At 71.1% G+C, this 55,246-nt stretch carries 55 protein-coding genes and 1 pseudogene (1 of these 56 cut by a window edge); 33 read left to right on the top strand and 23 right to left on the bottom strand.

Annotation, left to right across the window (positions count from 1 at the left end; translation table 11 throughout):
- From ACFWBW_RS18750 to argS, 5 genes are all read right to left on the bottom strand, one after another.
- Window positions 1-1,161: the 5' portion of an ATP-grasp domain-containing protein gene (locus tag ACFWBW_RS18750; protein ID WP_385373742.1), read on the bottom strand. 108 nt of this gene lie to the left of the window's left edge; only the first 1,161 of its 1,269 coding nucleotides appear in the window; its start codon is at window positions 1,159-1,161; the stop codon falls past the left edge of the window.
- A 156-nt stretch (window positions 1,162-1,317) separates the two neighbouring features.
- Window positions 1,318-2,112, bottom strand: a complete 795-nt coding sequence (locus ACFWBW_RS18745) for a VOC family protein (protein ID WP_385373826.1) — start codon at window positions 2,110-2,112, stop codon at window positions 1,318-1,320.
- 271 nt (window positions 2,113-2,383) lie between these two features.
- Complete coding sequence (locus ACFWBW_RS18740) at window positions 2,384-2,884, bottom strand: hypothetical protein (protein WP_385373740.1); 501 nt, start codon at window positions 2,882-2,884, stop codon at window positions 2,384-2,386.
- Entirely contained in the window at window positions 2,881-3,183 is a 303-nt protein-coding gene (locus ACFWBW_RS18735; protein WP_385373738.1) for a hypothetical protein, read from the bottom strand. Before ACFWBW_RS18735 ends, ACFWBW_RS18740 begins: the two co-directional genes overlap by 4 nt.
- Window positions 3,184-3,285: 102 nt before the next feature.
- Complete coding sequence (gene argS, locus ACFWBW_RS18730; RefSeq protein ID WP_385373736.1) at window positions 3,286-5,070, bottom strand: arginine--tRNA ligase; 1,785 nt, start codon at window positions 5,068-5,070, stop codon at window positions 3,286-3,288.
- A gap of 202 nt (window positions 5,071-5,272) precedes the next feature.
- Here argS and lysS point away from each other — a divergent pair, with 202 nt between their 5' ends.
- Window positions 5,273-7,009 carry a lysine--tRNA ligase gene (gene lysS / locus ACFWBW_RS18725; protein WP_385373734.1) on the top strand — a complete coding sequence of 579 codons (1,737 nt, stop codon included), beginning with the start codon at window positions 5,273-5,275 and terminating at the stop codon, window positions 7,007-7,009.
- Window positions 7,010-7,108: 99 nt separating this feature from the next.
- Here lysS and ACFWBW_RS18720 read toward each other — a convergent pair whose 3' ends face one another.
- The 3 genes from ACFWBW_RS18720 to ACFWBW_RS18710 form a co-directional block, all read right to left on the bottom strand.
- The gene (locus tag ACFWBW_RS18720; RefSeq protein ID WP_385373732.1) at window positions 7,109-8,575 is read right to left on the bottom strand and encodes a DUF2637 domain-containing protein; all 1,467 of its coding nucleotides are present in this window, start codon (window positions 8,573-8,575) and stop codon (window positions 7,109-7,111) included.
- A gap of 123 nt (window positions 8,576-8,698) precedes the next feature.
- Complete coding sequence (locus tag ACFWBW_RS18715; protein ID WP_385373730.1) at window positions 8,699-9,484, bottom strand: DUF3558 domain-containing protein; 786 nt, start codon at window positions 9,482-9,484, stop codon at window positions 8,699-8,701.
- Window positions 9,485-9,631: 147 nt separating this feature from the next.
- Window positions 9,632-10,507: a DUF3558 domain-containing protein gene (locus tag ACFWBW_RS18710; RefSeq protein WP_385373728.1), complete on the bottom strand. Its 876-nt coding sequence runs from the start codon at window positions 10,505-10,507 to the stop codon at window positions 9,632-9,634.
- Between the two features lie 170 nt (window positions 10,508-10,677).
- Between ACFWBW_RS18710 and ACFWBW_RS18705 the strand changes: the two genes are divergently transcribed.
- The gene (locus ACFWBW_RS18705) at window positions 10,678-11,871 is read left to right on the top strand and encodes an RtcB family protein (RefSeq protein ID WP_385373726.1); all 1,194 of its coding nucleotides are present in this window, start codon (window positions 10,678-10,680) and stop codon (window positions 11,869-11,871) included.
- Window positions 11,872-11,940: 69 nt separating this feature from the next.
- On the opposite strand, the gene ACFWBW_RS18700 is transcribed toward ACFWBW_RS18705, so the two are convergent.
- The gene (locus tag ACFWBW_RS18700; RefSeq protein WP_385373724.1) at window positions 11,941-12,525 is read right to left on the bottom strand and encodes a Uma2 family endonuclease; all 585 of its coding nucleotides are present in this window, start codon (window positions 12,523-12,525) and stop codon (window positions 11,941-11,943) included.
- A 367-nt stretch (window positions 12,526-12,892) separates the two neighbouring features.
- On the opposite strand from ACFWBW_RS18700, the gene ACFWBW_RS18695 reads away from it, so the two are divergent.
- The gene (locus tag ACFWBW_RS18695) at window positions 12,893-13,462 is read left to right on the top strand and encodes a polysaccharide deacetylase family protein (RefSeq protein ID WP_385373722.1); all 570 of its coding nucleotides are present in this window, start codon (window positions 12,893-12,895) and stop codon (window positions 13,460-13,462) included.
- Window positions 13,463-13,479: 17 nt separating this feature from the next.
- Here the strand turns inward: ACFWBW_RS18695 and ACFWBW_RS18690 are convergent, their stop codons facing one another.
- Together ACFWBW_RS18690 and ACFWBW_RS18685 are read right to left on the bottom strand one after the other, a co-directional pair.
- A complete protein-coding gene (locus ACFWBW_RS18690) occupies window positions 13,480-14,241 on the bottom strand; it encodes an SDR family NAD(P)-dependent oxidoreductase (RefSeq protein ID WP_385373720.1) in 762 nt (253 codons plus the stop codon).
- 70 nt (window positions 14,242-14,311) lie between these two features.
- Complete coding sequence (locus tag ACFWBW_RS18685; RefSeq protein WP_385373718.1) at window positions 14,312-14,647, bottom strand: YnfA family protein; 336 nt, start codon at window positions 14,645-14,647, stop codon at window positions 14,312-14,314.
- A 105-nt stretch (window positions 14,648-14,752) separates the two neighbouring features.
- Between ACFWBW_RS18685 and ACFWBW_RS18680 the strand changes: the two genes are divergently transcribed.
- Window positions 14,753-15,280, top strand: coding sequence for a hypothetical protein (locus ACFWBW_RS18680; RefSeq protein WP_385373716.1), 528 nt, complete (start codon window positions 14,753-14,755; stop codon window positions 15,278-15,280).
- A gap of 77 nt (window positions 15,281-15,357) precedes the next feature.
- Here ACFWBW_RS18680 and ACFWBW_RS18675 read toward each other — a convergent pair whose 3' ends face one another.
- Together ACFWBW_RS18675 and ACFWBW_RS18670 are read right to left on the bottom strand one after the other, a co-directional pair.
- Window positions 15,358-16,107, bottom strand: a complete 750-nt coding sequence (locus ACFWBW_RS18675; RefSeq protein WP_385373714.1) for a Mut7-C RNAse domain-containing protein — start codon at window positions 16,105-16,107, stop codon at window positions 15,358-15,360.
- 123 nt (window positions 16,108-16,230) lie between these two features.
- Entirely contained in the window at window positions 16,231-16,656 is a 426-nt protein-coding gene (locus ACFWBW_RS18670) for a winged helix-turn-helix transcriptional regulator (protein WP_385373712.1), read from the bottom strand.
- 180 nt (window positions 16,657-16,836) lie between these two features.
- Between ACFWBW_RS18670 and ACFWBW_RS18665 the strand changes: the two genes are divergently transcribed.
- A complete protein-coding gene (locus ACFWBW_RS18665) occupies window positions 16,837-17,733 on the top strand; it encodes an NADP-dependent oxidoreductase (protein WP_385373824.1) in 897 nt (298 codons plus the stop codon).
- Window positions 17,734-17,818: 85 nt separating this feature from the next.
- On the opposite strand, the gene ACFWBW_RS18660 is transcribed toward ACFWBW_RS18665, so the two are convergent.
- Both ACFWBW_RS18660 and ACFWBW_RS18655 read right to left on the bottom strand, forming a co-directional pair.
- The gene (locus ACFWBW_RS18660) at window positions 17,819-20,338 is read right to left on the bottom strand and encodes an FG-GAP-like repeat-containing protein (RefSeq protein ID WP_385373710.1); all 2,520 of its coding nucleotides are present in this window, start codon (window positions 20,336-20,338) and stop codon (window positions 17,819-17,821) included.
- 157 nt (window positions 20,339-20,495) lie between these two features.
- Complete coding sequence (locus ACFWBW_RS18655) at window positions 20,496-20,933, bottom strand: hypothetical protein (protein ID WP_008738524.1); 438 nt, start codon at window positions 20,931-20,933, stop codon at window positions 20,496-20,498.
- 293 nt (window positions 20,934-21,226) lie between these two features.
- On the opposite strand from ACFWBW_RS18655, the gene hemL reads away from it, so the two are divergent.
- From hemL to ccsB, 7 genes are all read left to right on the top strand, one after another.
- Entirely contained in the window at window positions 21,227-22,549 is a 1,323-nt protein-coding gene (hemL, locus tag ACFWBW_RS18650; RefSeq protein WP_385373708.1) for a glutamate-1-semialdehyde 2,1-aminomutase, read from the top strand.
- Window positions 22,546-23,274 (top strand): histidine phosphatase family protein, encoded by a 729-nt coding sequence (locus ACFWBW_RS18645; RefSeq protein ID WP_385373706.1) that lies wholly within the window; start codon window positions 22,546-22,548, stop codon window positions 23,272-23,274. Before hemL ends, ACFWBW_RS18645 begins: the two co-directional genes overlap by 4 nt.
- Before the next feature lie 252 nt (window positions 23,275-23,526).
- Window positions 23,527-24,759 carry a hypothetical protein gene (locus ACFWBW_RS18640; protein WP_385373822.1) on the top strand — a complete coding sequence of 411 codons (1,233 nt, stop codon included), beginning with the start codon at window positions 23,527-23,529 and terminating at the stop codon, window positions 24,757-24,759.
- Between the two features lie 89 nt (window positions 24,760-24,848).
- The gene (locus ACFWBW_RS18635) at window positions 24,849-25,484 is read left to right on the top strand and encodes a TlpA family protein disulfide reductase (RefSeq protein WP_385373704.1); all 636 of its coding nucleotides are present in this window, start codon (window positions 24,849-24,851) and stop codon (window positions 25,482-25,484) included.
- A 91-nt stretch (window positions 25,485-25,575) separates the two neighbouring features.
- Complete coding sequence (locus ACFWBW_RS18630; RefSeq protein WP_385373820.1) at window positions 25,576-26,313, top strand: cytochrome c biogenesis CcdA family protein; 738 nt, start codon at window positions 25,576-25,578, stop codon at window positions 26,311-26,313.
- A 13-nt stretch (window positions 26,314-26,326) separates the two neighbouring features.
- Window positions 26,327-28,123, top strand: a complete 1,797-nt coding sequence (locus ACFWBW_RS18625) for a cytochrome c biogenesis protein ResB (protein ID WP_385373702.1) — start codon at window positions 26,327-26,329, stop codon at window positions 28,121-28,123.
- Window positions 28,123-29,214, top strand: coding sequence for a c-type cytochrome biogenesis protein CcsB (gene ccsB / locus ACFWBW_RS18620; RefSeq protein ID WP_385373818.1), 1,092 nt, complete (start codon window positions 28,123-28,125; stop codon window positions 29,212-29,214). The genes ACFWBW_RS18625 and ccsB overlap by 1 nt, the downstream gene beginning before the upstream one ends.
- Window positions 29,215-29,306: 92 nt before the next feature.
- Here the strand turns inward: ccsB and ACFWBW_RS18615 are convergent, their stop codons facing one another.
- Window positions 29,307-30,758, bottom strand: coding sequence for an MFS transporter (locus ACFWBW_RS18615; protein ID WP_385373817.1), 1,452 nt, complete (start codon window positions 30,756-30,758; stop codon window positions 29,307-29,309).
- 141 nt (window positions 30,759-30,899) lie between these two features.
- Between ACFWBW_RS18615 and ACFWBW_RS18610 the strand changes: the two genes are divergently transcribed.
- Window positions 30,900-31,811, top strand: a complete 912-nt coding sequence (locus tag ACFWBW_RS18610; protein ID WP_385373700.1) for a LysR family transcriptional regulator — start codon at window positions 30,900-30,902, stop codon at window positions 31,809-31,811.
- Window positions 31,812-31,823: 12 nt separating this feature from the next.
- Here ACFWBW_RS18610 and ACFWBW_RS18605 read toward each other — a convergent pair whose 3' ends face one another.
- Window positions 31,824-32,129: a PLD nuclease N-terminal domain-containing protein gene (locus tag ACFWBW_RS18605; protein WP_385373698.1), complete on the bottom strand. Its 306-nt coding sequence runs from the start codon at window positions 32,127-32,129 to the stop codon at window positions 31,824-31,826.
- Between the two features lie 117 nt (window positions 32,130-32,246).
- Between ACFWBW_RS18605 and ACFWBW_RS18600 the strand changes: the two genes are divergently transcribed.
- The 4 genes from ACFWBW_RS18600 to ACFWBW_RS18585 all read left to right on the top strand — a co-directional run bounded on the left by ACFWBW_RS18600 (window position 32,247) and on the right by ACFWBW_RS18585 (window position 35,751).
- Complete coding sequence (locus ACFWBW_RS18600) at window positions 32,247-33,704, top strand: menaquinone biosynthesis decarboxylase (protein WP_243340066.1); 1,458 nt, start codon at window positions 32,247-32,249, stop codon at window positions 33,702-33,704.
- Complete coding sequence (locus ACFWBW_RS18595; protein ID WP_385373696.1) at window positions 33,701-34,168, top strand: hypothetical protein; 468 nt, start codon at window positions 33,701-33,703, stop codon at window positions 34,166-34,168. The genes ACFWBW_RS18600 and ACFWBW_RS18595 overlap by 4 nt, the downstream gene beginning before the upstream one ends.
- On the top strand, window positions 34,165-35,088 hold the full coding sequence (mqnP, locus tag ACFWBW_RS18590) for a menaquinone biosynthesis prenyltransferase MqnP (RefSeq protein ID WP_385373694.1): 924 nt from the start codon (window positions 34,165-34,167) through the stop codon (window positions 35,086-35,088). Before ACFWBW_RS18595 ends, mqnP begins: the two co-directional genes overlap by 4 nt.
- 78 nt (window positions 35,089-35,166) lie before the next feature.
- Window positions 35,167-35,751: a Uma2 family endonuclease gene (locus tag ACFWBW_RS18585; protein ID WP_385373692.1), complete on the top strand. Its 585-nt coding sequence runs from the start codon at window positions 35,167-35,169 to the stop codon at window positions 35,749-35,751.
- Here ACFWBW_RS18585 and ACFWBW_RS18580 read toward each other — a convergent pair.
- A complete protein-coding gene (locus ACFWBW_RS18580; RefSeq protein WP_385373690.1) occupies window positions 35,748-36,383 on the bottom strand; it encodes a rhomboid family intramembrane serine protease in 636 nt (211 codons plus the stop codon). The genes ACFWBW_RS18585 and ACFWBW_RS18580 overlap by 4 nt on opposite strands.
- 86 nt (window positions 36,384-36,469) lie before the next feature.
- Between ACFWBW_RS18580 and ACFWBW_RS18575 the strand changes: the two genes are divergently transcribed.
- Complete coding sequence (locus ACFWBW_RS18575; RefSeq protein WP_385373688.1) at window positions 36,470-37,156, top strand: UbiX family flavin prenyltransferase; 687 nt, start codon at window positions 36,470-36,472, stop codon at window positions 37,154-37,156.
- Here the strand turns inward: ACFWBW_RS18575 and ACFWBW_RS18570 are convergent.
- Window positions 37,153-37,287 carry a hypothetical protein gene (locus tag ACFWBW_RS18570; RefSeq protein WP_275431884.1) on the bottom strand — a complete coding sequence of 45 codons (135 nt, stop codon included), beginning with the start codon at window positions 37,285-37,287 and terminating at the stop codon, window positions 37,153-37,155. The genes ACFWBW_RS18575 and ACFWBW_RS18570 overlap by 4 nt on opposite strands.
- Before the next feature lie 131 nt (window positions 37,288-37,418).
- On the opposite strand from ACFWBW_RS18570, the gene ACFWBW_RS18565 reads away from it, so the two are divergent.
- From ACFWBW_RS18565 to ACFWBW_RS18540, 6 genes are all read left to right on the top strand, one after another.
- Entirely contained in the window at window positions 37,419-37,874 is a 456-nt protein-coding gene (locus ACFWBW_RS18565) for an Lrp/AsnC family transcriptional regulator (RefSeq protein ID WP_385373815.1), read from the top strand.
- Window positions 37,875-37,970: 96 nt separating this feature from the next.
- Window positions 37,971-39,134, top strand: coding sequence for an aminofutalosine synthase MqnE (gene mqnE / locus ACFWBW_RS18560; RefSeq protein WP_327254377.1), 1,164 nt, complete (start codon window positions 37,971-37,973; stop codon window positions 39,132-39,134).
- Between the two features lie 98 nt (window positions 39,135-39,232).
- Window positions 39,233-39,757, top strand: a complete 525-nt coding sequence (locus ACFWBW_RS18555) for a GNAT family N-acetyltransferase (protein ID WP_385373685.1) — start codon at window positions 39,233-39,235, stop codon at window positions 39,755-39,757.
- 373 nt (window positions 39,758-40,130) lie between these two features.
- Entirely contained in the window at window positions 40,131-40,406 is a 276-nt protein-coding gene (locus ACFWBW_RS18550) for a DUF4229 domain-containing protein (RefSeq protein WP_385373813.1), read from the top strand.
- A 189-nt stretch (window positions 40,407-40,595) separates the two neighbouring features.
- Complete coding sequence (locus ACFWBW_RS18545) at window positions 40,596-40,703, top strand: putative leader peptide (protein WP_356510414.1); 108 nt, start codon at window positions 40,596-40,598, stop codon at window positions 40,701-40,703.
- A 133-nt stretch (window positions 40,704-40,836) separates the two neighbouring features.
- Window positions 40,837-42,210: a dicarboxylate/amino acid:cation symporter gene (locus tag ACFWBW_RS18540; protein WP_385373683.1), complete on the top strand. Its 1,374-nt coding sequence runs from the start codon at window positions 40,837-40,839 to the stop codon at window positions 42,208-42,210.
- A gap of 58 nt (window positions 42,211-42,268) precedes the next feature.
- On the opposite strand, the gene ACFWBW_RS18535 is transcribed toward ACFWBW_RS18540, so the two are convergent.
- Complete coding sequence (locus ACFWBW_RS18535; RefSeq protein WP_385373681.1) at window positions 42,269-42,847, bottom strand: O-methyltransferase; 579 nt, start codon at window positions 42,845-42,847, stop codon at window positions 42,269-42,271.
- A gap of 235 nt (window positions 42,848-43,082) precedes the next feature.
- Window positions 43,083-43,964, bottom strand: coding sequence for a hypothetical protein (locus ACFWBW_RS18530; protein ID WP_385373679.1), 882 nt, complete (start codon window positions 43,962-43,964; stop codon window positions 43,083-43,085).
- Between the two features lie 253 nt (window positions 43,965-44,217).
- Here ACFWBW_RS18530 and ACFWBW_RS18525 point away from each other — a divergent pair, with 253 nt between their 5' ends.
- Window positions 44,218-44,361 carry a hypothetical protein gene (locus ACFWBW_RS18525; RefSeq protein ID WP_385373677.1) on the top strand — a complete coding sequence of 48 codons (144 nt, stop codon included), beginning with the start codon at window positions 44,218-44,220 and terminating at the stop codon, window positions 44,359-44,361.
- A gap of 45 nt (window positions 44,362-44,406) precedes the next feature.
- Here the strand turns inward: ACFWBW_RS18525 and ACFWBW_RS18520 are convergent.
- Window positions 44,407-44,841 (bottom strand): annotated as a pseudogene (locus tag ACFWBW_RS18520) (DUF664 domain-containing protein); the annotation flags it as partial.
- Between the two features lie 148 nt (window positions 44,842-44,989).
- Here ACFWBW_RS18520 and ACFWBW_RS18515 point away from each other — a divergent pair.
- From ACFWBW_RS18515 to ACFWBW_RS18500, 4 genes are all read left to right on the top strand, one after another.
- Complete coding sequence (locus ACFWBW_RS18515) at window positions 44,990-46,888, top strand: AMP-dependent synthetase/ligase (protein ID WP_385373675.1); 1,899 nt, start codon at window positions 44,990-44,992, stop codon at window positions 46,886-46,888.
- Window positions 46,889-47,014: 126 nt separating this feature from the next.
- Complete coding sequence (locus tag ACFWBW_RS18510; protein ID WP_385373673.1) at window positions 47,015-47,911, top strand: GyrI-like domain-containing protein; 897 nt, start codon at window positions 47,015-47,017, stop codon at window positions 47,909-47,911.
- A gap of 241 nt (window positions 47,912-48,152) precedes the next feature.
- Entirely contained in the window at window positions 48,153-49,874 is a 1,722-nt protein-coding gene (locus tag ACFWBW_RS18505) for an alpha/beta fold hydrolase (RefSeq protein WP_385373671.1), read from the top strand.
- A gap of 57 nt (window positions 49,875-49,931) precedes the next feature.
- Window positions 49,932-51,605 carry a hypothetical protein gene (locus ACFWBW_RS18500; protein WP_385373669.1) on the top strand — a complete coding sequence of 558 codons (1,674 nt, stop codon included), beginning with the start codon at window positions 49,932-49,934 and terminating at the stop codon, window positions 51,603-51,605.
- Window positions 51,606-51,697: 92 nt separating this feature from the next.
- Here the strand turns inward: ACFWBW_RS18500 and ACFWBW_RS18495 are convergent, their stop codons facing one another.
- Window positions 51,698-52,897, bottom strand: a complete 1,200-nt coding sequence (locus tag ACFWBW_RS18495) for a lipase family protein (RefSeq protein ID WP_385373667.1) — start codon at window positions 52,895-52,897, stop codon at window positions 51,698-51,700.
- Between the two features lie 143 nt (window positions 52,898-53,040).
- Here ACFWBW_RS18495 and ACFWBW_RS18490 point away from each other — a divergent pair, with 143 nt between their 5' ends.
- From ACFWBW_RS18490 to ACFWBW_RS18475, 4 genes are all read left to right on the top strand, one after another.
- A complete protein-coding gene (locus ACFWBW_RS18490; RefSeq protein ID WP_385373665.1) occupies window positions 53,041-53,358 on the top strand; it encodes a hypothetical protein in 318 nt (105 codons plus the stop codon).
- 119 nt (window positions 53,359-53,477) lie between these two features.
- A complete protein-coding gene (locus ACFWBW_RS18485) occupies window positions 53,478-54,179 on the top strand; it encodes a DUF6232 family protein (RefSeq protein ID WP_385373811.1) in 702 nt (233 codons plus the stop codon).
- A gap of 92 nt (window positions 54,180-54,271) precedes the next feature.
- Window positions 54,272-54,820, top strand: a complete 549-nt coding sequence (locus ACFWBW_RS18480; RefSeq protein ID WP_385373663.1) for a DUF6232 family protein — start codon at window positions 54,272-54,274, stop codon at window positions 54,818-54,820.
- Window positions 54,817-55,191 (top strand): hypothetical protein, encoded by a 375-nt coding sequence (locus ACFWBW_RS18475; RefSeq protein ID WP_385373661.1) that lies wholly within the window; start codon window positions 54,817-54,819, stop codon window positions 55,189-55,191. Before ACFWBW_RS18480 ends, ACFWBW_RS18475 begins: the two co-directional genes overlap by 4 nt.
- Window positions 55,192-55,246 lie beyond the last annotated feature (55 nt).

Below are 55,246 nucleotides of genomic sequence, written 5' to 3'. Positions count from 1 at the left end.
TTCGCAGATCACGTACGAGTGGCGGGCGATGTAGCCGCCGGGCGGCAGCCGCAGCTCGGTGCCCGGGCCGACCAGCGTGTCGGCGGCGAGCAGGCCCCCGGCCGGGTCCGGCGCCGGGGCGCTCACCTCGAGCACCTCGCAGTCCTCGGGCGGGTAGCCGAAGCGGATGCCGACGGTGCGGTGCTCGGTGTCCCGCGGCTCCGGACGCTGTCCGACGGCCACCAGGACCGCGGTCCTGGCCGGGTCGATGCCGGTGGCCAGCTGCCCCAGGCGGGGGATCAGGTCACCGCCGAGGCGGCCGTTGATCTCGACGATCACCGGTCCCCGGCGGGTGAGCTTCACCTCGGTGTGGGTGATGCCGGAGCCGAAGCCGATCGCGCGGTGCGCGGCGGCCAGCATGCCCATCAGGGCGGCGTCCGTGCGCAGCGGGTCGTCGGCCGCGACGTGGTGGCCGGTCTCCTCGAAGTACGGGAAGTGCCCGACCTGCTTGCGGGCCACGAACATCGGCAGGTACTCGCCGTCGACGACCGCCGCGTCGATGCTGATCTCCGGCCCGTCCAGGTACTCCTCGACGAGCGCGCCGCCGCGGTAGGAGGTGGCGCCGATCAGGCTGGCCTCGTCCGCGGTGCGGAAGGCCGCGATGACCTCCGCGGCGTCCGCGGCGAGGACGACACCGATGCTGGCGCCCATGCCGCGCGGCTTGAGCACCACCGGGTAGCCAATGGACCCGGCCGCCGCGAGCGCTTCCTCGGCGGTGTCCACGTAGGAGTAGCGGGGCTGGTCCACGCCCGCCTCGGTCAGGACGCGGCGGCTGCGGAACTTGTCGCGGCAGCCTTCGATCCCCTCGACGCCGGCGCCCGGCAGTCCGAGCTCCCGCGCCACGTGGGCGGTGGTGACGATCAGGGTCTCGTCCCAGCTGAGGACGCCTTCGACGGTCCGGTCGGCGGCCAGCTCGCGGGCGGCGGCCAGGACGGCCTCGCGGGAGGTGAGGTCGACCACGGTCGAGCCGGTCACGTACTCGCGCTGCCAGGTCGGCTCGCTGTCCGAGAACAGCCAGACCGGCCGGGTGGCCGCGGCACCGGAGAGCAGGTACTCCCGGTACTTCTGCATTCCGCAGCCGATGACCAGGACCACGCCCGTATCGCCGTCGATCTCGTACACGCACTGCCTCCCCGAACCGAGTGATGACCTCATTGCACGGGGAGCGCGGGTTGTCCGGAAGCAAAGCCCGGTACGGACAATCAAAGGGCGGGGCCCGCAGGGGAAACGTTCCCTGCGGGCCCCGTCACGTGCCCGGCGTACTCGGGTGCGTGTCCGTCAGTCGAGGATTTCCGGCCGGGCCTTGATCACCGCGAAGACGGCGCCCTGCGGGTCGGCCAGGACGGCCATGCGGCCGGCCGCCATGTCGAAGGCCGGGGCCATGACGGAGCCGCCGGCGCGGGTGGCGGCGGCCTGGATCTCGTCGACGTCGTCGGCGCTGAAGTACGGGATCCAGTTCGGCGGGGTGCCCGGCGGGAGGTTGCCGAGGTCCATCATTCCGCCCACCGTGCGGCCGCCGACCTGGAACTCCGTGTACCCGGCGGCCCCCGGCATCTCGGACAGGGCCGTGGTGACCGGCAGGACGGAGCTGTAGAACGCCGACGCGGCGGCGACGTCACCGGTGCTCAGCTCGTTCCAGATGAGGGCGCCGTGCTCGTTGACGATGCCCGCTCCGTCGAAGGTGCCCGCCTGCCACAGGCCGACGACGGCGCCGGTCGGGTCGACGATGACGGCCATCCGCCCCAGGTCCATGACCTCCATCGCGCCCATCATGACCGTGCCGCCCGCGTCGGTGACGGACTTCAGGGTGGAGTCGAGGGAGTCCGTGGCCAGGTACGTGGTCCACACGGTCGGGGGCATCGGGTCGGGGATGGTCCCGTCCGGGTTCATCGCCTTCATGATCCCGGCGACGGGCTTGCCCTTGAGGGTGCAGACCGAGTACCCGCCGGTCTCGGGCGGGCCGATCTCGCCCTGCCAGCCGAAGAGGTCGGCGTAGAAGTCGAGGGCGGCCTGCTGGTCGGGAACCATCAGGTCGACCCAGCAGGGGGTGCCGGGCTTGTAGGGACCGTTCATGTCGGGCACGGGGCCCTCCGTGGGGGGTGGGTAGGGGATGGACGGCCCGTCCCCTACCCGGCAGCCATGGCCGGAATCGGACCGTACGGGTGAAGCGGGCGCGGGCGACGCGGTATCCGCCGCCGGAACGTCGCCCGGGTGCCGGGCTTGCCGCATGGCCGACATGAGTGTTCGTGGAGTGCCCGAGGAAGTGCTCGCCTAGGCCGCCCGCAACGGCGAGTCGCTGCAGGCCTACGTGCGGACCTTGCTGGAGGACGTGGCCAGGATGACTTCAGCGCAGGACGCGCTTGCCCGCGATGAACGCGGCGAGGTCGGTCACATCGAGCACCCGGACGGCCTCTGAGGCGCCCGGCAGGGCATCCCGGTAGGCCGACATGTCTCGGGGGTCGGAGGTGACGATGACGGCATGCGGATGCCTGGCGGCGATCACGACGGCGAGTGCATCCACGGCGTCGGGCCGCTTTTCGGCCGGGATCGCGGCTGAGGCGAGGATCCGGCCGGCCCGCTTGGCGTCGTCCTCCACGTGACCGGCCAGGCACACACCGCACGACAGCGGCGCGGAGGAACGTACGCCGAACACCGTGCACTGGGGGACGGCGCGGGTCAGGGGAGTCCACTGGCCCGGGCGCCAGGCCTGCGCCAGCACGGGCAGCGGCACGACGGGAGGATGGCCCTGTTCGGCCAGGTACTGGTGCAGTCGCCTGGCGTGCTGTTCGGCACGGTCCAGCGCGACCAGCATGCCGGTGTCGTACACGAAGACGGGATTGCTCACGCGGCGGAGTCCCGCGCCTCGGGCGCGAGGGCCTGGGCGATGCCCGCCCGTACGGCGGCCATGTCGGCCTCGTCGAACTCCTCGTCCTGGCCCTGCGGTGGAGCCATCGCCTCGGTCGCCGCGATGTCCGCGTCGATGTCGGCGAAGCGGCGAGCGACGAGGACGTCCTCGTCGATCTGCCGCAGAACGGCCGCGGTGACGTACGAGGAGACGTCGATCCCCATGACGTCGGCGTGCTCCTTCACTCTTGTGCGCAGCGCCGCGTCCATGCTGATGCTGAACCGCTCCTTGGGGGCCATGGAGCGAGCGTAGCACTGCGTGTTACGGCTTGCTGGGGAAATGCGACGGCCCCCGTCTCCCGGTGGGAGACGAGGGCCGTCATGGTGCCGTGGACCCGGGGGTCAGAGCTTCTCGGGGGTGCGGATGCCCAGCAGGGACATGCCCTTGCTGAGGGTGCGGGCGGTCAGCTCGCACAGGAACAGGCGGTTCTCGCCGACGACCAGCTCGGGCTCGGGCTTCACGACCGGGCACTGCTCGTAGAACGTCGCGAACAGCGAGGACAGCTGGTAGAGGTACGCCGCCACCTTGTGCGGAGCGTGCTCCGCGGCCGCCTCGGCGATGAGCTCGCCGAAGTGGTCCAGGTGCAGACCCAGCGCGCGCTCGGCCGGCGCCAGCTCCAGCTCCGGGTGCGCCACCGGCTTGCGGTCGCCCGCCTCGCCCGCCTTGCGCAGGATCGACTTGATGCGGGCGTACGCGTACTGGAGGTACACGGACGTGTCACCGGTCAGCGAGACCATCTGGTCCAGGTCGAACTTGTAGTCGCGCGCGGCCGAGGTGGACAGGTCCGCGTACTTCACGGCGCCGATGCCCACGTACCGGCCGTTCTCGAGGATCTCCGCCTCGGTCAGGCCGATCTTCTCCGCCTTCTCCCGGACGACTGCCGTGGCCCGGTCGACGGCCTCGTCGAGGAGGTCCACCAGCCGGACCGTCTCGCCCTCACGGGTCTTGAACGGCTTGCCGTCCTTGCCCAGCACGGTCCCGAAGGCCAGCTGCACGGCCTTGACCTCGTCATTCAGCCAGCCCGCCCGGCGGGCCGTCTCGAAGACCATCTTGAAGTGCAGGGACTGCCGCGCGTCGACCACGTAGATCAGCTCGGTCGCGCCCAGCGTGCCCACCCGGTCGCGGATCGCCGAGAGGTCGGTCGCGGCGTAGCCGAAACCGCCGTCGGACTTCTGGACGATCAGCGGGGTCGGGTTGCCGTCCGGACCCTTCACGTCCTCGAAGAACACGCAGAGCGCCCCGTTGGAACGGACGGCAACGCCCGACTCCTCCAGCAGCTTGCAGGTCTCCACCAGCATGTCGTTGTAGCCGGACTCGCCGATCACGTCCGGGTCCTGGATGTCCATGTCCAGCTTGTTGAAGACGGAGTAGAAGTAGATCTTCGACTCGTCCACGAACCGCTGCCACAGGGCAAGGGTCTCCGGCTCGCCCGCCTGGAGGTCCACCACCCGGGCCCGGGCCCGCGTCTTGAACTCCTCGTCGGAGTCGAAGAGCGTGCGCGAGGCCTTGTAGAGACGGTTCAGGTTGGACATGGCCTCCTCACCGGAGACCTCGCCGCCGTCCTGCGCCTTGTGGTCCAGCTCGTGCGGGTGCTCCAGCAGATACTGGATGAGCATGCCGAACTGGGTGCCCCAGTCGCCGATGTGATGGCGGCGAACCACCTTCTCACCGGTGAACTCCAGGATCTCCACCATGGCCGCGCCGATGACCGCCGACCGCAGGTGGCCGACGTGCATCTCCTTGGCCACGTTCGGCTGCGCGTAGTCGATCACCGTCGTACCCGGCTTCGCCGCGAGCGGCACACCGAGACGGTCGTCCGCGGCACGGGCCGCCAGGGTCTCCACGATCGCCCTGTCGGTGATCGTGATGTTGAGGAAACCGGGACCCGAGACCTCGATCTCCCGGATCAGGCCGGCGGTGTCGATGCCCTCGACCACGGTCGTCGCCAGCTCGCGCGGATTGGCCTTGGCCTTCTTCGCGAGCGCCAGGATGCCGTTGGCCTGGAAGTCGGCCCGGTCGCTTCGTCGCAGCAGCGGGTCGCTCGCACCGGCGTCCGGCAGGGCGGAGGCGAGTGCGTCGGCGACGCGCTGGTTGACGGAAGAAGCGAGGGAAGGGACCGAGGCCATGAGCTGCCGTTCCTGTGAGGTCGTGCGTGAGCGTGCACTGGGGGTTTCGATTGGGGTTTCCGACAAGGACCGAGTATCCCACGCGAGGGCTGTCCACATCCCGGGATATACGGGCGATGCGGTGACGCCGGTAAACCTCGGAGCGCTCCCTTCCGTCTGGGAGAATGGCGAGAAGCCAGCATTCGAGAACGAAGGACGTGTCGTGGCTCAGAGCGCCCCGAGCAGCACCGAGACCGACTGGGTCTCCCGTTTCGCGGACGAGGTCATCGCCGAGGCGGAGCGCCGAGCCCCGGGCAAAACCATCGTCGTCGCATCCGGCCTCTCCCCCTCCGGCCCGATCCACCTCGGCAACCTCCGCGAGGTCATGACCCCGCACCTGGTCGCGGACGAGATCCGCCGCCGCGGCCACGAGGTCCGCCACCTGATCTCCTGGGACGACTACGACCGGTACCGCAAGGTCCCGGCCGGCGTCCCCGGCATCGACGAGTCCTGGGCCCAGCACATCGGCCGCCCGCTGACCGCCGTGCCCGCCCCCGCCGGATCCGCGTACCCGAACTGGGCCGAGCACTTCAAGGCCGCCATGGTCGAGGCGCTGGCCGAGCTCGGCGTCGAGTACGACCCGATCAGCCAGACCGAGCAGTACACCGCCGGCACCTACCGCGAGCAGGTGCTGTTCGCGATGAAGCACCGCGGCGACATCGACGCGATCCTCGACCAGTACCGGACCAAGGCCAAGCCCGGCGGCAAGAAGCCCCAGCAGAAGCAGGTCGACGAGGCCGAGCTGGAAGCCGCCGAGGGCTCGGGCGCGGCCGCCGAGGACGACGGCAGCGCGGAGGGCACCGAGTACTTCCCGTACAAGCCGTACTGCGCCGAGTGCGGCAAGGACTTCACCAAGGTGACGTCCTACGACGACGAGACCACCGAGCTCACCTACGTCTGCACCGAGGACGAGTTCACCGAGACCGTCAAGCTCAGCGAGTTCAACCGCGGCAAGCTGGTCTGGAAGGTCGACTGGCCCATGCGCTGGGCCTACGAAGGCGTGATCTTCGAGCCCTCCGGCGTCGACCACTCCTCGCCCGGCTCCTCCTTCCAGGTCGGCGGCCAGATCGTCGGCATCTTCGGCGGCGAACAGCCGATCGGGCCGATGTACGCCTTCGTCGGCATCAGCGGCATGGCCAAGATGTCCTCCAGCAAGGGCGGGGTCCCCACCCCGGCCGACGCGCTGAAGATCATGGAACCGCAGCTGCTGCGCTGGCTCTACGCCCGCCGCAAGCCCAACCAGTCCTTCAAGATCGCCTTCGACCAGGAGATCCAGCGGCTCTACGACGAGTGGGACAAGCTGGAGGCCAAGGTCGCCGACGGCACCGTGCTGCCCGCCGACGCCGCCGCCCACGCCCGCGCCGTACGCGTCGCCTCCCACGAGCTGCCGCGCACCCCGCGCCCCATGGCCTACCGGACGCTCGCCTCCGTCGTGGACATCACCGGCGGACACGACGAGCAGACCCTGCGCATCCTCAGCGACCTGGAGCCGGACCGGCCGCTGACCTCCCTCGACGAGGTACGCCCCCGCCTGGACCGCGCCGAGAACTGGATCACCACCCAGGTCCCGGCCGACCAGCGGACGCTGGTGCGCGAGGAGCCCGACGCAGAGCTCCTGTCCACCCTGGACGACGAGGGACGCGAGTCCCTGCGCCGCCTCGTCGACGGCCTCGACTCGCACTGGTCCCTCGACGGGCTCACCACGCTCGTCTACGGCGTGCCGAAGGTGATGGCCGGCCTGGAACCGGATGCCAAGCCGACCCCGGAGCTCAAGGTCGCCCAGCGCACCTTCTTCGCGCTGCTCTACCGGCTCCTCGTGACCCGCGAGACCGGACCGCGCCTGCCCACGCTGCTGCTCGCGGTCGGGGCGGAGCGGGTGCGCAAGCTGCTCGCCGCCTGAGGTTCCGCGTCGGCACGACGTGAGAAGGGCCCGCACCCCCTCGGGGGTGCGGGCCCTTCCGTTTCCCGTACGAGGGCTACGAGTGCTGCGAGTACGGGGCTACGCGATGTGCTCGCTCTCCAGGTCGCGCTGGTAGCGCTGCTTCAGCTCCGGCATCAGTCGGCGGATCATCGACGCGCTGCGCGGGTGCACGATCCCGTAGCGGTCCGAGAGGTGTATGTCCACCTGCTCCGGGGTCGGGAAGCCGGAGAACTCGTCGATGTAGGCACGGACGACCTCGTACGCGGCTTCCCTGAACTTCACGTCGTCGATGTTCGCTTCGGCTTCGGCTTCGGCTCCCGCCTGGGCCTGGGCCTCCGGGACGGGCTCCTCCTGGCGGGGACCCGGTATCGGCAGCTCCTGCTGCTCGGGCGCCTGCTGCCCCTGGTCCTGGTCCGGGCCCGTCGGGGGCATCACCGGAGTCGGCTCCAGACCCTCGACGTACTGCGGGTTGTAACCACCCTCGTACGCCGCCTGCGGCGCGCGGGGCGCCGCGAACCACGCACTGTTGTGCGCGGCCGGCATCGCGGTCGGGTCCACCACGAAGGGCGCCGCGTCGGGGTGGCCCTGCGGAACCTGTACCCCGCCCGGCCCCTGGACGTACTGGGGACCCGGCCCGGCGAGCTGCTGGGGCTGCGCGGCACCGCCGGGAACGGGAACGGGAGCAGGGGCGGGGCCGGTTCCGGGGCCGGTTCCGTGGCCGGGTCCGGCGACGGCGATGGCCGTCCCCGGCGCGGCCGCCGCCTGCTGCGCGCCCTCGGCGCCCGCCGGAAGGGCCGGAGCCGCCTGGTCCGGGACCGGGACCGGAGCCGGACTCGGAGCCGGGGGGATGAGGAGGGGGTCGATGCCCGCCGCCGCCAGGCCTTCGGGGGCGGTCTGGGAGAGGGGTACGCCTATGCGGGCCAGGCGCAGCGGCATCAGGGCCCCGACGGGGGCCTTGCGCCGCCAGGCACGGCCGTAGCGGGCCTGCAGGCGGGCCTGGTAGATCAGGCGGTCCTGCTCCATGCCGACGGCCTGCTCGTAGGAACGCAGCTCCCACAGCTTCATCCGGCGCCACAGCTTGAAGGTCGGGACCGGGGACAGGAGCCAGCGGGTGAGGCGGACGCCCTCCATGTGCCGGTCCGCGGTGATGTCCGCGATCCGGCCCACCGCGTGCCGGGCCGCCTCCACGGTGACCACGAACAGGATCGGGATCACGGCGTGCATCCCGACCCCGAGGGGGTCGGGCCAGGCGGCCGCGCCGTTGAAGGCGATCGTCGCCGCCGTCAGCAGCCACGCCGTCTGGCGCAGCAGCGGGAACGGGATCCGGATCCACGTCAGGAGCAGGTCCAGCGCCAGCAGGACACAGATGCCCATGTCGATGCCGATCGGGAAGACCAGCGAGAAGGTACCGAAGCCCTTCTGCAAGGCGAGGGCGCGCACCGCGGAGTACGAACCCGCGAATCCGATCCCCGCAATGACGACGGCACCAGCCACGACGATGGCGATGAGTATCCGGTGCGTACGAGTCAGCTGCATCGCGGCCACCCGCGATCCCCTCCCCTTGTCGAGCTACGGCAGGGCACAGCGTACGCGCGTACGGGCACAGGGGCGTCGGCGGTCCGGACCCGGGGCTTCCGGGCACCGGGTCCGCCGACGTCGGGGTGCGATCTAGGAGTTCGAGGGCGAGGGCGACTGCTCCGGCTGGGCCGACTGCTCCGGCTGCTTCGCCTCGTTGGCGGCCGCGACCGAGGCCACGGTCTCCTTCGCCGCCGCGATGGCGCTCTCGAGCAGCTTGGCCTGGTCCGGAGCGGCCGCTCCCTCGTAGGCCGTGCCGTTGTAGTCGAGGGTGATGACGACGTTGTGCGTGCGGGCGATGACGGAGGTGTTGAAGAAGTCGCCGTCCTTCTTGGTGGTGAAGGTGACCGAGGTGGCCTGGTCGCCGATGCCACCCGCCTCCTGCGGCTTCACGTTCTCCGCGCCCTCGACGGCCTTCGCCTTCTCGACCTGCTTCGCGTACTCGTCCTCGGCGCGCTTGCTGCCGGTGCCGACCGAGGCGAGGGAGTCGTAGCGGACCAGCGAGACCGAGAGCCAGCGGTACTGCGAGCCCTTCAGACCGGCCTCGTCCAGACCGTTCCAGGTGCAGGTGGCACGGCTGGTGAGGTCGTTGGACTTGGCGGCGGTGCCGCCCGCGTCCTTCGCCTTCGGGACGATCGTCTCGATCGTCTTCGCGGCGACCACCTTGCACGGCTCCGGCAGCGTGGCGTACACGGCCTTCTCCAGCGCCTCCTTGGAGGGCTTGGCGCTCGCCTGGGCGGACGAGGACGCGTCGGACTTCTTGCCGCTGCCGGAGCCCGACTTCTCGCCCGAGTCGGACGAGCAGCCGGCGACCGTGAGGATCACCGGGACGGCTGCGCAGGCGAGGACGCGGGTGAGGCGCGAGGCTGATCGGTGCATGATTCCTTCAGACGTTGTGGGTCTTCGTGCGGGCTCGTTCGGTCCCTCTTGCGGGCGCGGGACCCGAGCAACGGTAGCCCGACCCGGCGCCCGGCTGCTGTGCGCGCCGTCACCACGGACCCGTACGCCCCCCTGGGGCGCGGCCGGCTAGTCGTTGAACCGATCCACGAGAGCCTGCGCCAACTGCCTTGCCCTGTCCTGGGTTTCACCGCTCGGCGGGACCGTGCCGGGGAGCGCCGGCTGCACGCTGTACTCGACGGTGACGATGACATTCGAGGTACGGAACACAATGCGGACCGTGCGCGCCTGCGCGGCGGTGGCCCCGGCGGCGGCGAGGTCGTCGTCGAGGAAGGCCTCGTCACCGAGCCCGTCGAGGACCCGGGAACCGAGCTCGGGCGGGGCGGAGGGGCTGGTACTCGCGCTGGGACCGGTACTCGTGACAGGGCTCGTGCTGGCCGTCGGTGCGGGGCTCGGCGTCGCACCGGGGGCTCCGGGGGCACCGGGCGTCGGGGCCCCGGACCCGGACCCGGACGGGGTCGGGCTCGCCGACGGTCCCGGGGTGGGCAGGTTGGCGGCGGTGAGCTGGCGGCCGTAGACCTGGTGCGCCTTGTCGTCGTCGCTCGTGGTGGCCCGGTCGTACGAGACCACGCGCTCGAAGTCCACCGACAGCAGCCGTGTCTCGGTCTGCGTCTGCGCGGACCAGCGGCAGCCGACGCGCCGGTCGGCGTCGTACGAGGCGTCCGCGACCCCGGCGTAGAGCGCTTCGAGGGCCTCGGGGGCGAGGCCCTCGGCGGCGGGGAGCATCGCCTTGACCTTCTTGGAGTCGGCGGCCTTGCAGGGCATGGGCAGGCTGCGGTACTTGCCGGGCTGGGCGAGCGCACCGGAGTTCGCGCCGCCCTTCGCGTCGCTGGTGGTTCCGACTCCACCGCCGCCGTCGGTGCAGGCGGTGAGGCCGGCCGTGAGGGCGGTGAGCATCGCGATGGCTGGCAGGACTCCACGTACTCGTACCGTCTTGCGCTGCACGTTCCACCGGCTCCCTTCGGGAAAATGCGTTGCCGCGGTTGGGGCGCGGCTGGACACAATGTCTATCGCACACGCTGGTGCCGGCGCCGGTCTCATGTCGTATTTGAGGACATGAGCGAGGCTTTTGCGTTTTCAGACTTTTGTGGTGTTGACGGGGTGTTGAGGGTGAAATGTCGTACGTAGAAGTTCCCGGGGCGCAGGTCCCCATCAGGATGTGGACCGACCCGGCGTCGGTCGAGGACAGCGCGATGCGCCAGCTCCAGAACACCGCCGGCCTTCCCTGGATCAAGGGCCTCGCCGTCATGCCGGACGTCCACTACGGCAAGGGCGCCACGGTCGGCTCGGTCATCGCCATGAAGGACGCGGTCTGCCCGGCGGCGGTGGGCGTGGACATCGGCTGCGGCATGTCGGCGGTCAAGACCTCGCTGACCGCGAACGACCTCCCGGGGGACCTGTCGGGACTGCGCTCGCAGATCGAGAAGGCGATCCCCGTGGGGGCGGGGATGCACCGGGAGGCGGTGGATCCGGGGCGGCTGTACGGGTTCTCGGAGCGGGGGTTCGGGGATCTGTGGGAGCGGTTCGACTACCTCGCCGATGCGGTGAAGTTCCGCCACGATCGCGCCATGCGGCAATTGGGGACTATGGGCGGAGGCAACCACTTTTGGGAGCTTTGCGTTGATATGTCCGATTCGGTGTGGATCATGCTGCACTCGGGCTCCCGGAACATCGGAAACGAGCTGGCCGACTTCCATATCGGGGTGGCCCGCGGACTTTCGCACAACCAGGGACTGGTTGACCGGGACCTCGCCGTGTTCCTCGCGGCCACGCCCGAGATGCGGGCGTACCGGGAGGACCTCTTCTGGGCGCAGGAGTACGCCAAGTACAACCGCGCCGTGATGATGAGCCTGTCCAAGGAAGTGATCCGCAAGGAGTTCCGCAAGGCCAAGGTCTCCTTCGAACAGGAGATCAGCTGCCACCACAACTACGTGGCGGAGGAGCGGTACGACGGTATGGACCTGCTGGTCACCCGGAAGGGCGCGATCCGTGCCGGCAGCGGTGACTACGGGATCATCCCCGGCTCCATGGGCACGGGCTCGTACATCGTGAAGGGCCTCGGCAACGAGAAGTCCTTCAACTCGGCCTCGCACGGCGCGGGCCGGAAGATGAGCCGGACGGCCGCGAAGAAGCGGTTCTCGGCGAAGGATCTGGCCGAGCAGACCAAGGGCGTGGAGTGCCGCAAGGACTCCGGCGTAGTGGACGAGATCCCGGGCGCGTACAAGTCGATCGAGCAGGTCATCGACCAGCAGACCGACCTCGTCGAGGTCGTGGCGAAGCTGAAGCAGGTCATCTGCGTGAAGGGCTGACGCCCGCAGGTGAGCGGGGGAGCGGAGGGGCCCGGACCGAGGTCGGTCCGGGCCCCTCCACGTGAGGTCTCAGGGCTCGTCTCCGTCGAGGAGGAGGTCTACGGAGAGTTCCAGGGGTACCCCGATGGATTCGGGAAGAGGGATGGAGGTGCCCCGTTTGTAGCTCTTGCGCAGGCGGTACTTGCCGTTGCGCGGGTCCGTGCAGAGGACGGCCTCGTCGTGGTGGCGGTCGGCGATGACGTAGACGGGGACGTCGGCCCGGGCGTAACCCTCCACCTTGGTGCCGATGTCGTCCGCCCAGTTCGACGAAGTAACCTCGATCACCAGTCGGAAGACGTCGGGTGCGTAGCAGTTCTTCTCGACCTTGTGGTCCCGGAAGTCCGCCTCGACGAGGGAGAAGTCCGGGATGGCGTAATCGTCAGGGCCGGTCGGCAACCAGAGGCCGATGCCCTGGACGTACCGCAGCCCCGCCTTTCTGGCGCCGGCGTCGTAGAACTTCTCGATGAGCCAGCTCAGCGACAGTGCGTGTGACCCGTCCGCGGGTGGTGTCACGGTGAGCCTTCCCTGGAGGATCTCCACTCGGTGTCCGGGAAGCTCCCTGGAGAGTCGATCGGCGGCCTCCGCGATCGTGGTCTCGTGCTCTATCACGGCCATAGCTTCCTCCTTTTCGCGGCTCACGCTTCCGGAGCGTAGTCCGGCACGTCGACATTTCGCTCGACTTCACCCGTACGGGCACATCCGGCCCCGCGGGAAGGTCGGAGTCGTCAACTCCGTTAAGGCGCAGGCGGATTCGCCGGGAGCGAGTCACGGTCCGGGGTCTTGACGCCGAGAGTTGGTCTAGACCAAGGTGTGCCGCATGTGGAGATCCCGTGCGGTTCTTGCCGCGCTCGCGTCGTTGTCGCTCACCGTTGGTGCCGCTCAGGCGGCCGGGGCCGTTGGGGCCGAGGATGTCGCCCCGGTTGCCGCTCCGGCCGCTGCCGCGGCTTCGCGGGCCGTCGGGTTGCCGCCCGTCGTGTCGCACGTGCCGACCAGCGAGAAGGTCGTGTTCATCACCATCGACGACGGGTGGGCGCACGATCCGGCCGTTGCCCAGACGCTCGTCGATCAGCGCGTGCCCGCCTCGCTGTTCCTGCTGCCGGGGGCGTTCTCGTACGACGCCCAGTACTTCACCGGGCTGCTCGCGCAGGGGCGGTCGGTGAACGTGGAGAACCACACCGTCAATCATGCTGATCTGACGACGCTGGACGCCGCCGGCAAGGACGCCGAGGTGTGCGGGGCCGGGGAGCAGGTCGCCGCGGCGTTCGGGCGGGAGCCGAAGCTGCTGCGGCCGCCGTACGGGGCCGTCAACGACGACGTGCGGCTGGCCGCGAAGGCGTGCGGGGTCAAGGCGCTGATCACGTGGACGCACGACTTCACGACGTGGAGCGAGACGCCGGCCACGCCGCAGCTGAACGCCGGTGACATCGTGCTGCTGCACTTCACGCCGACGCTCGCTGCGGACCTGAAGCGGGCCCTGGACGCGGCGAAGGCCGCCGGGCTGAAGCCGGCGGCCCTGATGCCGCACCTGAAGAGTGCCGGGCTGGTGAAGTAGCCCGGCCGGTAGGGGGCTTACAGCTCGCGGTGGAGCTTCGTGTTCGAGGCCTGGGCGCGGGGGCGGACCACCAGGAGGTCGATGTTGACGTGGCTGGGGCGGGTCACGGCCCAGGTGATGGTGTCGGCCACGTCGTCGGCGGAGAGGGGCTCGGCCACGCCGGCGTAGACCTTCTCCGCCCGCTCCGCGTCGCCGCGGAAGCGGGTCTTCGCGAACTCCTCGGTCTTGACCAGGCCGGGGGCGATCTCGATGACGCGGACGGGCTGCCCGACGATCTCCAGGCGGAGGGTCTCGGCGAGGACGCGGGCGCCGTTCTTGGCGGCCACGTAGCCGGCGCCGCCCTCGTACGTGGCGTGGCCGGCGGTGGAGGAGAGGACGACCACCGTGCCGTCGCCGGAGGCGGTCAGGGCAGGGAGCAGGGCCTGGGTGACGTGGAGCGTGCCGATGACGTTGACCTCGTACATCGTGCGCCAGTCGGCGGGGTCGCCGGTGGCGACGGGGTCGGCTCCGATGGCGCCGCCGGCGTTGTTGACGAGCACGTCGCAGCGGTCGAGGGAGGCGGCGAGGGCGTCCACGGCGGCGCGGTCGGTGACGTCGAGGGCGTGGGCGGTCGCGGAGTGGCCGGACGCCGTGATCTCGGCGGCGAGGGCCTCGATGCGGTCCTTGCGGCGGGCGGTGAGGACGACGTGGTAGCCGGCCGCGGCGAGCTGCCGGGCGGTGGCCGCGCCGATGCCGCTGCTCGCGCCGGTGACTACGGCGGTTCGGGTGGCCGTGCTCATGCGGGCTCCTCGTGCGTTCGTGTGTTCGTACGGGTGGGTACCGGCCAGCATAGGCCGGTCGCCGCGCACGTCACCGGCCGCGCGGGGCGTACATGATCACCGCCGTGCCGGCGAGGCAGATCAGGGCGCCCGCGATGTCCCACCGGTCGGGCCGGTAGCCGTCGGCGACGACGCCCCAGAGGAGGGATCCGGCGACGAAGACCCCGCCGTAGGCGGCGAGGACGCGGGCGAAGTCACCCGTGGGCTGGAGGGTGGCCGCGAACCCGTAGAGGCCGAGCGCGATGACTCCGGCGCCGATCCAGGCCCAGCCCTTGTGCTCGCGGACGCCTTGCCAGACGAGCCAGGCGCCGCCGATCTCCAGGAGTGCGGCGAGGGCGAAGAGGGCGGCGGAACGGGCGATGAGCATGGCCGGAACCCTATGCGGAGCGAATGCGCGAGCGGGGGAGGAGGGCTCGCCCTCGTTCGTGTGATGGTCCGACCATCGGAGGGGTGGGAGGGCTAGCGTCCGCGCGTGGAGGTGGTCGCGGTGCGCCGAGGTGCCGTACGGAGTGTGGTGATGGCCGGGCTGCTGGTGCTGCTCGGGGGGCTGGGGAGCGGTGTGGGGAACGCCCGCGCCGGGGCCGGGGCCTGGGCCGGGGCCGGAGTGGGGCCCGAGGCCGAGGCCGATGTGGCCTATCACGGGCGGGTCGCCCTGACCGCGGGCCGGCTGCGGATCCTGCTGGTCCCGGAGAACGAGGGTCCGTCCGCCCTGGTGAACGCGACCGTACGGCTGCGCCTGTCGGTCGATCTCGCGGACCGGCAGGAGCTGGCGGAGGGCTGTGCGCGGGCCGGGCTGCGCGAGGTGGTGTGCGAGACCGGGGAGCTGCCGCTGCACGGGCGGGGGCGGCACATCGGGCTGGCGCTGTGGCTGAAGGAGCCGGCCGCGGAGGTGGTGGTGCGGGTCGACACGTGGTGGAACGGCGGCGCGACCGACCGGAACCACGCCAACAACGAGCACGTGGTGCTGGCCCTGGACACGGGGGACACGTACGCGTTCTGACCGGGCCGGCCGGGCTGGTCCGGCCGGCCGCGCTGACCGGGCGGGCCGCGCAAGACCCCGGGCTGATCCGACAGGCCCTACGGGGTGCCGACGCCGCCGAACTCGGCCACGGCCTCGTCGACGATCCGCTCCAGCCGGGCGTGGTGGGCGCCGCGCCAGTAGACGCGCTCGCAGTCGGCGCACTGGGCGAAGACGTCGTACGAGCGCTGCGTGCCGCTCTCCAGCTTGTCGCCGACGCTGTCCTTGTCGGCCTCGCGCAGGGTGCCGTTGCACGCGGTGCAGCGGGTCCACGGCGCGAGGGCCGGGGCGAACCGGCCCAGGATGTCGCGGACCTGCTCGTCGGGGTTGTCGCTGTAGACGTACGCGCCGGCGAACAGCTCGCGGCGGCGCAGCAGTCCGCGGTCGCGGGAGAGCAGGACGCGCTGCTCGGCGGCGGAGCGGGTGGCCAGGGCCGGGTCGCCGATGTCCTCGTTCTCGTACGCCGCGTCGACGCCCAGCAGCCTCAGGCGGCGGGCGAGGGTGCCGAGGTGGACGTCGAGGAGGAAGCGCAGCGGGGTGTCCCCGGGGACGCCGGGGAGGTGCTGGGGGCGGTCCACTCCGAAGACCTCGACGGATTCGCCGGCCCGCGGCACGTGGGCGAGGGGCGTCTCGGCGCCGTCGACGAGGATCCGGCCGACTTCGGTGAGGGGGACGCCGGCCGATTCGACGACGTGGCCGAGGCTGGAGACCCCGTCGGTGGTGGTCGGCACGCGGACGCCGCGGCGCGCCGGCGCGGCGAACACGTGCAGTTCGGGGGCGAGGGTGAGCTGAATGCCGGGTCCGTTCACGGGGCCAGCATGCCATCGCGGGGCGGGGCTCGGCTGCGCATTTAGGCGTCTGCGCATGTGGTCGCGCACGCGGGTCCGTACTGCCGGGGGCTCGGGGCCCGGCAAACCTTCCCGGTCACAGCACTAGGCGTCCATCGCCGCCGCGGTGGCGGCGTCGTGGAGCTCGCGGTGGGCGTTGACCTCGTCGAAGTGGTTCTCGGCCCACTCCTTCACGGAGCTGAGCAGGCAGCCGAGGTTGCCGCCGAGGTCGGTGAGCCGGTAGTCGACGCGGACGGGGACGGTGGGCGTGACGGTGCGGGCGACGAGGCCGTCGCGCTCCAGGGAGCGCAGGGTCTGGGTCAGCATCTTCTGGCTGACGCCGGGGATCCTGCGGCCGAGCTCGCTGTAGCGCATGGTCCGGTCCTCGGCCTGGGCGAGCGCGCTGACGATGAGGCCGACCCACTTGTCGCTGATGCGGGCCAGGAGCTGGCTGGTGGGGCACTCCTTGAGGAAGGCGTCGTAGGCCTCGCGGGCCTCTTCGCGGCGGGCCTCGGCGGTACGGGTGGCCATGGGTGCCCCACTTCCGGGTCGGGTACGCACTCGCAGGTGCGTACTTACGATTCGAGAGTAACTCTCCCTAGGTTAGTTCTCACCGGGAACACCGGAAAGAACGAACGAGTGAGCGAACCTGCGGAAGAGGCGATGGCGATGACCAGCACCACCACCAGCAGCAACACCGGCCCGACGACGATGGTTGCGGCCGTCGCCGAAGGCTTCGGCGGCCCCGAGCGCATCGAGGTCGTACGGGTGCCGGTCCCGCAGCCGGGCGCCGGGCAGGTCCGCGTACGGGTCCGGGCGGCCGGTCTGAACCCGGTCGACGGCGCGGTACGGGCCGGGGTCTTCGGCGGCGAGGGCCAGCGGCTCGGCTTCGGCTGGGACGTGGCGGGCGAGATCGACGCGCTCGGCGCGGACGTGGACGGCTGGGCGGTGTCCGACCGGGTGGTCGGCCTGCACTACGGGCCGGTCAAGCCGCTCGGTACGCACGCGGAGTACGCGGTGCTCGACGCGTCGGCGCTCGCTCCGGCCCCGGCCTCGGTCGACCAGGTGACGGCGGCGGCGCTGCCGCTGAGCGGCCTGACCGCGGCCCGCGCGGTGGACCTGCTGGAACTCCCGGCCGGGTCCGCGGTCCTGGTCACCGGCGCGGCGGGAGCGGTCGGCGGGCTCGCGGTCCAGCTGGCGGCGCGGGCCGGCTACGTGGTGACGGCCCTGGCGGGCGCCGATGACGAGGCGCTCGTACGGTCCCTGGGCGCGGCCCACTTCGTCCCGCGCGGCGGGGCTCCGGCCGCGGCCGTGGACGGTGTCGTGGACACGGCGGTCCTCGGCGGACCGGCCCTGGCCTTCGTCCGCGACGGCGGCTCCTACGTCGGCCTGATCCCCCACGCGGCCCCGGCTGCGGAGCGCGGCGTCCGCGTGGTGGAGCAGGAAGTGGCGGCGGACGGCGCGCACCTGGCCCGCCTGGTGTCGCTGGTCGACGCGGGGGAGCTGACGCTCAGGGTGGCGCGCACCTTCCCCCTGGCGGAGGCGCCCAAGGCCCACGCCCACCTCGCGGACCCGGGCACGCGCGGCCGCATCGTCCTGACGGCCTGAGGCCGCGCCCCGGCAGCAGGGGCGGGCCCCGGCGCCGCACTGGGCGCCGGGGCCGGACCCGCGCACGCGGGTGCCGTACCAGTGCCTAGTAGAGGCCCTTGTAGATCTGCCAGCCGGTGGCGACCTTCACGCGGCTGCCGAAGGTGCCCTTGCCGGTGCCGGGGATCCGCCAGATGACGCCGGAGGTGTCCCGGGCGAGCAGGTCGGCGCGGCCGTCGCCGTTCAGGTCACCGGCGGCGACCACGGAGTTGTAGGTCGTGCCCCAGCTGTCGGAGAGCTTCACGGGCGCGCTGAAGGTGCCCTTGCTGCTGCCGTTCATGCGCCACAGCCGGTTGGACTTGTCCTGGAGGATCAGGTCGCCGAACCGGTCGCCGTTGAGGTCGCCGGCGCCGAGGATCTTCTTGTAGCCCTTGTACGAGCCGGGGATCTGCACGCGCGGTGCGAAGAGGCCGTCCTTGGCGCGGGCGTACCGGTAGAGGGCGCCGGTCGAGGCGTTGCGGGCGACGAGTTCGGCCGGACCGCCGCCGGCGACGTCGCCGGGGGAGGTCAGCACGTCGTACTGGTTCCAGCCGCCGCCGATGAGCGTCTTCGGGGTCTTGGGCGTGAAGGTATCGCCCGGGTTGGCGGTGTAACGGCGCAGCTCGCCCTTGGAATTGCGGATCAGCAGGTCGTTGGTGAGGTGGAGCTCCGGTCCCTTGACCGGGATGGGCAGGGTGCCGGCGGGCCAGCCGTAGCCGGTGCCGGTGCCCTTGAAGGCGCCGGTGGCGCGGTTCCCGTAGATCGAGCGGATGCCGCCGTTGGTGGTCATGACGAGCGCGTCGCCGATGCCGTCGGGCTTGCCGGAGGCGCTGCCCTGGTCACGCAAGGCGGAGGCGCCGTTGTAGACGGTGACCGTGCCGGTGGCCAGGGTCTGCTCACTGGTGTCCCCGGCCGTCGACGTGGCCTTGAGGGTCCACTTCACGGGGCCGCTGGGGGTGTGGGTGGTCCCGTCGTCCCCGTAGCCGTCCCAGGTCGCCGAGGGGCTCAGTGTCGTGCCGCCCTTGATGGTGCGCCGAAAGGCCCCGGTGGCCTCGGTGAAGGTCAGGGTCCAGGAGTACACGGGTCGGCTGAGCTGCCACTGGGGGCGCCAGCTGTCGGACCAGTGGTCGTACAGCGACGGGACGTCGGCGCTACGGACCGTCAGGGGTGCGTTGGTGGTGTGGGCGCTGCGGAGGCCGTGGATCTCGCTCTCGCCGCCCATGTCCCAGGTGGCGGTCGCCTGGCCGTCCGGCCCCGCTGCGATCCGGCCGTCCACGTAGTCGGCGCCCTGCGAGCCCCACAGCATGGTGCCGCCCGACCACACGCCGTCCTTGAGGCGCGCCTGGTACAGCTCGTTCCGGGCCAGCCACAGGGCCCTGATGGTGCCGTCCTTGCCCACGACGGCGTCTTGGAGGACCGAATGGTCCTCCGGGGGCGAGAGGGGGGTGACGCCGGACCACTTGCCGTCCGTGTGGTTCAGCGTGGCGGATGCCACGTGGTGATCGCTGTTGCCCCCCTCGGTCCAGAGCAGGGTCACGTCGCCGTCGGGCTTGATCAGCGGCTCGGAGGTCGACGTCCACATGCTCGTGCCGACCCTGAGGTCCGGCGCACGTCGCCAGTCGGCCTTCGCGTCGGGCACGACGGCAGTGTGGAGCAGCCGGTCGTTCTCGCCCTTGAGCGGCTCGGACCACGTCAGGGCCACAGCGCGGCCGGCGCCGCCGGCCAGTCGGGGTTCGCCGAGCACGGTGGCGGAGTCCGCGACCGGAGCGGGCGCCGTCCAGGCGGCCGAGCCGGCCGGGCGGGTGGACGTACGGATGCTGGAGCCGCCGTTCTCCTTCAGCTGGCGGAAGGCGACCACGGGTGTGCCGTCGGAGTCGACGGTGGCCTCGGGCTGTTCGGCCCCGGGGTCGTCGTCCGCGGCGGCGTTGCTCACCTGGGCTGCGGCGGACCACGTGCCGTCGGGGGTGCGGGTGGCCGCCCAGACGGAAGACTCGGTGCCGTACGTCTTGCGCTGCTGCCAGGTGAGGGCGACGGTGCCGTCGGCGCCGGCGGCCAGGTCGGGTTCCGTCGGGACGAGCCTCTGGTCCAGGTCGAAGAGGGTGGTGGGCGCCGACCACGTGCCGTTCTTCAGGGTGGAGGTGACGAGCCGGAGCGGCACCTTGCCCCACTGGGCAGGATCCGGGTCGTCCGGGTACTCGGTCCACGCGGCGACCACGTCACCGCCCACGAGGGTGAGGGCGCCCTGTCCCTTCCACGCGGCCGACGAGGACAGCTGCTTCGGGGTCTCCCAGGTGTCCTTGCCGGCCGGGCGCACGGCGGCCTGGAGCACGGGTCGCCACGATCCGGAGATGAGGGCGTCCTGGTAGAAGAGCACCACCGCGGAGCCGTCGTCCCGCTGGACGAGCCCCTGCGTGTACGGGTCGACCCGGACCTTGGAGACGGTCGACCAGCTGGTCCACGGCGGCTGGTCCGCCGCGTGGGCGGCGGCGGCCAGTGCCGGGGCGGTGCCGGCCATGACGGCGGCGACGACCAGCGCGGACAGGCCGCGGCGGCGCCGGCCGCGCGCGGGACGGACGGAAGCAGGCAAATGCACGGATCCCCCTGGTGCGAAAGGCTGTTACTCGCAAGGGAGACATCCGAAGATCCCGCTGGGTTGTACGGCCGGGGCACTCAATCGGGGGCGACGCCGGGAAGCCCTCGCAGAGGGCCGCCCACCGGGCCGCCCACCGGGAGGGAAGGCCGGATCAGGGCCAGACCAGGCAGTACGGCTGGTGCCCGGCCTCGTGGAGGCGGTGGCTGAAGTCCTGCCATTCGTGGAGCAGCTGGTAGACGTTGAAGGCGTCGCGGGGGCCGCCGCGGTCGGGGACCGTGGACCAGATGAAGGCGGCGGCGCCGACCGATTCCTCGCCGATGCCGCGCAGCGGGTCGACGACGGTCATCGGGAGCTTCACGACGGCGTAGTCGGGGTGGAGGACGACCAGCTCCAGCGGGGGCACCTTGTGCAGGGGTATGCCCTCGATGCCGGTCAGGACCATCGCGGCGACGGTTTCTGGCTTGATCTTGGTGAACATGCCGCCCATGCCGAGCTCGTCGCCGCCGAGCTCCTCCGGCCGCATCGTCACCGGGACGCGCGCGGCCGTGGCCCCGTCGGGGGCGCCGAAGTACTTGTACGTCACACCCATGCCGCGGCCCCTGGGGAGGCCGTCGGGGTCCTGCGTGGGGCCCGGTACGTGTTCTGCCGCGTCCGTGACACGACGGCGGTGCTTGCCGCGGCGCCGTTCGCGGGCGCGCTGCGGGTCCAGGCCGTCCGTGCCCTCGCCCGGTCCACCACCGCGTTGCATATCTCCACCCGACTGGTCTTGCCTGCCCCGGCCCCGTGACCCCCGCCACGCAGCCTGATCATCATGGCAGTGACCTCCCCCGGGGCGGCGCGGTGAAACGCCCGTCCGCAAGTCAGTCGCGGCCTGATGAGACCATGGCTGGTGTGAGCTACCCGTACCCGTATGAAGCCAAAGTCTCGCAGACTCTCTTTGACCGCGCGTCCCTCGTGACGCCTGGCGGCGTGAACTCTCCCGTGCGCGCCTTCCGCGCCGTGGGCGGAACGCCCAGGTTCATGGTGTCCGGTACCGGTCCGTACCTGACCGATGCCGACGGGCGCGAGTACGTCGACCTGGTCTGCTCGTGGGGGCCGATGATCCTCGGCCACGCCCACCCGGCCGTGGTGGAGGCCATCCAGGCCGCCGTCGTCCGCGGCACCTCCTTCGGTACTCCCGGTGAGGGCGAGGTCGCGCTCGCCGAGGAGATCGTCGCGCGGATCGAGCCCGTTGAGCAGGTGCGTCTGGTGTCCTCCGGGACCGAGGCGACCATGTCCGCGATCCGCCTCGCCCGCGGGTTCACCGGTCGCGCCAAGATCGTGAAGTTCGCCGGCTGCTACCACGGGCACGTGGACTCGCTGCTGGCCGCCGCCGGCTCCGGGCTTGCGACCTTCGCGCTGCCGGACACCCCGGGGGTGACGGGCGCGCAGGCCGGGGACACGATCGTGCTGCCGTACAACGATCTGGAATCGGTCCGGGCGGCCTTCGCCGCGCACCCGGGCGAGATCGCCTGTGTGATCACGGAGGCGGCGCCCGGCAACATGGGCGTCGTGACCCCGGGGGAGGGCTTCAACCAGGGGCTCGCCGACCTGTGCCGGGCCAACGGCGCCCTGTACATCTCCGACGAGGTCATGACGGGTTTCCGTACCTCGCGCGCCGGCTGGTACGGCGTGGACGGGGTCAAGCCCGACCTGATGACCTTCGGCAAGGTCATGGGCGGCGGCTTCCCGGCGGCGGCGTTCGGCGGCCGTGCGGACGTCATGGGTCACCTGGCGCCCGCGGGTCCCGTCTACCAGGCGGGCACGCTGTCCGGTAACCCGATCGCGACGGCCGCGGGTCTGGCGCAGCTGCGGCTGCTGGACGCGGCGGCGTACGAGAAGGTCGACGCGGTGTCGCTCCAGATCCAGGGGCTGGTCACCGAGGCGCTCACCAAGGAGGGCGTCGCGCACCGGCTGCAGACCGCCTCCAATATGTTCTCCGTGTTCTTCACCGAGGACGAGGTCCGCAACTACGACGACGCGAAGAAGCAGGAAGCCTTCCGCTTCAACGGCTTCTTCCACTCGATGCTGGCGCAGGGCGTCTACCTGCCGCCGTCGGCGTTCGAGTCGTGGTTCGTGTCCACCGCCCACGACGACAAGGCGATCGAGCGCATCGCGGCCGCCCTGCCGGCCGCCGCCCGGGCCGCCGCGGAGGCCACCGCGTGAGCGCCGGAGCGAGCACCGGGGCGAGCACCGGAGCCGGTGCCCCCGCCGGGGGCAACGAGATCACCGTCGTCCACGTGGTCCGCCACGGCGAGGTGCACAACCCGGACGGGGTGCTGTACGGCCGCCGTGCCGGGTACCACCTCTCCGAGCTGGGCCGCAAGATGGCGGACCGGGTCGCGGAGCACCTGGAGAACCGGGACGTGACGTACGTCGTGGCCTCCCCGCTGGAGCGGGCGCAGGAGACGGCGGCGCCGATCGCGAAGTCGCACGGGCTGGAACTTGCGACCGACGGCCGCCTCCTGGAGGCGGGCAACGTCTTCGAGGGCAAGACCTTCGGTGTCGGGGACGGCGCGCTGCGCAGGCCCGAGAACTGGAAGCACCTGACGAACCCGTTCAAGCCGTCCTGGGGCGAGCCGTACGTCGAGCAGGTCGTGCGGATGATGAGCGCGATCGAGTCCGCCCGTGACGCGGCCCGCGGCCACGAGGCGGTGGCGGTCAGCCACCAGCTGCCGATCTGGATCGTACGGAGCTTCGCGGAGAAGCGGCGGCTGTGGCACGACCCGCGCCGCCGCCAGTGCACGCTGGCCTCGCTGACCTCGTTCACGTACCAGGGCGACCGGCTGGTGTCGGTGGGCTACAGCGAGCCGGCCCGGGACCTGGTCCCGGCGCACCTCCTCGCGGGGGCGAAGCCGGTGAAGGGCAAGTCCAAGGCGTTCGGGGCGTAAGCCCCGGCCGCGCGGCAGGGTTTGCCGGGCCCGGCCCCCTTGGGGGGTCGGGCCCGGAGTCGTGAGTGCGGGGTGCAGCCCGCCTTGAAGGAAGCGCAACCCGACCCGAAGCGCAATCCGACCCGAGGCGCAACCCCTCGGGCCGTGCCCGTTTGGTCAAGACTCTGCCTAATTTCATACAAGTTGCCGGACGCGGCCGTGTCACCCCTGGACATCGGTGAAATGTCCGTTTGTATGCATTACATGAGCGATATGCGCGGCTTCAGTCGAAGGGGAGTACTCGGACTCGGACTTGGGGCCGCCGCGGCGGCCGGCATCGCCGGCTGCAACGTCGGCGGTCCGTCCGGTACGGGCAACCCGGGCCCGGCCAATCCGACGGGCGCCGCCCCGCCCACCGGCCCGGCGGTCAAGCCCATCGGCGACGGGTCCACCGCCGACACCGGGCCGCAGCCGCACCAGCCGGCCGCCCCCGTACCCCTCCAGCCGGGCGAGACCCCGCCCCAGTTCGTGGTGTTCAGCTGGGACGGCGCGGGCGAGATCGGAAACGGGCTCTTCCCCCGCTTCCTCAAGCTCGCCAAGGACCACGGCGCGGCCATGACGTTCTTCCTCTCCGGCATCTACCTCCTGCCCGAGTCGAAGAAGCACCTCTACCGCCCGCCGAAGAACCCCGTCGGCGCCTCCGACATCGGGTACCTCAAGGACGAGAACGTCCGGAGCACCCTCAAGTACGTGCGCGAGGCCTGGCTCGACGGCCACGAGATAGGCACCCACTTCAACGGGCACTTCTGCGGCGGCTCCGGCTCGGTCGGCAAGTGGACCCCCGAGGACTGGCGCAGCGAGATCGACCAGGCCGTGTCCTTCGTCACCAACTGGCGCACCAACACCGGCTGGACCGACCTCGAGCCGCTGCCCTTCGACTACCGCAAGGAGCTCGTCGGCGCCCGCACCCCCTGCCTGCTCGGCCAGGACAACCTGCTGCCCACCGCCCAGAAGCTGGGCTGGCGCTACGACTCCAGCTCGCCCGGCGGTCTCCAGCAGTGGCCGGTCAAGCGCGGGGGCCTGTGGGACCTGCCGCTGCAGTCGCTCCCGTTCCCCGGGCACTCCTTCGAGGTGCTGTCGATGGACTACAACATCCTCGCGAACCAGTCCAAGAACACCACCAAGGGAGTCCCCTCCCACTACCCGGCCTGGCGCACCCAGGCCACCGCCACCTACCTGGGCGGCTTCAAGCGGGCCTACGAGGGCAACCGCGCGCCCCTCTTCATCGGCAACCACTTCGAGGAGTGGAACGGCGGCATCTACATGGACGCCGTCGAGGAGTCCCTCAAGGGCATGGCGGACAAAAAGGACGTACGCCTCGTATCCTTCCGGCAGTTCACCGACTGGCTGGACGTCCAGGACCCGAAGGTTCTGGCCAAGCTGCGCACGCTCGGCCCCGGTCAGGCGCCGACCGGTGGCTGGGGCACGTATCTCGCGGCGGTCTGACCTGCAACGGGTCCGCACCTGACCAGCGGATTGGCAGACCCCCCGGGGGGCGCGGAAGATCCGCAAACCACACATGCGAAACTTTTCACATGAGCCTTAGCCGCGCCCCCCGCCGCAGCCGCTCGACCAGCGGCCGCGCCATCCTGCTGACCGCGGTGACCCTCGCCGGCGCACTCACCCTCACGGCGTGCGGCGATGAGAACGGCGGCAGCAAATCCTCCGGTTCCGCCGGCGGCAACTACGTGACGGGCTCCAGCGGCGTCTCCACCGTCGCCCGGGGCAAGCGCGTCGACGCCCCCAAACTCGACGGCGAGACCGTCAACGGCGGGACCCTGGACACGACCACCCTCAAGGGCAAGGTCGTCGTCCTCAACGTCTGGGGCTCCTGGTGCCCGCCGTGCCGAGCCGAGGCCAAGTACTTCGCGAAGGTCTCCAAGGAGATGACGGACGCCGGCGAGGACGTCGCCTTCGTCGGCATCAACACCCGGGACAACAGCAAGCAGAACGCCACCTCCTTCGAAGAGACCTACGGGATCACCTACCCGAGCCTCTACGACCCGGACGGCAAGCTGGTCCTGCGCTTCCCCAAGGGCTCGCTCAACCCGGCGGCCATCCCCTCCACGATCGTCCTCGACAAGGAGGGCAAGATCGCGGCCCGCACCCTGGCCGCGGTCAACGAGGAGCAGCTGCGCGGGATGATCAAGCCGCTGCTCGCGGAGAAGTGACCTCGTGGTCACCGCACTCTCCGGACTCACCGGACTCGCCGGGCTCTCCGGGCCGCTCGAGGGGACCGTCCTCGCGGCCGAAGCGACCGGCGTGAACACGACCGTCCTCAACGGCGCCCTGCTGCTGGCCCTGCCGATCGCCCTGCTCGCCGGGCTGGTCTCCTTCTTCTCGCCCTGCGTGCTGCCCCTGGTCCCCGGCTACCTCTCCTACGTGACCGGCGTCGGCGGCGCCGACCTCGCCGAGGCCCGCCGCGGCCGGATGCTGGGCGGCGCGAGCCTGTTCGTGCTCGGTTTCACGTCCGTGTTCGTCTCGACCGGCGCGCTGTTCGGCTACTTCGGGCAGACCCTCGACGCGAACAAGGAAGTCATCTCCCGGGTGCTGGGCGGCCTGGTCATCCTGCTCGGCCTGTTCTTCATGGGCGCCATCCCCGGTCTGACGATGCGCGAATTCCGCTTCCACAAGAAGCCGACCGTCGGACTGATCGGCGCGCCCGTGCTCGGCGTGCTCTTCGGCCTCGGCTGGACCCCCTGCATGGGCCCGACCCTCGCGGCCGTCGGCACCCTCTCCATCGACCAGGCGACGGCGGGCCGCGGTGCGCTGCTGACCGTGGTCTTCTGTCTGGGACTGGGGCTGCCGTTCATCGCCACCGCCCTCGCCTTCCGCAAGGCGCTCGGCGCATTCGGCTGGGTGAAGAAGCACTATGCGTGGGTGATGAGGATCGGCGGCGGCATGCTGATCCTGACCGGTCTGCTGCTCGTCACAGGAATCTGGAGCAGCATCGTCAGCGACATGCAGGGCTGGACCAGCGGCTTCACGGTGGGGATCTGAGGACTACACGGACATGAGTACGACCGACAAGGCGTCCACCGAGGCGCCGCACGATGCCCCGGAGTCCGAGGATTCCGCTTCCGCTTCCGCTTCCGCCGAGGCCTCCGCGGAGGCCTCGGCGGAAGCGGCCGCCGGCGCACAGCTGTCCACCGCCCCCCTGGAGGACGCCCCCGGCGGCCCCGTGGGCATCGGGGTGCTCGGCTGGGCCCGCTGGTTCTGGCGGCAGCTCACCTCCATGCGGGTGGCGCTGATCCTGCTCTTCATGCTGTCGCTGGCGTCCATCCCCGGCTCGCTGGTCCCGCAGAACCAGGTCGACCTGATGAAGGTCGCCGCCTGGAAGAAGGAACACTCCTCCTGGGTGGGCGTCGCCGAGAAGCTCCAGCTCTTCGACGTCTACAGCTCGGTGTGGTTCTCCGCGATCTACCTGCTGCTGTTCATCTCGCTGATCGGCTGCATCCTGCCGCGCTCCTGGCAGTTCGTCGGCCAGCTCACCGGCCGGCCGCCCGCCGCGCCCAAGCGGCTGAACCGGATGCCCGCGTACACGACCTGGCGCACGGACAGCTCCCCGGACGAGGTGCTCACCACCGCCCGAGGCCTCCTCGGCCGCCGCCGCTTCCGTACGGAGGCGGGCAGCGGATCGGTCTCGGCCGAGAAGGGCTACCTGCGCGAAGCCGGGAACCTGATCTTCCACGTGGCGCTGATCGTCATGCTGATCGCCTTCGCCTGGGGCCAGTACTTCAAGTCCGAGGGCGGCAAGCTCGTCCTGCGCGGCAAGGGTTTCTCGAACACGCTCACCCAGTACGACGACTTCAAGGCCGGCGGCCTCTTCGACCCCGACGACCTGCCGCCCTTCTCCTTCTCCCTGGACAAGTTCGACGCCACCTTCGAGCGCACGGGCCCGCAGAAGGGCACCCCGCGCGACTTCAAGGCGTACGTCACCTTCAGCAACGGCGCGCACGGCAAGCCGGAGAAGCGCGAGATCCAGGTCAACAAGCCGCTGGAGGTGGACGGCTCCAAGGTCTACCTGCTCGGCCACGGCTACGCGCCGGTCATCTCGGTGACCGACCCCACCGGCAAGGTGATCTACCGCGACGCCGTGCCGATGCTGCCGCAGGACGGGAACCTCACCTCCGCCGGCGCCATCAAGGTCACCGACGGGTACAAGGACAAGGACGGCAAGAGCGAGCAGCTCGGCTTCCAGGCCTGGTTCATCCCGACGTTCGCGGGCACGGGCCAGGGCACGATGTTCTCCCAGTTCCCGGAACTGGACAGTCCGGCGATGACGCTCAACGCCTACCACGGCAGCCTCGGCGTGGACTCGGGCCTCCCGCAGAACGTCTACCAGCTCGACACGTCGAAGATGGAGAAGTTCAAGGACGAGAAGGGCGAGCTCTTCAAGCAGTTGCTGGTCCCCGGAGAGTCGATGCACCTGCCGAACGGCCAGGGCACCGTGAAGTTCGAGGGCATCGAGCGCTGGGCCACCTTCTCCGTCACCCACCAGCCCGGCAGCGGCCTCGCCCTCGCGGGCGCCGTCGCCGCCATCGCCGGACTCGCGGGCTCCCTCTTCATCCAGCGCCGCCGGATCTGGGTGCGCGCGTTCCGCGGCAAGGACGGCGTGACCGTCGTCGAGATGGCGGGCCTCGGCCGCAGCGAGTCCGCCAGGCTCCCGGAGGAACTGGCGGCCCTGGCCGGCGCGCTCCACGAGCGGGCGCCGAGCGCGGCGCCGCCCGCGCCACCGGCCGCCGATACCGAACCCGAACCTGCCGTACCTGCCGAAGAAGCCGAAGAAGTCGAAGGGGAGCGCGCGTGATGCAGCTCGCGGCCGCAGCCAACGAGAGTCTGGCTCACCTCAGCAACAACCTGATCTACGCGTCCATGGCGGTCTACACCCTCGCCTTCTTCGCCCACATCGCCGAGTGGATCTTCGGTAGCCGCAGCAAGGTGGCCCGTACGGCCGCCGCGCTCACCCAGGCCGGGGCCGCGTCCGGCTCCGGGGCCGCCGCCCCCGCCGTCCAGGTGCGGGGCAAGGCCGGCACCGCCGTCCTCGACACGCCCAAGGTGGTCACGCGCAGCGCCGCCGGCACCCGTGACGTCCCGGACGGCCCCGGCGCGGCCGGCGGCACCGTCCAGGGCGACCTGTACGGGCGCATCGCGGTCTCGCTGACCACCCTGGGCTTCCTGCTCGCGGCGGCCGGCGTCGTCGCCCGCGCGATGTCGGTGGAGCGGGCCCCCTGGGGCAACATGTACGAGTTCTCGATCACCTTCTCCACGGTGGCCGTCGGCACGTACCTGCTGCTCCTCGCGCTGAAGAAGAACGTCCGCTGGCTCGGCCTGTTCCTGGTCACCACGGTCCTGCTCGACCTGGGCATCGCCACCACGGTGCTCTACACCGACAGCGACCAGCTGGTCCCCGCGCTGAAGTCGTACTGGCTGCTGATCCACGTCTCCACCGCGATCATCTGCGGTGCGGTCTTCTACATCGGCGCGGCCGGCGCGGTCCTGTACCTCTTCCGCGACTCCTACGAGGCCAAGCTCGTGCGGGGCGGCAAGCCCGGCAGGTTCGCCACCTCGGTCATGGAGCGCTTCCCGTCGGCGGCCTCGCTCGACAAGTTCTCGTACCGCATCAACGCGGCCGTCTTCCCGCTGTGGACCTTCACGATCATCGCGGGCGCGATCTGGGCCGGCGACGCGTGGGGCCGCTACTGGGGCTGGGACCCCAAGGAGGTCTGGTCCTTCGTGACCTGGGTGGCGTACGCCTGCTACCTGCACGCCCGCGCCACGGCCGGCTGGAAGGGCCGCAAGGCCGCGTACCTCGCGCTCTTCGCGTTCGCCTGCTGGATCTGGAACTACTACGGCGTGAACATCCTGCTGAGCGGCAAGCACTCGTACGCGGGCGTCTAGTGCTGTGACCGAACGGAACGCGGAAAGGGGCCGGGGGCCGAAAGGCCGCCCGGCCCCTTTCCGCGTTCCCGTCACCAGGCGAGGCCGTGGTGCTACCCGCGGACGTCCTGCGCCACGTGCACGCCCTGGCCGACACCGAGGTGTACGTCGCCAGGCGTGCCGACGGCCTCGTCTGCGTACCCGGCACCGAGGGCACCCGCCCCCTGCCCTGGGCGGTGTGAGCCCCGCCGGAGCCCCGGCAGGCTGACGGCCGCGGCGACCAGGACGGCCGCGAAGGGGACGAGCAGCGCCGCCCGGTACCCGTCCAGGGGCTCGGCGGCGCCGGCCGCCACCCCCGTCACCCCGGCCAGCCCGAGCGCCGCGCCGAACTGGAACGCCGTGTACAGCAGACCGCCCGCCAGGCCCTGCTCCTCCTCCGCGACCCCCTCGGTGGCGACGATGGTCAGCGGCCCGTAGACCAGGGCGAAGGCCAGGCCGAGCAGGATCAGGCTCGGCAGCATCAGCAGGTAGGACCAGTCGGCGCCCAGCGGCAGGAACAGCCCGTACGCCAGCGCCGCCAGCAGCAGGCCGCCGAAGATCAGCCGGCCGTTCCCGTACCGCGTCACCAGCTTCGGCACCACGGTCGGCGAGAGGACCGCGTCGATCCCGATCACCAGCATCGCCAGGCTGGTCTGCAGGGTGGACCAGCCGCGCACCTCCTGGAGGTAGAGCACCACCAGGAACTGGAAGCCGAAGAACGCGGCGGAGAACAGCAGCGCCGCCGCGTTGGCCCGCAGCAGCCCGGGCGAGCGCAGGACGCCGAGCCGGACCAGGGGCTCGGCCGTGCGCCGCTCGACGAGGGCGAACGCCACGAGCAGCGCCAGCCCCGCCACCGCGGGCAGCGCCGCGAGCTCCTCCACACCGAGGACGAGCAGCACGACACCCGCGGTCACGAGCACCCCGCCCCACACGTCGATCCGGCCCCGGCGCCCGGCCGGCAGCTCCTTCGGAGCCTTGGGTACGAAGGCCAGCGCGCCCGCCAGGATCAGCGCGGCCAGCGCCACGGGAGCGAAGAACACCCAGCGCCAGCCCACCGAGGCGAGCAGCCCGCCCGCGACCAGCCCGACGGAGAACCCGGCGGCCGCCGTGCCCGAGTACACGAGCAGCGCCTTCTCCCGCTGGGGCCCCTCGTCGAAACCGGTGGTGATGATGGAGAGGCCCGCCGGGGTCATGAACGCGGCGGCGACCCCGGTCACGAAGCGGGCGGCGATCAGCTGCCAGCCCTCGGTGGCGAGCCCGCCGAGCCCGGAGAAGAGCAGGAACACCGTCAGCCAGCCGATGAACATCCGGCGGCGGCCGAAGAGGTCGGCCGCGCGGCCGCCGAGCAGCATGAAGCCGCCGTAGCCGAGCACGTAGGCGCTCATCACCCACTGGAGCGTGCCGGTTTCGAGGCCGAGGTCGGCGCGGATCGAGGGCAGGGCCACGTTCAGCATCGCGACGTCGATGCCTTCGAGGAAGATGGCGCCGCACAGGACGAGCAGGACGCCGAGCCGGCGCCCGCGGATGGAATCGATGGAGTTCACGGAGAGACCTCGCAGGATCGAGGGAAGGGTGAGGAGAGGGAAGAGCGGAAAGTTGCCGGCTCAACAACCCTCGCCCGCCGCCCGCGGGGGAACAACGGCGAAACTCTCAACGTTCGTTCAGCCATGCTTACCGATCGCGATGAGCTGGACTGCTTCCTGATCCTGGCCGAGGAGCTGCACTTCGGCCGCACCGCCGAGCGCATGCTGCTCTCCCGGGCCCGCGTCAGCCAGCTCGTGCAGCGCCTCGAACGGCGCGTCGGCGCCCGGCTCTTCCTGCGCACCAGCCGCAGCGTCGCCCTCACCTCGCTCGGCGCCCAGCTCCGCGCCGACCTGGAACCCCACCACCGCGGCATCGCCGCCGCCCTGGACCGGGCCGCGGCGACGGCCCGCGCCACGGACGGGGTGCTGCACGTCGGCTTCACCACCCCGCCCGCGGGCGAACTCGTCCTGCGCGCCGCGCAGGCCCTGCGCACCACGCACCCCGGCATCACCGTCGAGGTGTGCGAGGTGCCGCTCTCCGACCCGTACGGTCAACTGCGCGGCGGGGCCTTCGACGTGGCCTTCGCCGAGTTCCCGGTCCGCGAACCCGACCTGGGGGAGGGGCCGGCGCTGATCACGGAGGCGCGGGCGCTGGCCGTGGCCGCCGGGCATCCGCTGGCCGCGCGGGACTCCGTGACGCTGGAGGAACTGGCGGGGGTCGCGCTGCTGTCCGTCGCCGGGGGCCTGCCCGCGTACCTGCGCGAGCACCACGCCCCGGCGCGCACCCCGGGCGGGCGGCCGATCCGGCGCGGCCCGGAGGTGACGAACCTGCAGGAGGCGCTGATGCTGGTCGCGGCCGGCCAGGGCGCCCTGCTGACCTCGGCCCACGCCGCGGCCTACCACGCCCGCCCCGGCGTCACCCACGTACCGGTGACCGACGCCGACCCGGTCGGGTACGGGCTGGTCTGGCGCGCGGGCGAGGACACCGGCGCCGTACGGGCCTTCGCGCAGGCGGCGGGGCGGGCGGCGAAGGCCCGCCCCCACGCGCCGGGCTGAGGCGGCCCGGCCCTACTCCTTGTCCTTGTCCTTGTCCGTCTCGTCCCGCTCCTCGCGCAGGGACTTCAGGAACTCCGGGTTGTCGTCGGGCGCCACCCACGTGCGGCGGCCCGGGCGCGGCCGGCCGGCGCCGCCGGGCACCCGCTTCTTGCCCGCGAAGAGCCACACGATCGGACCGACGAGCGAGAAGAGCAGGATGATCAGGACCCAGACGACCTTCGGAAGGTGCTTGACCTCTTCTTCCGGCGTGTTCAGGCAGTCGATGAAGGTGTAGATGGTCAGCGCGATGATCAGCAGGAACGGCAGATAGCGCAGCACGGTGTGGGACCGACCCCCAGAAGAACGGTGCGGGCCGGGCAGGCCCGCCGTGGACTCTTCCAGGGTAGAGGCCCCGCCGCGCTTCGGGCTCTGAGCGGGGATGCCACAATTGCCCGCATGGCTTACGACGATCTCCGCTCGCTGCTCCGGGCCCTCGAGCGGGAGGGCGACCTCAAGCGCATCAAGGCCGAAGTGGACCCGTACCTAGAGGTCGGGGAGATCGTCGACAGAGTGAACAAGGCGGGCGGACCCGCGCTGCTCTTCGAGAACGTCAAGGGCTCGGCGATGCCGCTGGCCATGAACGTCTTCGGCACCGACCGGCGACTGCTGAAGGCCCTCGGGCTGAAGTCGTACGCCGAGATCAGCGAGAAGATCGGCGGCCTGCTCAAGCCGGAGCTGCCCCAGGGCTTCATCGGCGTCCGCGAGGCCTTCGGCAAGCTCGGCTCGATGGTGCACGTGCCGCCGAAGAAGGTGAAGGGCGATTCCGCGCCCGTCCAGGAGGTCGTCCTCACCGGCGACGACGTGGACCTGGACCAGCTGCCGGCCCTCTTCACCTGGCCCAAGGACGGCGGGTCCTTCTTCAACCTCGGGCTCACGCACACCAAGCACCCGGAGACGGGCGTGCGCAACCTCGGCCTGTACCGCCTCCAGCGCCACGACAAGCGCACCATCGGCATGCACTGGCAGATCCACAAGGACAGCCGCAACCACTACGCGGTGGCCGCGGCGCGCGGTGAGCGGCTGCCGGTCGCGATCGCCTTCGGCTGCCCGCCGGCCGTGACGTACGCGTCGACCGCGCCGCTGCCGGGCGACATCGACGAGTACCTCTTCGCAGGGTTCGTGGCGGGCAAGCGGATCGAGATGGTGGACTGCAAGACGGTCCCGCTCCAGGTCCCGGCCAACGCCGAGGTGGTCATCGAGGGCTGGCTGGAGCCCGGGGAGACGCTCCCCGAGGGCCCCTTCGGCGACCACACCGGCTTCTACACCCCGCAGGAGCCGTTCCCCGCGCTGACGATCGACTGCGTGACGATGCGCAAGCGTCCGCTGATCCAGTCGATCGTGGTCGGCCGGCCGCCGACGGAGGACGGCCCGCTGGGCCGTGCGACGGAACGCTTCTTCCTCCCGCTCCTCAAGATCATCGTCCCGGACATCGTGGACTACCACCTCCCCGAGTCGGGCGGCTTCCACAACTGCGCGATCGTCTCGATCGACAAGAAGTACCCCAAGCACGCGCAGAAGGTCATGCACGCCATCTGGGGCGCGCACATGATGTCGCTGACCAAGCTGATCATCGTGGTGGACAAGGACTGCGACGTCCACGACCTCCACGAGGTCTCCTGGCGGGCGCTCGGCAATACGGACTACGCCCGCGACCTCACCGTCGTGGAAGGCCCGGTGGACCACCTGGACCACGCCTCCTACCAGCAGTTCTGGGGCGGCAAGGCCGGCATCGACGCCACGAAGAAGCTGCCGACGGAGGGCTACACCCGCGACGGCGGCTGGCCTGACATGGTCGAGTCCGACCCCGCGACCGCGGCCCTGGTCGACAGCCGCTGGAAGGAGTACGGACTGTGAGTCCTGTAGCCATGGGTGGCCCCGCCCTCTTCATCGGCACCGACACGGTCTACGTGGCCCTGGTGCGCCCGGAACTCGACCCGGCCGACCCGGGCGTCCGCGAGGCCGCCGCGGAGGCCGGCGTGACGCCGGAGGAGTTCGCGGGCCCCGGCAACGTCTGGGCACTGATGCTCGACGAGGACGGCGAGGGCGACGGCTTCGAGCTGCCCGGCGCGCGGGACATCGAGGCGGACGACTTCGCGGAGCAGCTCCAGCGAGCCCTGGTCGCGGGCGAGCCGTTCACCGCCGAGGCCGGGAACTTCCTGCGCCTGGAGGCGCGCCCGTCTCCCACCACCTGGCAGCTGACCGCCCACGTCACCCCGCCCGAGGGGCACGACGCGGGCCCGTGGACCCTGGAGCTCGGCACGCTCCCCACGGCGGACCTGCTGGCCGACCTCGAAGACTTCCGGAGAACCCTCGTATGACATCCGCAGCCGAAGGGGTCCTCGGATCCGGGCCCGCGCCGCAGGCCACCGGCAAGGTCAAGGCCTTCCTGCGGCTCGTGATGATCGAGCACTCGGTCTTCGCGCTGCCCTTCGCCTACATCGCCGCACTGACCGCCATGTTCACGCTCGACGAGCGGATGCACTGGGGCGAGCTGCTGCTCGTCACCATCTGCATGGTGGGGCTGCGGACCTTCGCGATGGCCGCCAACCGGATCATCGACCGGGAGATCGACGCGCGGAACCCGCGGACCGCCGGGCGCGAGCTGGTGACCGGCGCCGTCTCGGTCCGCTCCGCCTGGACCGGGGCCGGGATCGCCCTGGCCGTCTTCCTCGGGTCGGCGGCGCTGCTGAACCCGCTCTGCCTGATGCTGGCGCCGGTCGCCGTGGTGCCGATGGTGGTGTACCCGTACGGGAAGCGGTTCACGAACTTCCCGCACGCCATCCTCGGCATCGCCCAGGCGATGGGCCCGGTCGGGGCCTGGATCGCGATCACCGGCGAGTGGTCCTGGGACGCGGTGATCCTCGGCCTCGCGGTGGGCGTGTGGATCGGCGGCTTCGACCTGATCTTCGCCTGCCAGGACGTGGCGGCGGACCGCGCGGAGGGCGTCAAGTCCGTCCCGGCCCGCTACGGCATCCCGGCCGCCCTGTGGGGCGCGCGCGGCGCGCACGTCGTCACCACGGGCCTGCTGGCCTGGTACGCGGTGGCGACCGGCGCGGGCTGGCTGTTCTGGCTCGGCCTGCTGATCGTCGTGGCCGCCTTCGTCTACGAGCACACCATCGTCACCCCGCACGACCTGTCCCGCCTGAACCGCGCCTTCTTCACGGTGAACGGTTTCATCGGCATGGCCCTGTTCGTGTGCGCGCTGGCGGACCTGGTGGTGCGGGGGCTGTCGCTGTAGCTCGATCGTGTGTGCCCTGCGGGATCCGGCGGTTCGCGACCTGCCCGGGTGGCTAGCGTGCGGCATACCATCGAGTGCATGGACAGGGAGGCCGACGTGACCGTCTCGGAGACCGAGCGCCTGCACTCACAGCTCAGCCGGTTCGAGGACATGTTCCCCGGTTACCGGATGGAGATTGTCGAGGGCGCCATCGTGATGAGTCCGCTGAAGCCGCACCACGCCAGGACCATCCGGTTGCTGTGGAACACGCTGGAAGCCCAGCTGTCGTCTGAGTGGGGTTTCATCAGCGATGTCGCCGTTCCCTTCGACGGCGACAACGAGTTCTGCCCGGACCTCGCGGTCGTCCCGGAGGCGGAGGCCGACCGGAATCTCAGCGCCTACCCTCCTGACCTCGTGGAGCTCGTCATCGAGGTCGTCTCACCGAGCAGCGTGCGCAACGACTACGAGGTCAAGGACCGGGCCTACGCCCGGCGCGGCATCCCGCACTACCTGATCTTCGACCCGTACAAGGCGCAGTGCACCACCCTGTGGAACCCCGGGCCCGAGGGCTACCGGGGTCGCGACGTGATTCCGTACGGGGAGACGGTCACCGTGGAGACCGGTATCGGGAAGGTCGCCGTGGACACGGCCGGCCTCCCCGTGGACCCTGGCGCCGCAGCCTAGACCGCCGCAACCTCAGGCCGGGGCCGGGCCGCCAAAGCCACCGCCGCGCCGGCCAGGAGGCCGAAGAGGTGGGCCTGCCAGCTGACCATCGAGTCCGTCGGGAGGGCTCCGGCCAGGAAGGTCGTGCCCCAGACGGCGGCGATGACGACGGCGACCGCCACGCCCAGGGGGCTGCGCTCCACGAAGCCGCGGACCAGCAGGTAGCCGAAGAGGCCGAAGATCAGGCCCGAGGCGCCCGCCGTGATGCTGTGGGGCGGGGAGATCAGCCAGACCGCGAAGCCGTCGGCCAGCACGATGGCCGCGCTGACGGCCAGGAAGCGGCCGATGCCGCTCAGCGCGGTGACGAAGCCGAGGACCAGCAGCGGGACGCTGTTGGAGGCCACGTGGTCGAAGCCGAAGTGCAGGAAGGGCGCCAGGGGTATCGCGCTCAGGCCGTCGGCCTCCCGCGCGGTGATCCCGTACGCGTCGAGCGCGTGGCCCGCGGCGTAGTCGACGGCCTCGATCAGCCACAGCAGCGCCACCCAGCCCACCATCAGCTTCGCGGCGGCCACGGCCCGGCCGGTCCTGCCGGTCCGGCTCCAGGCGAACGATCCCGTACCGCCCGGGTGTGTACTGCTTCCGCTTCCGCTCATGACTACCCCTCCCGCCGTGTCCACCCCTTGAACGTGCGGACACCTTAGCCAGTGCCCCCCGGCGGTGGCCGGATAGTCTCGGAGGTATGACTGAGGGCAAGCGCACCCCGTGGGTGGTCGGGGTTTCCGGGGCGTCCGGGACGCCGTACGCGGCCGCCGTGATCCGCGGGCTGCTGGCGGCGGGCGAGGGCGTGGACCTGGTGGTGAGCCGGGCGTCCAGGCTGACCCTGCTGGACGAGACCGGGATCGCCTTCCGCGACGCGCACTGGCGGGACGATCTGGGGGAGTGGCTGGAGCGGGGGGCCGACGGCAAGCCCGCGACCTTCGCGCGCCCCGACCTGGACGGCGTGCGCTACTGGCCCGCGGGCGACTTGGCGGCCGGACCGAGCAGCGGCTCGTACCCGGTGAAGGGGATGCTGATCGTGCCCGCGTCCACGGCCTGTGTGGCCGGGGTGGCGCTCGGGCTGTCGAAGGACCTGCTCCAGCGGGTCGCGAGCGTGACGCTCAAGGAGCGGCGCCGGCTGGTGGTGACGGTACGGGAGACCCCGCTGAGCGGGCAGACGCTGAAGCATCTGGTGAGCCTGGACGAGGCGGGCGCAGTGGTGCTGCCCGCCTCTCCGGCGTTCTACGCGGGTGCGACGCACATCCAGGATCTGGTGGACTTCGTCGCGGGGCGGGTGCTCGACGCGGCAGGGGTGCCGCACGGGCTGTACCGCCGGTGGGAAGGGGAGCTCGGTGGCTCGCGCTCCCGGGAGGCAAGCGGTGGGGCTTAGCGCTTCTTGGCGCGCCCCGGCTTACGGGTCTTGTCGACGCGGTGTGCGGCGGCGGGCTGGTCGGTGCGGGATCGGTTGGCCAGCTCCTGGAGCTGTCGCATGTGCGCGTAGGCCATCTCGATCGTGTACACGGTGAACCACTCCTGAAGATTGAACAGATCATCTTTGATCTGTTGAAAGATTCACAGGGTGTCGACCCTGTGTGCCTTGGATTCTATACGTAAACTTGAGGGATCGCCGAATAATGGAAGGCTTCAGGTATATGGACGCGGTGGACAAGCAGCTCATCCAGGCACTTCGTGAGAACGGACGTGCCTCGTACGCCGAGCTGGGCCGGCTCGTGGGCCTCTCCGGCCCCAGCGTCACCGACCGGATCAACCGGCTGGAGAGCGCCGGAGTCATCACCGGCTACCGCGCGACCGTGGACGCGGCCTCGCTCGGCCTCGGAGTCACGGCACTGATCGGCATCTCGCTGTCCGACGCCGCGGACCACGAGGACGTGGCCCGCCGGCTGCGCGACCTCTCGGAGATCGAGGACTGCTGGTTCATCGCCGGCGACGACTCGTACATGCTCAAGGTTCGGGTCGGCGACGTGGACGGGCTGGAGAAGATCATCCGCAAGCTCTCCGGCACCAAGGGTGTCTCGCGCACCCGTACGACGATCGTGCTCTCCACCAAGTGGGAGAACCGGGTCGGGGGCCTGCCGGAGGAGGTCTGAGGGCGCTGAGAGTACGGTTGGGGCGCGGTTGCGGGGCACACGTACCGCGCCGCGGATCGCGCGGGACGGATACGAGGACAGATGGAGAGGACCGGCATGGACGCTGGGCTCAAGCGTGAGCTGGAGGACAAGGTTCGCTCCGGCGAGCGGCTGACCCGTGAGGACGGCATCGCCCTCTACGAGTCGGACGACCTGGCCTGGCTCGGCGGCCTCGCCCACGAGGTGCGCACGCGCAAGAACGGCGACGTCGTCCACTTCAACGTCAACCGCCACCTCAACATGACCAACGTGTGCACGGCCTCGTGCGCGTACTGCTCGTTCCAGCGCAAGCCGGGCGAGAAGGACGCGTACACGATGCGCATCGAGGAAGCCGTTCGCCTGGCCAAGAGCATGGAGAACGAGAGCCTCACCGAGCTGCACATCGTCAACGGGCTGCACCCCAGCCTGCCGTGGCGGTACTACCCGCGCTCGCTCTCCGCGCTGAAGGAGGCGCTGCCGAACGTCTCGCTGAAGGCGTTCACGGCGACCGAGATCCACCACTTCGAGACGATCTCCGGCATGTCGGCCTCCGACATCCTGGACGAGCTGATCGAGGCCGGTCTGGAGTCCCTCACCGGCGGCGGTGCGGAGATCTTCGACTGGGAGGTCCGCCAGCACATCGTCGACCACCGCACCCACTGGGAAGACTGGTCGCGCATCCACCGCCTCGCGCACTCCAAGGGCCTCAAGACCCCGGCGACGATGCTCTACGGGCACATCGAGGAGCCGCGCCACCGCGTGGACCACGTGCTCCGGCTGCGCGAACTGCAGGACGAGACCGGCGGTTTCCAGGTCTTCATCCCGCTGCGCTACCAGCACGACTTCGTGGACATGAAGGACGGCAAGGTACGCAACAAGCTCCAGGCGCGCACGACGATGGCGACGGGCGCCGAGGCGCTGAAGACCTTCGCGGTCTCCCGCCTGCTCTTCGACAACGTCCCGCACGTGAAGGTCTTCTGGGTGATGCACGGCGTGCAGACGGCGCAGCTCGCCCTCCAGCACGGCGCGGACGACATGGACGGCTCCGTCGTCGAGTACAAGATCACGCATGACGCGGACAACTACGGCACCCCGAACAAGCTGGGCCGCGAGGACCTGCTGGAACTGATCCGCGAGGCGGGCTTCCGCCCGGTCGAGCGCAACACGCGCTACGAGATCATCCGCGAGTACCCCGGCCCGGACGCGGAGCTCCGCGAGACGCCGCAGGCGATGCGGGTCTGACGCCCCGCCCGCTGTTGTGACGCCTTGGGCCCCGGTCCTCCCCATGGGATGGCAGGGGCCCTTTGCGCACCCCGGTGCGTAATAGCTAATCTAGCTCCATGACCCTTACTTTCACCCTCGACCCGGTCGTCGACCCCGCCCTGGCCGAAGACTTCGCCGCGCTCTGGACCGACGTGTCCAATGCCGGCGGGGCGGTGGGCTTCGTACCGCCCGTCGCCGTCGAGGACATTCGCCCCGACGTGGACAAGCACCTCGCCGCGGCCGCCGAGGGCCGCAGCCGCCTGCTCGTCGGGCGCGACGCCGCCGGGCGGGTGCGCGCCACCGCCGTCATCGCCCCCAACGAGCACCGGCTGCAGAAGCACTGGGCCTGGGTCTACACCGTCATGGTCGACCCCGCCCTCCAGGGGCACGGCGCCGGCCGCGCGCTGATGGACGCCGTCGCGGACGCCGCCCGCACGATGGAGGGCATCGAGGCGATCCGCCTCGGCTGCCGGGGCGGGCTGGGCCTGGAGCACTTCTACGCCGCCTGCGGCTACAAGGAGGTAGGCCGGGTGCCCGACGCCGTCCGCGTGGCCCCGGGCGACGACCGCGACGACATCACGATGCTTCTGCCGCTGCATTAGGTGGTTCGCACGGGAGTCGGGACGATCTTGGCTGCTATACCCTGCGCCTGATCTGTTCGAACAGTCCGGCGCAACGGGGCCACCGGATCGCCGGATCGCTCGCAAGGACGGCCGCGCCTGGCTGAACCGGGGCAACGGCAAGGGCGGCTTCGACAACAGGTCGCAGGTCGGCAAGGCCACGAACTGGTCGTACGTCCGCATCTCCTAGCGGCGAGGGTCCGGGGGCCGGCTTCGCGGTCCCGCCGAAGCCCCCCGGCGCCCTTGGCCGTAGCCCGGGCGTGCTTCACTGGACGGGCACGTACCGCTGTAGGACGACGAGAGAGAAGGGGTCACCGTGTCCCTCAAGCCGAGCGCGACGATCCGTTACACCGCGATGCGCCTGGGGATCTTCGTCGGGTGCCTCGTCCTCGTCGCAGGTCTGGTCCGGCTGGGCTGGGTGCCCTCCGGTCTCGGTGACGCCAACCCCGCCTGGGTCGTGCTGCTCGCCCTCGTGCTCTCCGCCCCGCTCTCCTTCATCCTGCTGCGCAAGCAGCGCGACGAGATGTCCGCGGTCATCGCCGGACGCGTCGCGGGCGCGAAGGACAAGCTCGCCGCGAACCGCAGCCAGGAGGACGACGCGGTCGAAGAGGCCGCGCGCGCCGGCCAGTAGGACCGGACCAGTTAGCTTCATCACACACCGAAATGCCTCGGCTCCGGGTTCGCCACCCGTGACGCCGGGGCTTTCGGCGTTCTACGGGGAGTTGGCGGATTTCGCCGGGGCCCGGGGCCCGCTTCCGGCGGCCGCCGACCCAAAGGGAGACTTTGAGATTCCCAAAGGTGAAGTGTTAGCGTGTACAACATGTTGACGACAGCAGCGCACCAGACGATCACGAGCGTTCCGCTCGTGGCGCGCCTGCACGTCGACCTCTGCCGCCGCGCGTCCGCGGCCTGTTGCTGTTGTCGCTGAGTCCCGCGACCAGTTCCGCGACCAGCTCTGGCACAGCAGCGGTCCCGCCCGCCCGGCTCTTCGCTTTTCCGGGTGCTGCCGCACCGCACCACCACCCCACCGCAGAAACCGCAGAACCACCCGGAGAGTGTCCGTGTCCGCGTCACCGCAGACCCCTGCCGCCGAGGCCCCCGCCCCGGCGAAGAAGTCCTCCTTCTCGTTCCCCTTCTGGGCCCAGATCGTCACCGGCCTCGTGCTCGGCGTGCTGCTCGGCTGGCTCTCCCGCAGCCAGGAGATCAGCTGGCTCGGTACGACCCTGGAGCAGATAGGCGACATATTCGTCCAGCTCCTGAAGCTGGCCGTCGCCCCGCTCGTCTTCTTCGCCATCCTGGTGTCGATCACCAACCTCCGGAAGGTGAACAACGCCGCGCGGCTCGCCTCGCGCACGCTGCTCTGGTTCATGATCACGTCGCTGATCGCGGTGGCCATCGGCCTCGCCATCGGCTTGCTCACCAACCCGGGCTCCGGCACCGGCCTCACCCCGCAGGACGGCAAGCTGCCGAAGCGCGAAGGTTCCTGGCTGGACTTCCTGACCGGCATCGTGCCGACCGACATCATCACGCCGTTCACCGAGCTGAACGTCCTGCAGATCGTCTTCCTCGCCGCCGTCGCCGGCATCGCCGCCCTCCAGCTCGGCGCCAAGGCCCAGCCGGTGCTCAGCCTCGCCGAGTCCGTGCTGGAGCTGCTCCAGAAGGCCCTGTGGTGGGTCATCCGCCTCGCCCCGATCGGCACCGTCGGTCTCATCGGCACCGCGATCGCCACGTACGGCTGGGACCTGCTCGGCAAGTACGCCACCTTCACGGTGGACGTGTACGTCGGCTCCGCGCTCGTGATGTTCGGCGTCTACCCGCTGCTCCTGTGGACCGTCGCCAAGGTCAACCCGCTCCAGTTCTTCAAGGGCGCCTGGCCGGCCATCCAGCTGGCCTTCGTCTCCCGCTCCTCGGTCGGCACCATGCCGGTCACCCAGAAGGTCACCGAGCGCCTCGGCGTCCCGAAGGAGTACGCCTCCTTCGCCGTCCCGTTCGGCGCCACCACGAAGATGGACGGCTGCGCCGCGATCTACCCGGCGCTCGCCGCGATCTTCATCGCGGAGATCTTCGGTGTGCAGCTCGGCATCACCGACTACCTCCTCATCGCCTTCGTCTCGGTCATCGGCTCCGCCGCGACGGCCGGCCTGACGGGCGCCACGGTCATGCTGACCCTGACCCTGTCCACGCTGGGCCTCCCGCTGGAGGGCGTGGGCCTGCTGATGGCGATCGACCCGATCCTGGACATGATGCGCACCGCCACGAACGTGGCCGGGCAGGCGCTGGTCCCGGTCATCGTCGCGGCCCGCGAGGGAATCCTGGACAAGGCGGCCTACGCGACCGCCTCCTCCTCCCTCCTGGACGACCCGGCCCCGGCCGGGGGCCAGGCCGAGTCCGACGCCACGGACACCGACCCGGCGAAGGTGCTCGTCACCGCCTGAGCCCCGCCGCCCAACCGCCGCAGCCCCCGCCCCCGTCCGGGCGGGGGCTGCGGTCTTGTCAGGACGCCCGTACCGCCATCAGCAGTCCGCTCGCCCAGGCCAGGCGCACGCACCGGAAGTCCTCGCGGGCGGCCAGCTCGGCCAGGAGGCGTTCGACGGAGGCCTGGTGATCCTGCGGCCACCCGGGCTGGGGGAGGAGGTCGTCGATCAGGTAGGTCCCGCCGGGAGCCACCAGTTCCAGGGCCCGGTCGAGGTGCGTGAACTTGCCCGGCCAGGTGTCCGCGAAGACGAGGTCGAAGGGCGCCCCGTCGAAGTCCTCCAGCCACCTGCCGCCGTCCCCGGCCACGAAGGTCACCCGCGGGTCGGTGCCCAGCTGTTCCCGGGCGATGGCCTGGACGGTGGCGTCGAGCTCGACGGTGGTCAGGCGGGAGGCCGGGTCCATGCCGCTGAGGAGCCAGGCGGCGCCCTCGCCCGCACCGGTGCCGAGTTCAAGGATCCGGCCCCCGGGCCGACCGGCGGCGAGCGCCGCCAGGAGGCTGCCCGTACGGTCCTCGCAGGACAGGGTGAAGCCCGCGGCGGCCGCCTTGGCGCGCAACACGGGCAGGTCGGAGGGGAGTTGGTGCGGAGTATCGTCCATGCGGAGATCATCCGAGGGCCGTGGCCCCCGGGCAAGGCGATTCCCGGCGCAGCCGCCGATGGCGACCGTGGCCCGAACCGGCGCCGGTCCGCGTGCTCCCGCTGCCAGTGGGCGCGGGAAGAATGGGCCGCACGACCGCAGCCGCTCGAGGAACTGCTGCGGGACGCCGCGTACGTGACCGGAGAGGTCCGGGCGGAGCCGTAGCCGACCGGATGGGTACCCGGTCGGCCGATGGTCAGGCGTTGTTCCAGACCGGGGCGGTCTGGCGGGCGAAGCCGTAGACGAAGTTGGAGATGGTGCCGTTCGCGTTCAGGACGATGATGGTGTTGTTGTCCTGGAGGATGACGGACTTGCCCTTGGCGTAGTAGGTCCAGTTGCTCCAGCTGCCGTGCGAGGTCATCTGGACGCCGTACAGGCCGTCCTTCTTGACCAGGCGTACCTTGGTGCCGCCGGCGACCTTGTAGACGCCGAGCTTGGGGGAGACGGTGGTGGCGCCGGTCCAGCTGTGGATCTCGCCGTCGATGGTGAGGCGGACGTAGCGCTGGCCGACCTTGCGGACGTCCTGGTAGGCGGTGGCCGCCGGGTGCAGGAAGCCGACGCGCTTGCCGTTCTCGATGATGTGCGAGCTGAACTTCTGCGGGCCGGCCTTGTAGGTCTTGACGGTCAGGCCGCCGAACGTCGTGGTGGAGTAGAGGCTGCCGGCGGTGTTGCACTCCTTGGGCAGCTTCGGGAACGCGGTGGCGGTCCACGGGGAGCTGCCGCCCTGGGTGCGCTGCTTGAAGACGGGCGCGGTGGAGAGCACGCCGTCGATCTTCAGGCCGCTGGACAGGTCCACGGGCTTGGACTGGTCGACCGTGGCCAGGACCTTGCCGTTCTCGTCGCGCAGCTGGGCCTTGGCGCCGGTGTGGGCGCTGTTGGTCAGCTTGACGGTCAGGCCGTCGAAGAGGGACGGGATGATCTGGCTCTTGATGCAGTTCTCGGCGACGACCAGGTTGCGGTCGGGGGAGGTCTGCTGGGCCGGGGCCGGGGAAGAGGCCGCGAACGCCGCGGCGGGGGCGGCGATCACCGCGCCGATGAGGGCGAGGGCGGTGGTGGTGGCGCGGAGGGCGGTACGCATGACGACTCCTTGGAGCATGGCTGTGAGTGAAGGAGAGCCGTATGCCGTGGTCTCTTCCGGTGGAGGCCGTTGAGTTCGGGCTGTTGGCTGCAGACAGAAAATTAGTGATCTTGTGTGTGCGGAATAGTCCAGTCCGCGTCACAGGCGTGTGACAGACGATCGGGCGCGGTGCGAGGACCCTGCGCGCGCGGCCCGGGGGCGAGCTGTTCGAGCCGGATAGGCTGCCCCCGAAGTCGGGGACGGGGGAGTCGTGTTGGATCGGCGCAAGTGGATCGTGGCGGCGGCGGGGATGGCCGTTCTGCCCATCTGGTGGGTCCTGCGGCAGGGGGGCCACTGGGATGACTTCGACCGCCGCAGCGACACCGTCCGCTTCTGGGCGCTCAACCCGTACGGCTGAGGCTGGACCCGTTGGACCCGTTGGACCCGTTGGACCCGGGCCTCCTCAGGCCTCCCGGGCCGCCTGGTCCAGTCGGGCGTGGTGGGCCTGCCACCAGGCCGGGTCGGTTTGGGGGAGGCCGGGGTTGGTCGGCTGCATGCCTGTGGTGCCGTCCAGGAGTTCGCGGAGGATGTCGGCGTGGCCGGCGTGCCGGTGGGTGTCTGAGGCGACGCGGATCACGGCGTGGTGGAGGGTCACCTCGTTGTCGCCCTTCGGCCACCACGGGACCGTGCCGATCGTGTCCAGGGGGAGGGCTTCGAGCGTCGCGTCCGCGTGCGCCCACGCGCGGTGGTAGAGGCCGATGACGTCCGCGCGCGACTGGTCCGGGGTGGCCCACATGTCCGCGTTGGGTTCGGCGTCCTCCGCGACCCAGGGGAGGGCTTCGCCGGAGGGGCGGGCGAAGGTGTCGCCGAGGTAGCCCAGCTCCGTGGTGGCCACGTGCACCGGGGGCGGAGCCGTGAGCATGGGGTGGGGGTGCGGGTGGCGTGGCGTGGAGCATCGGTGAAAAGGCGGGCACAGGGGTGTTCAGGGTGGTTACCGCTAAGTAAATTACCGGCGGTAACACTCCGTCCTGCCAGGGAGGCACGCCGTGACCGCCGAATCGAGCCTGGTGAGGGTCGTCAAGCCAGTCCAGCCGCTCAAGCCCGTCGAGCCCGTCAAGACCGTGATCGAGGGCCGGGTCCGCGAGGTGTGGGTGCCCCCGCTCGCCCCCGTGCCGGTCCACGGGTCCCTCGGGGACATCCCCTTCGACAATGCGCGGGAGGCGCCGAGGGAGCCCGTACTCGCCCGCAAGGAGCGGGACGGGACCTGGCGGGACGTCACCGCCGCCGAGTTCGCCGCGGAGGTGCTCGCCGTCGCGAAGGGGCTGATCGCCGAAGGCCTGCGCCCCGGCGACCGGCTGGCCATCATGGCGAGGACCACCTACGAGTGGACCCTGCTGGACTTCGCGGGCTGGGCGGCCGGGCTGATCACCGTACCGGTCTACCCGACCTCCTCCGCGATCCAGGCGCGCTGGATCATCCAGGACTCGGGCGCCGTGGCCTGCGCCGTGGAGGACACCGTGCAGGCGCGGATCATCAGCTCGGAGCGGGCCAACCTGCCCTGGCTGCGCCACCTCTGGGAGTTCGACACGGGCGCCGTGGCCCGGCTGGTCAAGGCCGGGGAGCAGGTGCCCGACGAGGTCGTTGCGGCCCGGCGGGCCGGATGCGCGCCGGAGTCCGTCGCGACGCTGATCTACACCTCCGGGACGACCGGACAGCCCAAGGGGTGCGTGCTGACGCACGCCAACTTCTTCGCCGAGGTGGACAATTCGGTGGAGCTGCTGCACCCCGTCTTCAAGTCGGTCAGCAAGGACCCGGCCTCGACCCTGCTCTTCCTGCCGCTGTCGCACGTCTTCGGACGGATGGTGGCCGTCGGGTGCATGCGGGCGCGGGTGAAGCTGGGCCACGCGCCGAGCATCAGCAGCGAGGACCTCCTGGCCGACCTGGCCGGCTTCCGGCCGACGTTCCTGCTGGCGATCCCGTACGTCCTGGAGAAGGTCTACAACACCGCGCGCGCGACGGCCGAGAAGATGGGCCGGGCCTCCTCCTTCGACCGGGCGGCTCGGATCGCGCGCCGCCTCGGCGAGGTCGCGGTCGTGGAGGGCAAGCGGCCGGGGCTGGGCCTGCGGATGGGCCGGGCCCTGTACGAACCGCTCGTGTACCGGCGGATCCGGGCCGCACTGGGCGGGCGCGTCCGGTACATCCTCAGCGGCGGCTCCCCGCTCGGCCGGCGCCTCGCCGCCTTCTACACGGGCGCGGGCATCGAGGTCTTCGAGGGCTACGGGCTCACGGAGACGACCGCGGCCGCGACCGTCACCCCGCCGCTGCGGCCCCGGCTGGGCACGGTGGGGTGGCCGCTGCCGGGGACGGCCGTACGGATCGCGGACGACGGGGAGGTGCTGCTGCGGGGCCCGCACGTGTTCGCGGGGTACTGGAACAGCGGCATCGCGGTCGGCGGGGAACAGTGGCTGTACACGGGGGACATCGGGGAGCTCGACGCCGACGGATACCTGACGATCACCGGGCGGAAGAAGGACGTGATCATCACCTCGGGCGGCAAGAACGTGGCCCCGGCGCCCCTGGAGGACTGGCTGCGCGCCCATCCGCTGGTCGGCCAGTGCATCGTGGTCGGCGACAACCGGCCCTACGTCACCGCGCTGATCACCCTGGAACCGGAAGGGCTCCAGCACTGGCGGCAGATGCACAAGAAGGTGGGCGTGCCGATCAGGGAGCTGGTCGCGGACGAGGACCTGCGGGCGGACCTCCAGCGGGCGGTCGACGAGGCGAACCGGCTGGTGTCCCGGGCGGAGTCGATCCGCCGGTTCACGGTACTGGCGGGGGACTTCACCGAGGAGCGGGGGCACCTGACGCCCTCGCTGAAGCTGAAGCGGGGCGTGATCGTGCGGGACTACGCGCGGGAGATCGACGCGCTGTACCGGTCCTCCTGAGGGCCGACGGGGCCCGACCCCGCCGCGTGGGCTCCGCGTCCGCTCCGGCGGATGACCGGATCGGATCGCGGCGATCGGGTCCGGCCGGGGCGGCTCCGGGCAGGGTGGACACCGAAAGGAGGCCTCGTGATCTCGGCACTCAACCGGCTGGTCGACCTCGTGGAGGAGCTCCTCGTCGTGGAGCACCCCGACGCGGAGCACCCCGGGGAGCTCGACGTCCGCGGACTGGCCGGGGGGCTCGGCACGACCGAGTACCACCTGCGCCGCATGTTCTCCTCGCTGACCGGCATGCCGCTGTCGGAGTACGTGCGCCGGCGCCGCATGACCGTGGCCGCCGCCGACGTGGTCCGGGGCGAGGACGATCTGCTGAGCATCGCCGTCCGGCACGGATACGGCTCGACGGAGGCGTTTGGACGGGCGTTCCGCGCCGTCCACGGCGCCGGGCTCAGCGACGTGCGCCGGGACGGAGGCCCCCTGCGCACACAACCCCGGCTCAGGATCCGCCTGACCGTCGAAGGGAGCATCCCCATGGACACCCGCCTCGTCGACCGCCCCGCGTTCCGGCTCGTCGGACACGCGGCCCGCGTTCCGCTCGTCCACCAGGGCGTCAACCCGCACATCCAGCAGCACATCACCGCACTGCCGTACACCGAGCACCTCCGGCTGAAGGAGCTCGGCGATACCGAGCCGCCGGGCCTGCTGCAGGTCTCCGACGACGTCGACCCCGACGCCACGGAGGGGAGCGAACTGACGTACCTGCACGGAGTCGCCGTCTCCCGGTCCACACCCGCCCCCGACGACCTCGACGCCATCGAGGTGCCGGCCGGCAGGTGGGCGGTCTTCCGCACCGCCGGGCCGCATCCGCAGGCCCTGCAGACGGTCTGGGCCGCGACCGCGACAGAGTGGTTCCCCTCCAACCCGTGGCGCCTGCGGCCCGGCCCCTCGATCGTCGCGGTCCTCGACCGGGCGGACGACTTCAGCACCGCGACCTGCGAGCTGTGGCTGCCCGTCGAACCCGCGTGACGGCTCGCGCACGCGATCGGGGCGACAGGGGCTCCTTCCGGGCGCCGTCACCCGCGCGGCCCCCTGGGCGACCGCCGCTCGCGGCCGGGGCGCGCCGCCCCGCCGGCCCGGCCCCGCAAGGACCGTCGGTGACAGGACCGGGCCCGCGCCGCCCCGACCGCTCCGCAGCGGCCGGGGCGGCGTCGGCGGGGTCTGCTTATCGTGAGCCGACCGGTCCGGGGGGTCGCCCGAGGAGGGTGCAGTGCACCGTGCCCGTTCCCGTGCCCGTTCCCGCTGCCGTTCCCGTGTCGGCTGCGGCCCCCGCTCGCTGTCCCGGGCTCGTACCCGGATAGGCGCCGGGGTCGTAGGAACCGCTCTGGCCGGGGCGCTGCTCGCCGCCGTGCCCGGAGCCGTGCCGGCAACCCCGGCGCCCGCCGCCGTGGCGATCCAGTGGGGCGCGTGCCCCGAGAAGCCCGTGCCCGCGGGCATGCGGTGCGGCACCCTCACCGTGCCGCTCGACTACGAGGCCAAGGGGCAGGCCGAGGCCAAAGCCAAGGGCCAGGCCCAGGCCAAGGACAAGGGCCAGGCCCAGGCCAAGGACAAGGACAAGGGCCAGGCCCAGGCCAAGGACAAGGGCCGAGCCAAGTCCAAGGGCCAAGGCCAGGCGACGGTCAGGATCGCCGTCGCCACGCTTCCCGCCACCGGGCCCGCCCGCAAGCGGATCGGCTCCCTCGTGCTGAACTTCGGCGGTCCCGGCGCCCCCGGAGTCTCCACCCTCGCCGCCGACCCCCATGCCTTCGCGGAGCTCAACAAGCGCTACGACCTCGTCGCCTTCGACCCCCGCGGCGTCGGCCACAGCGCCCCCGTCACCTGCGGAGGGGGAGCCCCGGAGGCGGGCGCGGCCCCCGACGGGCCCGCCGCCCAGCTCGCCGACCTGCGCGCCGTCGCCAAGCGCTGCGCGCTGGACTCCGGCCCGGTGCTCCCGTACATCGGCACCGTCAGCGTGGCCCGCGACATGGACTTGCTGCGCCGGGCCCTCGGGGAGGACAAGCTCGACTTCCTCGGCTTCTCCTACGGCACGCGCCTCGGTGCGGTCTACGCCGCGCTGTTCCCGCGCCGCACCGGCCGGATGGTCCTCGACGGGGTCGACACCCTCACCGAGCCGCTCGGCGAGCAGGCCCTGCTGTCGGCGGTCGGCCAGCAGCGGGCGCTCGACAACTTCCTCGTCTGGTGCGCCCACCAGCAGGGCTGTGTCTACGGTACGAACACCCGTACCGCCAGGGAGAAGGTCCAGGCCCTCGTCGCCCGTCTGGACGCGGAGCCGCTGACCGGCGGGGGCGGGCTGCGCTTCACCGGGCAGGACCTGGCCGACGCCATCGGTGCCGCCCTGTACTCGCAGAAGTCCTGGCCCGACCTCGCGGACGCGCTCGCACTGGTCGAGCGCGGCGGCGACCCCGTGGGGCTGATGCAGCTCGGCGGCCCGGACGAGCCGCCTCCGCCCAGGGAGGAGGCCGCCGGCGCCGTCGCCGTGCCCGCCGACAACGCCACTTCCGCGCTCGTCGCCGTGAACTGCGCCGACGACCCGGACCGGGGCGACGCCAAGGACTCCCCGGCGGCCGTCGCGCGGGAGCTGGCAGAGCTCCAGCCGGTCTTCCTCGCCGCCTCGCCGATCTTCGGGCCGCGCCAGCTGATGACGGTACTGGCCTGCTACGGGCGCCCCGCCGGCACCGATTTCATCCGCGGGATCGACCGCCCGGCCGGCATTCCGCGCATCCTGCTCGTCGGCACGCGCGGGGACCCGGCCACCCCGTACGAGTGGACGGAGGAGACGGCGAAGCGGCTCGGCAACACCGTGGTCCTGGACTACAAGGGCGACGGCCACACCGGGTACGTCGCCTCGCGCTGCGTGCAGGGGTACGTGGACCACTTCCTGATCGACGGCCGGCTGCCCTCCGGGACCCGCTCCTGCCCCGCCGAGGAGTGAGGGCGCGGACCATGCGGCCGGGCATGTGCCATGGCCGGCCCGCAAGTTCGTGGCACCGTGCGTACAACCAGAGTGCCGGCCGAGGAGTCACACCAGGAGATCACCGCTGTCTTCCTGGGGGACGTCTTGAAGAGATTCACCTCGGCGGCGCTCGTCGCCGCCACCGCCGTTCTCGGCACCCTGCTCGCATCCGGAACCGCGCAGGCCGCGGATCCCGTCGGCACCCTCCACGCCGCTGCGGGTCCTGACGGCATCCTGGTCGTGGCCGATGAGCCCATGCCCGGCCTCGTCGCCCACCTTCGCAAGAAGGGCAGCGAGACCCGGATCCGGACCGTCAAGGACTTCGTGTACACGGAGGGGTGCCGGTCCTGCGATGTGTCGTACAAGTCCGATGCGTTGAGATTCGCCGACCTGGGCCTCTACACCGTGGACGTCGAGTACAAGGGCACCCAGGGCGAGCGGATCCTCCGCAAGGCCGTGGCGGAACTCGACTACCGCGCGCTCGCCGACTTCGAGAACCAGACCACGTCCAAGACGATCTCCCTCGACAGCCTGGACACCACCGTCTCCGCCGACCTGATCGCTCGCGATCCCCGTGACGGGAAGGTCACCCCGCTCGCCGGCAGGAAGGTGATCGTTACCCTCGAAGGCCAGTCCAAGACGGTGTCCACCGACGCCGCCGGACACCTTTCCGTGCCGGTGAACTTCAAGGGTACGGAGCAATCGGCCTGGATCTGGCTTGAGTTCGCCTCCACCGAACACGGCAGCGACGCGCAGGAGGCCGGCCCCAGGGTCGAGCGCCAGCCGGTGAACATCACCCTGGACGAAGGCTCCCGGTCGGTGACGGCCCCGTACGGCAACTACGCCACGGTCAGCGGAACCATCACGCGCACCGCCGCGGACGGCACGCGCAAGCCGATCGCCACGCCGATGCGGCTGGTGATCGACAACCGCTCGCTGTTCGCGTTCGCGAGCGATGCCACGGGTCGGTTCACCAAGGCCGGGAAGGTCCTGAAGTCCTCGACCTGGAGCGTCGCCGCCGGCTACAACCAGCAGTGGTACGACTACCGCACGTACGTCGAACTCGGTGCCACGGTGACGGCGGGTACCGCCTTCGACCCCGTCGCCCTGAGCGTGGACAGGGACCGCAAGGTGTCCGGGCAGGCATTTCTCGCCCAGCACGCCACCTCGGCGGCCCCGGGCCCCGCCAAGGTCGAAGTCCAGTACTCGGCCGACGGCCGCACCGGCTGGTCCACCCGCAAGACCGTGGACACCGTCATCAACAAGTACTTCAGCCTGCCCGCGCTGGAGAACGCGCCGGTCGACGGCTACTGGCGACTGCGGTACGCGGGCACGCCCGAGCTCCACGGGTCGACCTCGAAGCCCGTCCGTCTGACCAGGACCGTGACCGCCGTCGCGGACTTCAACGCGAAGCCCGAGCCGGTCCGCAAGGGCCAGTACCTCACGCTCACCGGCGCGCTCAAGCAGCGGGCCGCGTCCGCCACGACCTGGCGGCCGTACGCGGCCAAGACCGTGCGCTTCTACTTCAAGCCCGCCGGGACCGGCACCTCCTACGCCTACATGGGTTCGACCACGTCCGCCGCCGACGGCTCCTTCACCCGGAGGTTCACCGCCAAGCAGGACGGCACCTGGCAGGCCCGGTTCCACGACGACGGCACCACGCACTTCGCGAGCAGCAGCAGTGGGGACTACGTCGACGTCACCGGCTGACGGGAAGGCGAGAAGGCGAGAAGGCGAGAAGGCGAGAAGGCGAGACGGCCCGGCTGCCATGGCAGCCGGGCCGTCCGCTGGTGTGCGGCGGGTCAGCAGTTGGGGCGCGGAGTGCGGCCCGCGAAGCGGTCGGCGAGCCAGTTGCCCGCCGCGAGGGACTGGGTGATGACGCCGCTGACGTGCTCGCCGATCCAGATGGTGTCGAACTCGAGGTTCGCGCCCCGTGCGCACCAGTCGGAGCGCAGCCGGCTGCCGACGGAGTACGGGATGAGCTCGTCGGCGAGCGCGTGGTACTGGAACACGGGCGCGGCCGGGGCGGTGCGGCCGAGCTTGCTCTGGTTCAGCCGGGCCTGCCAGTCCGGCTGCGCGAGCGGGTTGCGGGTGGTCAGGTCGGAGATCCGCTTGAAGGAGCCGGCGATGGCGTCGATGGCCACGCAGTTGTCCTTCATGGCGCCCACGAGGAGCTTCCCGGCCGGGTTGAGGTAGGAGTCGAGCTTCAGCTCCGGGAAGGCCGCGTCCTGGCCGGCGGCGGCCATGAAGATGAGGCCGGAGCCGTAGGAGCCGTCGTTGAAGTCGGCGACCTTCAGCAGATCGGCCGGGACTCCGCCCGTCGCGGTGCCCTTGACCCGCAACTCCGGTGCGTACGAGCCCTGCAGCTCGGCGGCCCAGCTGCTGGCCTGGCCGCCCTGGGAGTACCCGACGATGCCGACCGGGGTGTCCGCGGGCAGCCCGGCTTCGGGGAGCCGGATCGCGGCGCGGGCGGCGTCGAGCATCGCGTGGCCGGCGGAGGGGCCGACGGTGTACGTGTGGACGCCCGGGGTGCCGAGGCCCTCGTAGTCGGTGACGACCACGGCCCAGCCGCGCAGGGTGTACTGCTGGATGAGGTTGGCCTCCATGGCGGTGCCGTACGGGAGGTTGTTGCTCGGCGCGCAGGAGTCGCCCATGCCGACGGTCCCGACGGCGTAGGTGATCAGGGGACGCGGGCCGGTGCGGCCGTCCTGCGGGACGATGACGGTGCCGGAGACCACGTTCGGGGCTCCGTCGGCGGTCGTCGAGTTGTAGTGGATCTTCCAGGCCTTGGTGTTGGTGGGCTGGCCGGGCAGCGGGTGGAACGCGGAGGGCGCGCTGCTGACGATGTCGCCGGGCCGGGCGGCGGCCTCCGCGGCCTGGGGCCGGGCCTGGGCCTGGTCCTGAGGCTGGTCCTGAGGCTGGGCCTGGGCGGTGGTGGTGGGGATCGCGGCCGAGAGGGCCAGGGCGGCCACTGCGGCGAGTGCTGAGCTTCGGATGCGCATGGGGCGGCTCTCCCAAGGGTCCGGTGGGGGTGGTAGGTGAGGAGAAGGTAGTGACCGACCGGTAGGAACGTCGCTGACCGCACAGCTCAGCTTTCCTGGCCCGGTGCCGCAACCGCCTCGCCCGACCCGCCCACCTTGTCGGCGTGGCCGCGGGTGCGGTACGAACGCGCGACACTCGGGGAGTAATTCAGCCATGCGGACCAGCGGGCGCCGAGTGGACTGCCGACGGGAAGACCCGGACCGGCACGCTGTACACGTACGGGGATGTGTTCTACCCCGACAGCTCCGGCGAGGTGTATTTCAAGGCCGAGGGCCGTGTCCTGGGGGACCGGTTGTACGGCAGGCCCGTGCGGTGGATCACCGTGGTCCACCTGGCGGCGCCGGGTGTGGCCGCGCTCGGCGTGCTGGTCCTGCTCTCCGCCGTGCCGGCGGCCATGACCCCGGCCCGCAGGCGGCCCTGACGGCCCGGTGGCCCCGGCAGTCCCAGTGGCCCCAATAGCCAGTAAATACTTGCGAGTTGGCGAATTATTGATGCTCACATCGCGAGGGGTCCGGGTGCTTAATGGTTCTCCGCGTGGTCATGCAACTGCGCGGTCAACTGGGGGAGTTCATGGAATCCAACGGGGTCGCGGCACCGCCGCCGCCGCAACAGCCGCCATCACAGCCGCCCGTGCAGCCGCCTTCGCAGGCGCCGCCGCTGCCGCCCCTGCCGCCGGGCGCGGGGAAGTACGGCGTCGACCTGCGCATCAGTCGCAAGCTGTTGTGGGTGGGGCCGGCCGCCTACCCCTTGCACAACATCGTCCGGGTGCACACCTCGATCCTGTCGCCCGACCGGGCGAGGGCCGGTGTGCAGTTCCTGAAGTGGGGGGCCGCTCTGGTCGTGGTGCTGTACGTGCTGGTGGAGTTCGTCATCGACGAGCCGAGCTACTCGTACGACGGCTACGGCAACTACGAGGAGAGCACGAGCTCCCAGGAGGTGGTGTTGACCTTCGGGATCATCGCGGGGCTCTTCCTCCTGGCGCAGCTCATCTACAAGGCGACCAGGCCGGACCTGCACGTCCTGGCCGTGGAGACCGCCAGCGGGTCCATCGCGCTGGTGACGATGCGGGACAAGAGCCAGCTGGGCGTGGTCGTCCAGCACGTCGTCCACGCCATCGAGCACCCGGAGGCGGAGTTCTCCATCCGGATGGACCGGGTGGAGCTGAACCTGAAGAGCTACCACCTCGGCGACAGCGTGAACATCTACGGCGGGGTGGGCAACGCGGGCGTGGTGAAGACGTGACCGCGCCGCCGCCATCGCCATCGCCATCGCCTCCGTCGCCTCCGTCGCAGCCGCCACAGCCGCCCGAGTCGCTTCCGCCGACGCCGTTGTGGGTGCCGGCACCGACCCCGCCCCCGACGCCGGCCCAGCGGGAGGACTTCGAGGCGCTCGACATTGTGCTGCGGGTCAGCAACCGCCTGCTGTGGGTGGGTGAGGCGGTCTATCCGCTGCACAACATCGTCCGGGTGCAGACCTACGTACTCAGTCCCGACCGCAAGAAGGCCGTCGCCGACTACGCGCCGTGGATAGCCCTCCTGCTGGTGTTCTTCGCGGCGTCCGTCGCGGACGGCAACCCGCCGGGCGTGATCGCCACGATCGTGCCCGTGGGCATCCTCGTCATGTACCTCGTGCGCCGGCTGAACCGGCCGGACCTGTATGTCATGGGCGTGGAGACCGCCGGTGCACCCACCGCGGTCGTGACCCTCGCGGACCGCGCCGAGCTGCGCAGGCTGGTCGCGCGGATCGTGGACGCCATCGAGCATCCGGAGGCGGAGTTCTCCCTCTACGTGGCCCAGCCGACGGTGAACATCGGGCACTACGTCCACGTCGGGGACACCGCCAACATCAACGGCTCGGGAAACATCGGAGTGGTGAAGAAGTGACAACGGACAGCGGCAGCAGCAGCAGCTCGTACCACTACGGCGACAGCGTCACCGTGAACGGCTCGGGCAACATCGGCATCGTCAAGAACCAGTCCCCGACCATCGGCGGTCCGCAGGCGGCGCCCGCCACTCCCCAGGAAGCGATCCAGCAGTTGGAGAGGCTGCTGCTGGAACTCCGTGCCCAGGTCACGCCGGCCGGTGCGGGCACCATCGACACCAACCTGCCGGTGATCGTCTCCGCGGAGAGCGCCCCGGAGGCGCGGCACGGGGCGCTGATGGCCGTACTGGGCATCGCGACCCTCGCGGGTGAGGTCGGGCGGCCGATCATCGAGGCGGTGGGCCGGGTGCTGGAGCTGTTGGGATTGGCCTAGCCGAGGCCGGTGCCGAGGCCGGTGCCGAGGCCGGTGCCGGGGTAGGGACCGGCGC

Source organism: Streptomyces sp. NPDC059957, assembly GCF_042730015.1.
GTDB lineage: Bacteria > Actinomycetota > Actinomycetes > Streptomycetales > Streptomycetaceae > Streptomyces.
Note: the sequence above shows the minus strand (reverse complement) of the source record. Positions and strands in the feature narration are given on the sequence as shown.

Bases quoted from the DNA above. Each gene is read 5' to 3' on its own strand.
- ACFWBW_RS18585 (WP_385373692.1), top strand. From the start codon at position 35,167: ATGGACAGGGAGGCCGACGTGACCGTCTCGGAGACCGAGCGCCTGCAC.
- ACFWBW_RS18530 (WP_385373679.1), bottom strand. From the start codon at position 43,964: ATGCGTACCGCCCTCCGCGCCACCACCACCGCCCTCGCCCTCATCGGC.
- ACFWBW_RS18550 (WP_385373813.1), top strand. From the start codon at position 40,131: ATGCGCCTGGGGATCTTCGTCGGGTGCCTCGTCCTCGTCGCAGGTCTG.
- ACFWBW_RS18545 (WP_356510414.1), top strand. From the start codon at position 40,596: ATGTTGACGACAGCAGCGCACCAGACGATCACGAGCGTTCCGCTCGTG.
- ACFWBW_RS18495 (WP_385373667.1), bottom strand. From the start codon at position 52,897: ATGCGCATCCGAAGCTCAGCACTCGCCGCAGTGGCCGCCCTGGCCCTC.
- ACFWBW_RS18575 (WP_385373688.1), top strand. From the start codon at position 36,470: ATGACTGAGGGCAAGCGCACCCCGTGGGTGGTCGGGGTTTCCGGGGCG.
- ACFWBW_RS18565 (WP_385373815.1), top strand. From the start codon at position 37,419: ATGGACGCGGTGGACAAGCAGCTCATCCAGGCACTTCGTGAGAACGGA.
- ACFWBW_RS18705 (WP_385373726.1), top strand. From the start codon at position 10,678: ATGTCGTACGTAGAAGTTCCCGGGGCGCAGGTCCCCATCAGGATGTGG.
- ACFWBW_RS18690 (WP_385373720.1), bottom strand. From the start codon at position 14,241: ATGAGCACGGCCACCCGAACCGCCGTAGTCACCGGCGCGAGCAGCGGC.
- ACFWBW_RS18665 (WP_385373824.1), top strand. From the start codon at position 16,837: ATGGTTGCGGCCGTCGCCGAAGGCTTCGGCGGCCCCGAGCGCATCGAG.
- ACFWBW_RS18685 (WP_385373718.1), bottom strand. From the start codon at position 14,647: ATGCTCATCGCCCGTTCCGCCGCCCTCTTCGCCCTCGCCGCACTCCTG.
- ACFWBW_RS18655 (WP_008738524.1), bottom strand. From the start codon at position 20,933: ATGGGTGTGACGTACAAGTACTTCGGCGCCCCCGACGGGGCCACGGCC.
- mqnE (WP_327254377.1), top strand. From the start codon at position 37,971: ATGGACGCTGGGCTCAAGCGTGAGCTGGAGGACAAGGTTCGCTCCGGC.
- mqnP (WP_385373694.1), top strand. From the start codon at position 34,165: ATGACATCCGCAGCCGAAGGGGTCCTCGGATCCGGGCCCGCGCCGCAG.
- hemL (WP_385373708.1), top strand. From the start codon at position 21,227: ATGGCTGGTGTGAGCTACCCGTACCCGTATGAAGCCAAAGTCTCGCAG.
- ACFWBW_RS18580 (WP_385373690.1), bottom strand. From the start codon at position 36,383: ATGAGCGGAAGCGGAAGCAGTACACACCCGGGCGGTACGGGATCGTTC.
- argS (WP_385373736.1), bottom strand. From the start codon at position 5,070: ATGGCCTCGGTCCCTTCCCTCGCTTCTTCCGTCAACCAGCGCGTCGCC.
- ccsB (WP_385373818.1), top strand. From the start codon at position 28,123: ATGCAGCTCGCGGCCGCAGCCAACGAGAGTCTGGCTCACCTCAGCAAC.
- ACFWBW_RS18485 (WP_385373811.1), top strand. From the start codon at position 53,478: ATGCAACTGCGCGGTCAACTGGGGGAGTTCATGGAATCCAACGGGGTC.
- ACFWBW_RS18640 (WP_385373822.1), top strand. From the start codon at position 23,527: ATGCGCGGCTTCAGTCGAAGGGGAGTACTCGGACTCGGACTTGGGGCC.
- ACFWBW_RS18735 (WP_385373738.1), bottom strand. From the start codon at position 3,183: ATGGCCCCCAAGGAGCGGTTCAGCATCAGCATGGACGCGGCGCTGCGC.
- ACFWBW_RS18745 (WP_385373826.1), bottom strand. From the start codon at position 2,112: ATGAACGGTCCCTACAAGCCCGGCACCCCCTGCTGGGTCGACCTGATG.
- ACFWBW_RS18670 (WP_385373712.1), bottom strand. From the start codon at position 16,656: ATGGCCACCCGTACCGCCGAGGCCCGCCGCGAAGAGGCCCGCGAGGCC.
- ACFWBW_RS18600 (WP_243340066.1), top strand. From the start codon at position 32,247: ATGGCTTACGACGATCTCCGCTCGCTGCTCCGGGCCCTCGAGCGGGAG.
- ACFWBW_RS18635 (WP_385373704.1), top strand. From the start codon at position 24,849: ATGAGCCTTAGCCGCGCCCCCCGCCGCAGCCGCTCGACCAGCGGCCGC.
- ACFWBW_RS18535 (WP_385373681.1), bottom strand. From the start codon at position 42,847: ATGGACGATACTCCGCACCAACTCCCCTCCGACCTGCCCGTGTTGCGC.
- ACFWBW_RS18555 (WP_385373685.1), top strand. From the start codon at position 39,233: ATGACCCTTACTTTCACCCTCGACCCGGTCGTCGACCCCGCCCTGGCC.
- ACFWBW_RS18715 (WP_385373730.1), bottom strand. From the start codon at position 9,484: ATGCACCGATCAGCCTCGCGCCTCACCCGCGTCCTCGCCTGCGCAGCC.
- ACFWBW_RS18625 (WP_385373702.1), top strand. From the start codon at position 26,327: ATGAGTACGACCGACAAGGCGTCCACCGAGGCGCCGCACGATGCCCCG.
- ACFWBW_RS18610 (WP_385373700.1), top strand. From the start codon at position 30,900: ATGCTTACCGATCGCGATGAGCTGGACTGCTTCCTGATCCTGGCCGAG.
- ACFWBW_RS18700 (WP_385373724.1), bottom strand. From the start codon at position 12,525: ATGGCCGTGATAGAGCACGAGACCACGATCGCGGAGGCCGCCGATCGA.